The organism is Streptomyces ureilyticus (genome assembly GCF_011045025.1).
Taxonomy (GTDB): Bacteria; Actinomycetota; Actinomycetes; order Streptomycetales; family Streptomycetaceae; genus Streptomyces; species Streptomyces ureilyticus.
This window is the reverse complement of record NZ_JAAKZX010000030.1, coordinates 1-57,671: the sequence shown is the minus strand read 5'-3', so window position 1 is coordinate 57,671 and position 57,671 is coordinate 1. Positions and strand designations below refer to the sequence as shown.

Genomic DNA, 57,671 nt, shown 5'->3' with positions numbered 1-57,671 from the left:
GAGATCTTCAGCGTCCCCCGGGTGGTCTCCTTGCCGCTCAGGTACATGGCCGAGGTGTCCGGGTTGGCCGAGGTCACGTTCAGTGCCACCGCCTCCCCCGACGTCGCCTTCTGGTTGATGGTGACGGTGTGGGCCGTCGTCGAGGTGCTGAGGAAGTTGGCCGGCGCCGTGTAGTCCGTGTATTCGCCGACCGCCACCGCTTCCGTACCGCCGGCGACCACGGTCACCGCCCCCGCCGTGAAGCCCCCCAAGAACAATCTGCGTGCCAGTGGCATGCATCCTCCCCTGTTCGTATCGAATGTACGTCCGATGCGGGACGTACGCGGCTGATCATCGCGCACTGGACGCCCGCAGGCCATCCTCACCGCCACGGCCCGAGCGGACTGCCCACCGCCGGTGACAGCCGACGGCGCACCCTCAGCCCGCGGGCTGCGTTCGGATTCCTGACGGGTCGGATTCCTGACGGGTCGGATTCCTGACGGGTCGGATTCCTGACGGGCCCTTCAGACCTTGTGCCAGGCCGCCAGTGCCAGACCCGGCTCGTCCTTCCTGCGGCTCATCAGCAGCTCCCCAGTGCCCCGCTGGAGCGTGGCCGCCACCAGGTGGCCCTGGTGATCCTTGGTCAGCGAAATCTGTGTGTCCGCGGGCAATTGGGGCCCCGACTCCGTCCACCAGGCGCCCGCGGACTCCTGCTCGGTCGGGTAGGCGGCGAAGGCGACTCGGCCGCTTCTGGAGCGTTGGGCGAGGAGGGTGCAGTCGACCTCGTCGAGGGTGAAGCGTATGGCGGAGACGGGGCCGGGGCCCGCGCAGGGGAGGAGCGGGACGGGTTCGGTGCCGGGGCGCCAGGCGCACAGGGTGTCCGACTCGTCCGTGAAGAAGACAGTCACGTGGTCTTCAGAGGTGGCGAGGGCCCGCAACGTGCCGGGGCGGGCCGAAGCCTTCAGGGGCTCGTCGTCGAGCGCGGGTATGTGGCCGGAGCCCGCCTGTGTCCAGCGCAGGATCCCTGCCGGCGAGGTCGCGTACAGCTCGACGCGGCCCGACAGCCTTGTCACGGCGGCCAGTTCGCCCTCCACCTCACGGCCCTTCAGATCGCGCCACGGGCCCCAGCCGCCGCGCTCCTTCTGGCCACGCATGCTGACGCCGCCCCCGGCGTTCGGCACGAAGACATGGGCGCGGCCCTCCGCGTCGACCGCGACGGCCGGAACGCCGGTCTGTGCCCCGGCCTTGTTGGGGTGCCCGAGCCGGTTCCAGTCGAGCGCGGCGAGATGCGGGCGGAAGTGCGTGGTGTGGACGAGCCCCGCCTCCTGCGGGCCGGTGGGACGCCAGGCCACCAGGTGGGCGTAACCGTCGGCTCCCTGACCCACGGCGAGCACGGGATGCAGACGCTGGTCGCCGCCCACCGTGCGGGGCGCGATCCACGAACCGCCCGGGGTTCGCTGGGCCCAGCACCAGACCGCCTCGTCCCGCGGAGCGTAAGCGCTGAGCCGGCCGTCCCGGCCGCGTATGAGCCAGGAACCGTTCACTGTACGGACCATCGACACTCCCCCACTCTAGTCGGGCCCACCAGGACGGCTCCGTGCGACCCTGGCCTCATGAGCGCCCCTCTCCTCATGATCGTCGACGCCGCGAACGTGGTTGGCTCGGTTCCGGACGGCTGGTGGCGGGATCGTCGCGGGGCGGCCGAGCGGCTACGGGACTTGCTGGTGCCGTACGCCGACGAAGGACTGCCCGCCTTCCCGGGTCCCCTGGAGGTGGTGCTCGTGGTCGAGGGTGCCGCCCGCGGTGTGTCGTCCGTTGCGGGTGTACGGGTCGACTCGGCGCCCGGCAGCGGCGACGACCGCATCGTGGAGTTGGCCGCCGAGGCCGCGGGGCGCCGCTGCCTGGTGGTCACGGCCGACCGCGAACTACGGGACAGGGTGGGCGCGTTGGGGGCGGAGGTCACCGGACCGCGAACCGTCCGCCCCTGACCCGCCTGCCGTCCCTGACCCGCCTGCCGTCCCTGACCGGCCTGCTGTCCCTGACCGGCCTGCTGTCCCTGACCGGCCTGCTGTCCCTGACCGCCGTCCACGCCCCGACACGTCTACGCACGTGCGCGCCTACGGAGTCTCGCCGTTCGGCGGCGGCTTGAGGACGTCGTCGACCGCGGTTTCCCTTTCCTTGCCGAGGCGGCTGTGCGTACGGCCGTAGAGGAAGTACACGAGGAAACCGGCCGCCATCCAGATGCCGAACCGCACCCAGGTCTCGGCAGGCAGGCTCAGCATCAGCCACAGCGAGGCGCACACCGACAGGATCGGGATGACCGGCACCCAGGGGGTGCGGAAGGCCCGGTGCAGGTCGGGGCGTGTCCTGCGGAGGATGAGGACGCCGATCGCGACGACCACGAAGGCGAACAGGGTGCCGATGTTGACCAGTGCGGCGAGTTCGTTCAACGGGGTGAAGCCCGCGAGGACCGCGATGACCACGCCGAGCAGGATGGTCGGCCGGTGCGGGGTCTTGAAGCGGGGGTGAACGCGCGAGAAGAAGCGGGGCAGCAGTCCGTCGCGGCTCATCGCGAAGAAGACACGGGTCTGCCCCAGCAGAAGGATCATGCAGACCGTCGTCAGGCCGACCGCGGCGCCGAAGCTGATGAAGCCCGCGTACCAGGGATGTCCGGTGGCCTTGAAGGCGTCGGCGAGCGGGGCGTCGACGGACAGGTCGCTGTAGTGCTGCATGCCGGTCACGACGATCGACACGGCGACATACAGGGCCGTACAGATGAGGAGGGAGCCGAGGATGCCGCGCGGCATGTCGCGCTGCGGGTTCCTGGTCTCCTCGGCGGCGGTCGCCACGACGTCGAAGCCGATGAAGGCGAAAAAGACCACGGAGGCGGCGGTGAAGATGCCCATCACGCCGAAGTTGGAGGGCGCCCAGCCGAAGATGAGTTGGATCAGCGGGGCTTGGAGGCTCTCGCCCGGCGGCACGTCCTGTGCCTTCGGGATGAACGGGTCGTAGTTGGCGCCCTTGATGAAGAAGGCGCCCGCGATGATCACGACGAGGACGACCGTCACCTTGATGGCGACGACGAGCGAGGTGATCCGCGCGGAGAGCTTCATGCCGAGGACGAGGATGGCGGTGAGCACCAGGACGAGGGCGGCGGCGAGGATGTCGAAGCCGAAGTCGCCGGTGCCCTCTCTGCTGCCGAGCGCCGCGGGCATCTCCCAGCCCGCGTTGTCCATGAGCGACTGGACGTAGCCGGACCAGCCGACGGCGACCACCGCCGTGCCCAGTGCGAACTCCAGGACCAGGTCCCAGCCGATGATCCAGGCGGGCAGTTCACCGAGGGAGGCGTACGAGAAGGTGTAGGCGGAGCCCGCCACCGGGACGGTGGAGGCGAACTCGGCGTAACAGAGCGCGGCGAGCGCGCAGACGACGCCGGCCGCGGCGAAGGCCAGGGCGACGGAGGGGCCGGCGTTGTCCCTGGCCACCGTGCCGGTGAGGACGAAGATGCCGGTGCCGATGATGACGCCGACGCCGAAGACGGTCAGATCCAGGGCTGACAGGGACTTCTTGAGCGCGTGTTCCGGCTCCTCGGTATCGAGGATGGACTGCTCGACCTTCTTGGTCCTGAAGAGTGTGCTGCTCACGGACATACCTCCCACACTTGCCGATCTCGACATGACCGAGAGGGGGTGTGGTGCGGGTATCCCGGCGCGGGCGGTTTCACGCCAACGGGCCGGTTTCACCACCGTAAAGGATGGTGAAACCGGCCCGTTCAGAGCTGTCGTCCGGCCCTTTCAGAGCCGTCCCGTGGCCGTCAGTCGCGGGCCGGCTCCGCCGAGTCGATGCGGGTGGTCGGGCGCTCGCCGGGCCCGTCGAGCTTGGCGACCAGCCCTGTGACCTGGCGGGCGATGTCCGGGGCGGTCAGGCCGATCTCCGCCAGGACCTCCTTGCGGGAGGCGTGGTCGAGGAACCGAGGCGGGATGCCGAAGTCGCGCAGCGGGAGGTCGACGCCGGCGTCGCGCAGGGCCTGCGCGATCGTCGAACCGACGCCGCCGACGCGGGAGTTGTCCTCGACGGTGACGACCACGCGGTGCTGCTCGGCGAGCGGGGCCATGGCCTCGTCGACGGGCTTGACCCAGCGCGGGTCGACGACGGTCGTGGAGATGCCCTGCTTGTCGAGCAGGTCGGCGACCTCCAGGCACATGGGCGCGAGCGCGCCGACGGAGACGAGGAGGACGTCCGGGGCGTCGGTGCCGGGCGCGCGCAGTACGTCCATGCCACCGATACGGCCGACAGCGGGTACGGCGGGACCCACCGCCCCCTTGGAGAAGCGGACCACGGTCGGCGCGTCATCGACGTCTACGGCCTCGCGGAGCTGGGCGCGGACCTGGTCGGCATCGCGGGGCGCGGCGAGCCTGAGGCCGGGGACGACCTGAAGGATCGACATGTCCCACATGCCGTTGTGGGAGGCGCCGTCGGTGCCGGTGATGCCCGCGCGGTCGAGGACGAAGGTGACGCCGCACTTGTGCAGGGCCACGTCCATCAGGACCTGGTCGAAGGCGCGGTTGAGGAACGTCGCGTACACGGCGAAGACGGGGTGCAGGCCACCGGTCGCCAGGCCCGCGGCGGAGACGGCGCCGTGCTGTTCGGCGATGCCGACGTCGTAGATGCGGTCCGGGAAGGTGTCCGCGAAACTCTTCAGGCCGACCGGCTGCAGCATCGCCGCGGTGATCGCGACGATGTCCTCACGCTCCTTGCCGAGCTTGACCATCTCCTCGCCGAAGACCGAGGTCCAGTCGGCGCCCGAGGCCTTGATCGGCAGGCCCGTGTCGGGGTGGATGGGGCCGATGCCGTGGAAGCGGTCGGCCTCGTCCTGGAGGGCGGGCTGGTAGCCGCGGCCCTTCTCGGTGAGGCAGTGCACGATGACCGGGCCGCCGAAGCGCTTGGCGCGGGCCAGCGCGGATTCCAGGGCCTCGATGTCATGGCCGTCGATGGGGCCGACGTACTTCAGGCCGAGGTCCTCGAACATGCCCTGCGGGGCGATGAAGTCCTTGAGGCCCTTCTTGGCGCCGTGCAGGGTGTCGAAGAGGGGTTTACCGACGACCGGGGTGCGCTCCAGCAGATCCTTCCCCCGGGCCAGGAAGCGCTCGTAGCCGTCCGTCGTGCGCAGGGTGGCGAGGTGGTTGGCGAGGCCGCCGATGGTGGGGGCGTACGAACGCTCGTTGTCGTTGACGACGATGACCAGGGGGCGTTCCTTGGCGTCGGCGATGTTGTTGAGCGCCTCCCAGGCCATGCCGCCGGTGAGGGCGCCGTCGCCGATGACCGCGACGACGTGGTCGTCCGTGTTCAGGACCTGGTTCGCCTTCGCGAGGCCGTCGGCCCAGCCGAGGACCGTGGAGGCGTGCGAGTTCTCGATGATGTCGTGCTCGGACTCGGACTGCGAGGGGTAGCCGGACAGGCCGCCCTTCATCTTCAGCTTGGAGAAGTCCTGACGGCCCGTGAGGAGCTTGTGGACGTAGGACTGGTGTCCCGTGTCCCACAGCACCTTGTCCTTCGGGGAGTCGAAGACACGGTGCAGAGCGATGGTGAGCTCGACGACGCCGAGGTTGGGGCCGAGGTGGCCGCCGGTCTTGGAGACCGCGTCGACGAGGAAGGTCCGGATCTCCTCGGCCAGCTGGTCCAGCTGCTCCAGGCTGAGCCGGTCCAGATCGCGCGGTCCCGTGATGCGGGTCAGCAGCGGCACCCGTGTCTCCTTGCTGTAGAGCTGTTCTGGCTTTTGCCGGGCTCGTCGAGTGTAAATGTCGCCCATGCACAGGGAAGAGCCCGGCACCGCCGTTGGTGCCGGGCTCTTGCTTGGAGAGGACTACGCGCGACCGGCGGTCCGCTGTGTCTTGCGGGTGATCGAGTCGATCACGACCGTGGCCAGCAGGACGCTGCCCGTGATCATGTACTGGATCGGTGTGGCGATGCCCTCGAGGGCGAGCCCGTACTGGATCGAGGTGATCACCATGACGCCGAGCAGCGCGTTCCACGTACGGCCGCGACCGCCGAAGAGGCTGGTGCCGCCGATGACGGCCGCCGCGATGACGTTCATCAGCAGGTCACCGGCGCCGGCGCTCTGGTTGGCCGCCGCGATCTTCGACGCCCAGAACAGACCGCCCACCGCCGCGAAGAATCCGGCGAGGGCGAACACGGAGATCCGTACCGCCGTGACGTTGATACCCGCACGCCGCGACGCCTCGACGCTGCCGCCGAGCGCGAAGATCTTGCGCCCGTAGCCCGTGCGGCGCAGCACGAAGTCGGTCGTCACCAGGACCACGAGGAACAGCAGCAGCGCCAGCGGCAGTCCCTTGTACTGGTTGAACATGACCGCCGCGGCGAACGCGACGACCGCCAGCAGGCCCGTACGCAGCAGGATGTCGACGAGCGGCCGGGACGGGACGCCCGCGGCCTCGCGACGGCGGCTGTCGAGGAACGACGAGACGAAGAAGACGGCGACCGCGATCGCGGCGAGCCCGTAGGCGGCCGCGATGTCGGAGAAGTAGTACGTCGTCAGCTTGCCGATCACACCGTCGCCGTCGAGGTTGATCGTGCCGTTCTCGCCCAGCAATTGGAGCATGAAGCCGAGCCAGAACAGCAGGCCGGCCAGGGTGACCGCGAACGCCGGCGCTCCGATCCTCGCGAAGAAGAAGCCGTGGAGCGCGCCCGCGACCGCGCCGCCGCCGAGGGCCATGAGCACGGCCAGCCATTCGTTCATGCCGTGCGTGACGCTCAGTACGGCCGCGATGGCACCGGCGACACCGCTGACGGAGCCGACAGAGAGGTCGATCTCACCGAGCAGCAGCACGAAGATGATGCCGACGGACATCATGCCGGTGGCGACCATCGCCACGGCGATGTTGTTGAGGTTCTCGGCGGACAGGAAGTTCGAGTTCAGGCTCTGGAAGATGATCGCGATGACGATCAGGCCGATGACCACCGGGAGCGAGCCCAGGTCACCACCGCGGATCTTGCGCTTGAACTCGATGACGTAGCCGGCGAAGCCGCGCTCACGCACCAGCAGCCGCGGGTCGACGGCGACATCCGCGCCGGCGGCCGCCTCGGGGTTTTCGACCACTGCGCCGGTGGTCTTCGGGGCGGTGTCCTGTGTCTTGTCGATACTCACTTCTGCACCCCTCCGTTGCCGCGCGCCGCGCGACGGGTCACGGCGTTGTCCGTGGCGCCCGTGATGGCGGAGATGATCTCCTCCTGCGAGGTCGACTTGACCTCGAACACGCCGTTGTTGCGGCCGAGGCGCAGTACGGCGACCTTGTCGGCGACGGCCTTCACATCGGCCATGTTGTGGCTGATGAGCAGCACCGCGTGGCCGCGCTCACGCAGCCGCTCCACCAGGTCGAGGACCTGCGCGGTCTGCTCGACACCGAGGGCGGCGGTGGGCTCGTCGAGGATGACCAGCTTGGGCTCGCCGAGCATGGAGCGGGCGATGGCCACGGTCTGCCGCTGGCCACCGGAGAGCGAGGCGATCGGGATGCGGACACTGGGGATGCGGATCGACAGCGTCTGCAGCAGTTCGCGGGAGCGGCGCTCCATCTCGACCTCGTCGAGCACGCCGCGCCTCTTGAGCTCACGGCCCAGATAGAGGTTGCCCACGACGTCGATGTTGTCGCACAGCGAGAGGTCCTGGTAGACGGTCGCGATGCCCAGGTTCTGGGCGTCGTGCGGTTTGTTGATCTGGACGGACCTGCCGTCCCACTCGATGACGCCCTCATCGATGGGGTGCACGCCGGCGATCGTCTTGACCAGCGTGGATTTTCCGGCGCCGTTGTCGCCGACCAGGGCGACCACCTCACCGGCGTGGACCTCGAGCTCTACGTCGGTGAGCGCCTGGACGGCACCGAACCGCTTGGAGACCCCGCGCAACGCCAGCACAGGCGTAGCGGACACGTAAACCATCTCCTTAGCCGCCTGACCCGGCGGAGAGGCAGTACTGAAGTTTTGGGAGCTGTTCCGTCCGGCGCCCCGCGCGAGCTTGCGGGGCTGTTGGTGGCGGGGCGCCGGAGGAGCTGTGCGGACCTGCTACTTGACGCCGGCCTTGTCGCAGGCGGCCTTGAACTTGGCCGTGCAGATCTCGTCGACCGTGTAGATGCCGTCCTTGATGACCGTGTCGTTGATGTTGTCCTTGGTCAGCGAGATGACCGGGACGAGCACCGACGGAACGCCCTTCGTGGTCGGGCTGTCGACCTCGGTCTTGGCGATGGAGCCGAGCTTCTCGCCCTTGGCGAGGGCAACGGCCATCTCCGCGGCGACGTCCGCCTCCTGCGGGTAGGGCTTGTACACGCTCATGTACTGCTCGCCCGCGACGATGCGCTGCACACCCGCGAGTTCGGCGTCCTGGCCGGTGACCGGCGGGAGCGGGTTGACACCGGCGGCCTTCAGGGCGGTGATGATGCCGCCCGCCATGCCGTCGTTGGCGGAGTAGACACCGGCGATGTTGTTCTTGCCGATCGAGGAGAGCGCGCCCTCCATGTTGGCGTTGGCGTTCTCCGCCTTCCACTCCTTGGTGTCGTACGACTTGGCGATGTCGACCTTGCCCTCGAGCTGGGAGAGCGCGCCCTTCTTGAAGAAGGCGGCGTTCGGGTCGGTGATCGCGCCGTTCATCATGACGATCTTGGCGGAGGGCGTGGCCTTGTCGCCCAGGGCCTCCAGGAGCGCCTTGCCCTGGACGCGGCCGACCTCTTCGTTGTCGAACGAGACGTAGCCGTCGATCGGGCCCTCGGCGAGACGGTCGTACGCGACGACCGGGATACCGGCTTCCTTGGCCTTCTTCACCGAGCCGGCGATGGCCTTGGAGTCCACGGCGTCCACGATCAGCACGTCCACCTTGTTGGTGACCATCGTGTCGGCTTGCTGGTTCTGGGTGGTGGCGTCCTGCTTGGCGTTGGCGTAGACGACCTCGCCCTTGTTGTTCGTGAGCTCCTTGACCTTCTTCTCGATCAGGGGCTTGTCGAACTTCTCGTAACGCGCGGTCTGGTTCTCCGGAAGGAGCAGACCGACCTTGATCGCGTCGCCCTTGGCGGCGCCGGTCTCTTCCTTGTCACCGCCGGCTTCCTCGGCGCTGCCACAGGCAGCCAGCGAGATGGCCATCGCACCTGCGGCAACGGCAACAGCGGCGCGACGCATACGCGTATTCACTTTCAGATACCTCCCTGACGAGGCCGCGACGATGCGGCCGAGGTGGCTGGCAGTCAACTCGGCCATTAGTGCGACGTCAAGAAGTAAATCCTTAACGAGATGGCAACGGTGCCATCCGTTCTCTAAGTGAAGGCATGAGTGGCCGCGGGGAGAGTTCCGTCCAAAAGGGTTGAATCCCCCATCTCGCTGAGTGCGAGAGCGAGAGCCCCGAGGACCTCCGCCCGGCCGCCAAGTGCCCCTGGAAGAACGGATAGTTGACGCGCCGCGCTGGGGATCGCGTAACGGCCGACCGACTCCCTTATGGGCCCGAGCACCAGCTCACCGGCTTCGGCGAGATCACCGCCGAGGACGACCCGGCTCGGGTTGAGCAAGTTGCAGAGATTGGCGACTCCACTGCCGATGTGTCGGCCGACGTCGGCGATCACACGACGGCAGCCAGGGTCGCCGTCCCGCGCCAGCCGTACGACGCCTTCCATAGTCAGATCCGTGCCGTGGCTGGACTGGAGCAGCGGCAGCACATAGCGTGCGGCCGCGAAGGTCTCCAGGCAGCCCCGGTTTCCGCAGCGGCAGACGGGGCCGGACTCATCAAGAGTAATATGACCGATTTCTCCCGCCGTGCCACCCGGGCCGCGGTAGATGCGGCCGCTGATCACGAGGCCGGCGCCGACACCGCTGGCGACCTTGATGTACGCCAGGTCCCGCACCCCCCGGCCGCTGCCCCAGACGAGCTCGCCGAGGGCGCCGAGGTTGGCGTCGTTGTCCACGTGCACCGGCACGCCGAGCCGCCCCCGCAGCTCCTCGGCCGGCTTGGTGCCGGTCCAGCCCGGCAGGATGGCGGTCGAGCCGAGGGTGCCGGACTCCACGTCGATCGGCCCCGGCACACCGAGGCCCACGCCCGCGATCTTGCCGCGGTCGACGTCGGTGGCTTCGATCAGCCTGCTGACCAGCTGTTCGGCCCGGTCGAAGCCCTGTGCGGCGGAGGCGTCCACGTCGAGAGGTTCGGCTTCCTCGGCGAGCACCTGGTGGGCGAGGTTCCCGATTGCGACGCGCAAATGCGTATGCCCGAAGTCGACCCCTATCACGATGCCGGCGTCGCCGCTCAGGCTGACGCTGCGGGCCCGCCGTCCGCCCGCCGATGTGGGCGTGACCTCGACCGTTCCGCCGTCCTTGAGCTCGCGGACGATGTTGGAGACCGTCGCCGCGGACAGGCCCGTCGTCCTCGCGATCTCCGCCTGCGTGAGTGATCCGGCCAGACGCACCGCACGTACGACCCGCTCGAGATTTGCTCGGTGCAGCGACGACTGCGACCCCGGAGTCTCCACGACGACCTCCTGCATACGGGGCCGCCTCAGTGTGACCCCGCCTATGTGCAACTAGTGAACTCTAAGCTGAGCTGTTGGGGCTGCCTCCCGTCAAGAGGTTGAGCAGAGGGGCACATGCCTGCGCCCACACATAAGGGTGGCCCCGGCATCAATCCGGGACCACCCTCGCAAACCGACCCGACTACCGGGCCGCTACTTCAGAGCGCCCGCCGTCAGACCCGCGACCACCTGGCGCTGGAAGATGATGTACGCGGCGAGGACCGGCAGCATCGCCATGACCAGGCCCGCGAAGAGACCGGACCAGTCGCCCTTGTAGCCCTGGCTCACGGCGAGCTGGACGAGGCCCTGGGTGAGCACCTTCCTGTCGGGTTCGGTGTTGAGAACCGTCGGCAGCATGTACTGGTTCCACTGGCCCAGGAAGTTGAAGATGCTGATGCTGATCAGTCCGGGCTTGGCCATCGGCAGCATCACCTGGAAGAACGTCCTGGTGTGCGAGGCACCGTCCACGAAGGCCGCCTCGGCCACCGAGGTCGGCAGCGTACGGAAGAAGGCCGTCATGAAGAACACCGTGAACGGCAGCGAGTACGCGATGTAGACCAGGGTCAGCCCGGGCAGTGTGTTCAGCAGCGAAAGGTTCTGCATGACGTAGAACAGCGGAACCAGCGCCAGGATGATCGGGAAGCTCATCCCTCCGATGAAGAGGAAGTAGATGAAGCGGTTCCCGGGGAATTCGAAACGCGCGAGGACGTACGCCGCCATCGAACCCAGCAGCATCGTGCCGAAGAGCGAGAACCCCACCACGATCAACGTGTTGAGGAAGTAGTCGCTCATGTGCGCCTCGGTCCAGGCCCGCGACCAGTTCTCGAAGTGCAGCGAATCCGGCAGCGCCCACGGCGAACTGAAGATGTCCCGGTCCGTCTTGAACGAGGTCATCACCGCCCACAGCAGCGGCATCACGACCATGAACGCCCAGAGGATGAGCATGCCGTGCGAGAAGAAATTGAGCGTCCTGCCCTCGGACGGCTTCTCCAGCGGACCGGGCGCGGCCTTCGTCTTGGCGACGGGCGGCGGTTCGTCCGAAGTGGCGTCGGCGGGAGGAGTGTCGGTCGTCTTCATGGTCAGTACTCCAACCGCTCGCGCCGGCCCAGCCTCATCACGACCGCCACGAACAGCAGCGTCACAATGAGCAGGGCAACACCGATCGTCGTCGCATAGGCGGCCTGGCCGTCACGGAACGCCTTTTGATAGACGTACAGCGGCAGAACCGTCGTCGAATAGTCGGGGCCACCGCCGTTCGGCCCCACGGTCATGATCTGCACCACCGCGAAGGACTCGGCGCCCAGCGCCAGAATGCCCATATACGCCCAGCCGGACTGCACGGTGTCCCAGAGCAGCGGCAGGGTGATCCGGAAGAACGTGGTGATGCGGTTCGCGCCGTCCAGCAGGGCCGCCTCGTAATAGTCCCTGGGAATGGACGCCATTCCGGCGGAGAAGAGCACCACGAAGAATCCGACGGTGCACCAGACGAGAACCGCGAAGACGCACCACAGCGCGAGATCGGGATCGCCCAGCCAGTTGGGCTGGACATTGTCGAGACCGACCGCCTTGAGTGCGGAGTTGAGCGCACCGCTGTTGGGGTTGTACGCGAACTGGAACAACAGCGCCACGATCGCGATCGACAGCACCTGCGGGAAGAAGTAGACGACCTTGTAGAAGGCCGAGCCGCGTACGCCCGCGATCGCGGCGTTCTTCCTGCGCCGTCCGCCCACATTCAGCATGAAGGCGAAGAACAGCGCCAGTGTCAGCGTCACCAGCGGCAGCAGCACCACGAACATCACGCTGTGCTGGAACGACTTCCAGAAGACGTCGTCCTCCAGCATTCTCGTGTAGTTGTCGAAGCCCACCATCTTGAACTCGGGGCTCAGACCGCTCCAGTCCGTGAACGAATAGTAGATGGACTGGATGAAGGGCCAGATGACGAAAAGGACGTAAATCGCCAGAGGGGCCGCCAAGAACCCCACGATGAAACGGTATTTACCGTGCTGCATTCCTACCGACCCGATCTTCCCGCGGGCGCTGCCGCCGACGCCACGACCATCGAGAGCGGGGGACCCCGGTCACGCCCCGGAGTCCCCCGCCGCGCTCACTGGTGCTTGTAGTGCTGGATGGAGTCGTCCTTGGCCGCCTCGTCGGCGTACGCCTGAATCTTCTTGATCGCCTCGGCCGGGGTGAGCCGCCCGGCCATCATCTCGCCGAGGCCTCCGACGCCGATCTTCTCCTTCTGCAGCGCCACATACCAGTCCTGGAGGCGCGGGTTGACCACGTTCTCGCCGGCCTTGTCCAGCGCGGCGATCGCGGAGGTCAGCCCCGGGGTCAGCTCGAGGCCGTCGGTGCCGCCGTTGAACGCGGACAGCGACTTGACCGACGAGGTGAAGTTCTTCGACGACTCCTCGCTGAGCATGATGCGCAACTGCTCCATGCCGCCATCGGGGTTCTTGGCCTTCGCGGGCACGATGAAGGGCTCGCCGCCGGACGCCCAGAGGGTGCCGAACGGCATCTTGTCCGAGCTGTCGATGCCGGACGGCGCGGACACCGCCATGTTGAAGTCCTTCGGCGTGGTCTTCGCGGCCTCGTTCTCCACCCACGAGCCGTTCGGGATGAAGAGCGCCTTGCCCTCCGTCCAGGCCGTCTGCGACTGGATGTGGTCCAGCCCCGGCGTGCCCTCGAGGATGTAGCCCTTCTTGTAGAGCTCGTAGTACGCCTCGAAGCAGGTCTTGACCGCGGGGTGCTTCCAGGCGTTCGGCTCAAGGTTGTCGATGGCGTCGAGCGTCTCCGGGCCGCCGACCTTGGCGATCATCGGGTAGAGCGAGAAGGGGATGTAGTACGGGTGCTTGCCCGCGTACGTCCAGCCCGCGATGCCCTTCTTCTTCGCCTTCTCGCAGACCGCGAGCATCTCGTCCCAGGTCTCCGGGTACGCGGCGTCCAGCGAGTCCAGGGCCTTCTGCGAGTACCACACGCCGTAGACGGTGTACGCGTAGTACATGACCCAGACCGGGTCGCCGTCGAACTGCCCCATCTCGACGATGCCGGGGCGCAGCGTGTCCCGGACCTTCTTGTTCGGGTCGTCGACGGACGGCGCGTCCAGCAGCGGGGTGAGGTCGGCGAGCTGCTTCTTGCCGACGAGGACGCCCATGTCCATCTGCTCGGCACCGGAGTTGTCGATCAGATCCGGCGGGGAGCCCTGGTTGAAGCGGGGCTGGAGAACCGACTGGATCTTCTGGGTGGCGGAGAACTTGACCTTCGCTTTGGGAAACTTCTCCTCGTAGATCGCCTTGGCGTCCTCGGCGTACTTCGTGCCGAAACCGCCGTCGAAGATGACGATCTCCAGCGGCGCGCTCTCGTTGACGGCGAGCGGGTTCTCCTTGGTCTTCTGGCCCTTCTCGACCTTGTCCTCGCCACCGCTGTCCCCACTGGCGCACGCGGACAGGAAGCTCATGGTGGGCACGGCGATGAGGCCGAGCGCGGCGGACCGCTTGATCAGATCGCGGCGGCCGACACCTTCACGGCCGCTGTGGGCGGAAGTGGATCCCATGCTCAAGTCCTCGCCTTCTCCAGGACTCAGGCGGTGAACCGGATCCTCCCGGGCACCGCGATGATGTGCTCTGTTTTCCCGGCGACGCGTGGACCGAAGCGGCTGCGTCACGGGCCGGACCCCCGGCCCTGAGGCCGGGTAGGACGACGTACTCGGTGCGCCCCTGCGAGGGGTTTCGGATGAACTCGGGTCGTATGGACCCGGGGCGTGCCGGGCCACCCGCGGACGGACGAGCGACCATGCGGACGCTGACAGGTATAGTCCACTTCCCGATGCCGGGGCAAGATCGAATGCAGCTTCGGTCGGCACTCTTTCCCGAGTCGATATCTCGCGGATACATGACACGCCCTTGAATTCCCCGTGCGCCCTCCGAACCTCTCCTGACCTCGGCCAATTGAGTGATACCGGCAACTTGCGACTCTTCGCATCGCATACGCCCCTTCCAACACCCTTGACACCACTGGCCACTTGACGCCCTACTGGACCCCGCACAGCGGATTGACAACGTTGTCCACTTCGCAAGGGATTCTGGTAGATGCGGCACAGATCTCGGCACGGATGGGTTTCCACATCACTTCTCGGCGCGACGGCATTAGCACTGGTGGCAGCCTCGCAGGGCGCCGCCGTCGCCCGGCCGGGCCAAGCAGCGGCAGTGGACCGGGAGTTCGCCTCCTCCTTCGAGGCGGACGATCCGGCCCCCGACTGGCTCAATACGGTCGATACGACACCTGACGGCACGAAACGCTCCTCGGGCGTGGACGGCGGCTTCAGCACCGGTATCCCCGGCAATGTCACCGACCACATCACCGATGTCCGCGCGAGCGGCGAGAACACCGGCGGCGGCGAGGGGAAGGAGAACCTCGTCGACGTCGAGCCGAGCACCAAGTGGCTGACCTTCGCGCCCACCGGCTGGGCCGAGTTCGACCTGGACGCCCCGGTCGAGCTGGCCACCTACGCGCTGACCTCGGCCAACGACCACGACGAGCGCGACCCCGTGGACTGGACCCTGAAGGGCTCCACGGACGGCAAGGACTGGAAGACCCTCGACAGCCGCACCGGCGAATCCTTCGGCGAGCGCTTCCAGACGAAGTCGTACGATCTCACCGAGCCGGCCGAATACCAGCACTTCCGGCTCGACTTCACCAAGAACAACGGCGCCTCCGACGCCCTGCAGCTCGCCGACGTGCAGTTCTCGACCGGCGGCGACGATCAGGAGCCCACGCCCAGGGACATGCTCTCCCTCGTGGACCGCGGCCCGAGCGGCTCCCCGACCGCCAAGGCGGGCGCCGGCTTCACCGGCAAGCGGGCCCTGCGGTACGCGGGCACGCACAAGGCGGACGGCCGCGCCTACTCGTACAACAAGGTCTTCGACGTCAACGTCCGCGTCGGGCGGAACACCGAGCTGGCGTACCGGATCTTCCCGTCGATGGCGGACGGCGACCGCGACTACGACGCCACGAACGCCTCCGTGGACCTGGCCTTCACCGACGGCACCTATCTGAGTGACCTGCGCGCCACCGACCAGCATGGATTCGCGCTGACCCCGCAGGGGCAGGGCGCCGCCAAGGTCCTGTACGTCAACCAGTGGAACAACGTCGCCTCACGGATCGGCTCCGTCGCGGCCGGCAAGACGGTGGACCGGATCCTGGTCGCGTACGACTCCCCCAAGGGCCCCGCGAAGTTCCGCGGCTGGCTCGACGACGTGGCGCTGCGGTCCGTAGCTCCCGAGAAGCCCAAGGCGCATCTGTCCGACTACGCGCTGACCACCCGTGGCACCAACTCCAGCAGCGGTTTCTCGCGCGGCAACAACTTCCCCGCGACGGCCGTGCCGCACGGCTTCAACTTCTGGACGCCGGTCACCAACGCGGGTTCGCTGAGCTGGCTGTACGACTACGCGCGTGCGAACAACGCGGACAACCTGCCGACCATCCAGGCGTTCAGCGCCAGCCACGAGCCCAGCCCCTGGATGGGCGACCGGCAGACCTTCCAGGTGATGCCGTCCGCCGCCTCCGGCACACCGGCCACGGGACGTGAGGCCCGGGAGCTCGCCTTCAAGCACGAGAACGAAACAGCACGCCCGTACTACTACGGCGTGCGCTTCGAGAACGGCCTCAAAGCGGAGATGACGCCCACCGACCACGCGGCGGCCCTCCGCTTCACCTATCCCGGCGACGACGCGAGCGTGCTCTTCGACAACGTCACCGACCAGGCCGGTCTGACCCTCGACAAGGAGAACGGGACGTTCACCGGCTACTCGGACGTCAAGTCCGGACTCTCGACGGGGGCGACACGGCTCTTCGTGTACGGGACCTTCGACGCGCCCGTGACCGACGGGAGCTCGTCGGGGGTCAAGGGCCATCTGCGCTTCGACGCGGGCTCCGACCGCACCGTGACTCTCCGACTGGCGACCTCCCTTATCAGCGTCGACCAGGCCAAGGACAATCTCCGCCAGGAGATCCCCGACGGCACGTCCTTCGACACGGTCAAGTCCCGCGCCCAGAAGCAGTGGGACCGGATCCTCGGCAAGGTCGAGGTGGAAGGCGCGACGCCGGACCAGCTGACGACGCTGTACTCCAGCCTCTACCGGCTGTACCTGTACCCCAACTCCGGCTTCGAGAAGGTCGGTTCGAAGTACCAGTACGCCTCGCCCTTCTCGCCGATGCCCGGCCCGGACACCCCGACGCACACCGGGGCGAAGATCGTCGACGGCAAGGTGTACGTCAACAACGGCTTCTGGGACACGTATCGGACGACCTGGCCGGCGTACTCGCTGCTGACACCAGGTCAGGCGGGCGACATGGTCGACGGTTTCGTACAGCACTACAAGGACGGCGGCTGGACCTCGCGCTGGTCCTCGCCCGGGTACGCGGACCTGATGACCGGCACCTCCTCGGACGTGGCGTTCGCCGACGCGTACGTCAAGGGCGTCGACTTCGACGCCAAGTCGGCGTACGAGGCGGCCGTGAAGAACGCGACGGTCGTCCCGCCGTCCTCCGGGGTCGGCCGCAAGGGGATGGGTACCTCGCCGTTCCTGGGCTATACGAGCACGGACACGCACGAGGGCCTGTCGTGGGCGCTGGAGGGCTACCTCAACGACTACGGCATCGCGAAGATGGGCCAGGCCCTCTACAAGAAGACGGGCGAGACCCGCTACAAGGAGGAGTCGGAGTACTTCCTCGACCGGGCCCAGGACTACGTCAACCTCTTCGATGACAAAGCCGGTTTCTTCCAGGGCCGCGACGAGAAGGGCGACTGGCGGGTCGAGTCCGCCAAGTACGACCCGCGCGTGTGGGGTTACGACTACACCGAGACGAACGGCTGGGGTTACGCCTTCACCGCACCCCAGGATTCGCGCGGCCTCGCGAACCTCTACGGCGGCCGTTCCGGCCTGGCCGAGAAGCTCGACGAGTACTTCGCCACGCCCGAGACGGCGTCGCCCGAGTTCGTCGGCTCGTACGGCGGCGTGATCCATGAGATGACCGAGGCCCGAGACGTACGTATGGGCATGTACGGCCACTCCAACCAGGTGGCCCACCACGTGAACTACATGTACGACGCGGCCGGCCAGCCCTGGAAGACCCAGAAGAACGTCCGCGAGGTCCTGTCGCGCCTCTACACCGGCAGCGAGATCGGCCAGGGCTACCACGGCGACGAGGACAACGGCGAGCAGTCGGCCTGGTTCCTGTTCTCCGCGCTGGGCTTCTATCCGCTGGTGATGGGCAGTGGTGAGTACGCCATCGGGTCACCCCTGTTCACCAAGGCGACGGTGCATCTGGAGAACGGCAAGGACCTGGTGGTCAAGGCGCCGAAGAACAGCGCGAAGAACGTGTACGTACAGGGGTTGAAGGTCAACGGCCGTACGTGGACGTCGACTTCACTCCCCCACTCGCTGATCTCCCGCGGCGGGGTTCTCGACTTCGACATGGGGTCGAAGCCGTCGTCGTGGGGGACGGGGAAGAAGGCGGCGCCGCCGTCGATCACGGATGACGACAAGGTGCCGTCGCCGCGGGCCGATGTCATCGAGGGCGAAGGGGCGTTGTTCGACAACACGTCGGCGACGGGCGGTTCTGCGGCCTCCATCGATCTCCCAATCGCCAAGGGGGCGAAGGCAGTTCAGTACACGCTGACGTCTTCGGATCGGGCAAAGGCTCCGAAGGGCTGGGTTCTGCAGGGCTCGTCCGACGGCAGCACCTGGAAGGACCTCGACAAACGCTCCGGCGAGTCCTTCGCCTGGGACAAGCAGACGCGCGCGTTCTCGGTCGCCAAGACGGGGACGTACGAGCGCTACCGGCTGGTCCTCGACGAGGAGGCGACCCTGGCGGAGGTGGAGCTGCTGGCCTGAGGCTCGCCGGTCCAATCCCCCCACGGGAAGGGCGGGCGCGGAGAAGGTCTCCGCGCCCGCCGCGCGTCAACGGTGCGCCGTGGCCGTCTCACTTCGGGTGACGCTAACTTCGTACACAAGACCACGACGCACACCGGCGTCCACACTCTTGGCCATGGGAGCAGTGATGACCACACCCGGGCAGGGACGGGCCACAGAGGACACCTGGATGTTCCCGCCGGCAGACGGCTGGACCTTCGACCAGGTCAAGCACTTGGAGCTGCCTTTCGACTGGGAACTCGTGGATGGAGTGATCGTGGCGCGTGGACAGACCAGGTTCTGGCACAACCGTGTCCGGGACAGGATCTCCGACGCCCAGGAAGCAGCGAGTATCGAGCCGTACTCAGTCGTGACCAAGCAGTGCGTGATGTTCGACGACCGGAACACCCCCAAACCCGATGTGATCGTCTTCGATCCCCGGAAGCTGGACTTCTTCCAGCTGGAGTGTGTCCCGGCCGAGAAGGTCGCCCTCGTGGTCGAGGTTGTCTCCCCCGGATCCCGCCAGGACGACCGGGTGCGCAAGCCCGCGCTCTTCGCCGAGGCCAAGGTGCCCTGCTACTGGCGCGTGGAGCTGGACCGGGACCAGCGGCTCGCGGTTCACGAGTACTGGCTCAACGCGGACACGCGCTCGTACTTCCCCGCTCCCATGCACCCGGTGCACCACGGCAAGCTGATCACCGAGGTGCCGTTCCCGGTCGAGATCGATCTCGAAGCGCTCGTCGGATTCTGATCCCGCGTGCGGCTGACGGACCCGGCGAGGTACCTCCCCGGGTCCGTCACGAGCGAGGTCAACCCACCCGGCAGGGATACGTCGTCGCCGGATCACCCCCGGAGCCCTCGACCGTGTACCCGAACGTCGTGCTCTCCCCCGGATCCAGCGAGCCGTTCCAGCCGGCGTTGTGGACCATCACGTTCTGCCCGGTGTAGGTCGCGCTGCCGCTCCACAGGCTCTCGACCTTCTGACCGCTCGGCAGCGTCCAGTCGACCATCCAGCCGAGCATCGAGACGTCGCCGGAGTTGGTGACGGTCACCTCGGACTGGTAGCCGCCGTTCCAGCTGCCCGTCGTCTTGCGGGTGGCCGTGCAGGTGCCCTGCACCGGCTCGGTGGGGTTGCCCGGCTCGCGGATGCCCGTGACCTCGCCGTTTCCGCCGTCGAAGACGACGTCGGAGCAGGAGTAGAAGGTCTCCTGGCTGTCGGAGCGCTGCCAGACCATGTAGATGATGTGACGTCCGTCCTTGCCCTCCGGAAGCTTGCCGGACCAGGAGTAGTTGGCCTCGACCGTGCCCGGGGAGCCGTTGAGCGGCGGGTGGTCGACACTCAGGAACGGCCGTTCCTCCATGTCGTTCCAGGTGAGCGGCTTGGTCGGGTCGAAGCCGTCCTTGGTGATGTACACGTAGAACCAACCCGGGTGCGCGGCCCACGCGTTGTACGAGAAGTCGACGGTCGCGCCCGAGGCCAGATGCGTCAACGGCCAGTCGCTGCTCGGGGTGTTGAAGCCGGTGAAGTTGGTGTTGCCGCCGCTGCACAGCTCGCCGTCGGGCACGAAGCCGCGGGTGCGGCCGGCGCCGTCGGAGCGCAGTACGGAGAACCAGTTGTAGAACGGCGTCGTACCGCTGACCTGCTGCGCCGCCTTGCAGGCCGGGTTCACGGGTTTGATCTCGCCGGTGTCGGTCAGGCCGTCCTGCCAGCACAGGAAGGTACGGCTGCCGGGTTTCATCGGGGTGCCGTGGGCCTCCGCCTCGCCGCCGGACGCGACCACGAGGCCGAGTGCGGGGACGGTGACGACGAGGGCGAGCAGCACAAGCAGCCATGCTCTGAGGCGAGTTGATGCCGCCAATGGCAGTAATCGAGGACTTTGAGGATTCATGACGACGTACGTCCCTTCGCGCTGCGGATGTGGGGGCGCTGCGGTTCTGTGAGGACGTGCGGGCGAGGTGGGAGAGCCCCGGTGGTTCGGGCAGGTTCCGGTCTGCCTCTCCACGCATTTGATGGGAGCGCTCCCACCTCACTCAGGGGGAAGATAGCGCCGCGCGTGCGGCTTGTAAACGCCTGGCGCACAAGCTGCCGCGGCTGCCGTACGACAAAGGGCCGCACCCCCGTCACCAGGGATGCGGCCCTCAACTGCCGTACCGAACCGCTTACTTGCGGATGAGGTTGCGCAGCACGTACTGCATGATCCCGCCGTTGCGGTAGTAGTCCGCCTCGCCGGGGGTGTCGATGCGGACGACCGCGTCGAACTCGACGCCGGTGTCCGTGGTGACCTTGACCGTGCGGGGCGTGCGGCCCTCGTTCAGTTCGGTGACGCCGGTGAAGGAGAAGGTCTCCTCGCCGGTCAGGCCCAGGGACTCGGCCGTGGCGCCCTCCGGGAACTGGAGCGGGAGTACGCCCATGCCGATGAGGTTCGAGCGGTGGATGCGCTCGTACGACTCGGCGATGACGGCCTTGACGCCCAGCAGCGCCGTGCCCTTGGCCGCCCAGTCACGCGACGAACCCGAGCCGTACTCCTTGCCGGCCAGGACGACCAGCGGGGTGCCCTGCTCGATGTAGTGGCGCGAGGCGTCGTAGATGAAGGAGACGGGGGCGTCCGGCTGGGTGAAGTCGCGGGTGTAGCCGCCCTCGGTGCCCGGCGCGATCTGGTTGCGCAGACGGATGTTGGCGAACGTACCGCGGATCATGACCTCGTGGTTGCCGCGGCGGGAACCGTACGAGTTGAAGTCGCGGCGCTCGACGCCGTGCTCCGTGAGGTACTTGCCCGCCGGGGTGTCGGCCTTGATCGCGCCGGCCGGGGAGATGTGGTCGGTGGTGACCGAGTCGCCCAGCTTGGCGAGGACGCGGGCGCCGGTGATCTCCTGGACCGGCTCCGGGTCCATGCCCATGCCCTCGAAGTACGGAGGCTTGCGGACGTACGTCGACTGCGGGTCCCACTCGAAGGTGTTGCCGGTCGGGATCGGCAGCGCCTGCCACTGGGCGTCGCCCGCGAAGACGTCGGCGTAGGACTTGTTGAACATGTCCTCGCCGATGGCGTTCGCCACGACGTCGTTGACCTCGGCCTCGGTGGGCCAGATGTCTTCCAGGTATACGGGCTTGCCGTCCTGGTCGGTGCCCAGCGCGTCCTTGGTGATGTTCACCTTCATGGAGCCCGCGATGGCGTACGCGACGACCAGCGGCGGGGACGCCAGGTAGTTCATCTTGACGTCGGGGTTGATCCGGCCCTCGAAGTTGCGGTTGCCGGAGAGCACCGAAGTGACCGCCAGGTCGTGCTCGTTGACCGCCTTGGAGACCTCCTCCGGCAGCGGGCCGGAGTTGCCGATGCAGGTGGTGCAGCCGTAGCCGACGAGGTTGAAGCCGACCTTGTCGAGGTAGGGGGTGAGCCCCGCCTTGTCGAAGTAGTCGGTGACGACCTTGGAGCCGGGGGCGAGCGTGGTCTTGACCCAGGGCTTGCGCGTCAGGCCCTTCTCGACCGCCTTCTTGGCCACCAGCGCGGCGGCGACCATGACGTACGGGTTCGAGGTGTTGGTGCAGGAGGTGATGGCCGCGACCGTCACGGCACCGTGGTCGATCTCGTAGGTCGAGCCATCGGGGGCGGTGACGGTGGTCGGGTTGGACGGGGCGCCGTTCGGGGCGACGGCCGGGGCGTCGGAGGCCGGGAAGGATTCCTGGCCCGCCTCGTCCACGCTGTCCACGTAGTTACGGACGTCGGTCTTGAACTGCTCGGCCGCGTTCGCGAGGACGATACGGTCCTGCGGGCGCTTCGGGCCGGCGATCGACGGGACGACCGTGGAGAGGTCGAGCTCCAGCTTCTCGGAGAAGTCGGGCTCGGCGGCCGGGTCGAGCCAGAGGCCCTGCTCCTTGGCGTACGCCTCGACGAGCGCGAGCTGCTGCTGCGAACGGCCGGTCAGCTTCAGGTACTTGATGGTCTCGTCGTCGATCGGGAAGATCGCGGCGGTGGAGCCGAACTCCGGCGACATGTTGCCGATGGTGGCGCGGTTCGCGAGGGAGGTGGCGGCGACGCCCTCTCCGTAGAACTCGACGAACTTGCCGACGACGCCGTGCTTGCGGAGCATCTCGGTGATGGTCAGCACGAGGTCGGTGGCGGTGGTGCCGGGCTTGAGCTCGCCGGTCAGCTTGAAGCCGACGACGCGCGGGATGAGCATCGAGACGGGCTGGCCGAGCATCGCGGCCTCGGCCTCGATACCGCCGACGCCCCAGCCAAGGACGCCGAGGCCATTCACCATCGTGGTGTGCGAGTCGGTGCCGACGAGGGTGTCGGGGTAGGCCTGGCCGTTCCGGACCATGACCGTACGGGACAGATGCTCGATGTTGACCTGGTGGACGATGCCGGTGCCGGGCGGGACGACCTTGAACTCGTCGAAGGCGGTCTGGCCCCAGCGCAGGAACTGGTAGCGCTCGCGGTTGCGGCCGTACTCCAGCTCGACGTTCTGCGCGAAGGCCTCGTTGGTGCCGAACTTGTCGGCGATGACGGAGTGGTCGATGACCAGCTCGGCCGGGGCGAGGGGGTTGATCTTCGCGGCGTCGCCGCCGAGCTCCTTGACGGCCTCACGCATGGTCGCGAGGTCCACGACACAGGGCACACCGGTGAAGTCCTGCATGATCACACGGGCGGGGGTGAACTGGATCTCCTGGCTGGGCTGGGCCTGCGAATCCCAGCCGCCCAGGGCCCGGATGTGGTCGGCGGTGATGTTCGCGCCGTCCTCGGTCCGGAGCAGGTTCTCCAGCAGCACCTTCAGGCTGTACGGAAGGCGAGCCGAGCCTTCCACCTTGTCCAGCCGGAAGATCTCGTACGACTCGTCGCCCACGTTCAGTGTGGCGCGGGCGTCGAAGCTGTTCGCCGACACGACAGTCTCCTTCATTGATGTGCGCGTACCACCGCATCCTGCCGCCACGCCGGTTGGCCGATCAGCTAAGGTAAGGCTAAGTTAGGTGACCCTTACCGGTCCTTGCGGCCGAGGTACGCCTCGGCAGATATCTCGATGTCGAGATAACTCTAGTACATGACCGCTGTTCGGTCATGCCCGGTGCCCGTGTCCCGTCTCAGGTATGCCCGGGCAGTCTCAGTCGATCGTGGGCAGAGCTACCGAGGCAGCCTCAGCCTGGCTGGAGCATTGCCCCCCGACTACCTCGGAAGTGCTGAGACTGTGCCAGCCGCTGAGCTGGCGTCCGGGAGGGAGGACGGGGGAGGTGGCTGGAGGTCAGTTGAGGACGGTAATCACCCAGCAGGCGCGGACAGTTGGTCGCGAATACGTCTTACTGTTCAGAAATGACCTGGATACCACTGCTTGCGGCACTTGTCGGCGCCGTGATCGCCATGGGATCGGCACTGCTGGTGGAGCGCCGGAAGACACAACGAGAGACAACGGCCGAGTGGCACAGAACACGACGGGAGCTCTATACGAGGTTCCTCGCAGCCCACGCTCAGGCCGGCAGCGACCTGCGCAACATTGCAGCCACACCCGACCTTGAGGCGAGTGAGAGGTACCGGCAAACACGCGCGGCCTACACGCACTGCTACGCGTCCCGTCACGAGTTAGAACTCGTCGCCCCGCGCACTGTCGTCGGGCCAGCCGAGGAATGCAGCCGGGCAGTCCGAATGATGCGCGACGCCGTCAGCGCGGGAGCGCGTATCGACAGCGATCAGTTCGAGGAACTGACGCGCAGGTACCTGGATCTGCGCCTGGAGACCCGGGACGCCATGCGTTCAGACATCTGGCATGGCAGGTGATGGCTCCGGCAGGGGCAGCGGATTCATGGCAGTGCCCAGGATCGTTTGGGACAACGCCCGGTACCTGTCTCAAGCGATCGCGGGCACCCCAGGTCAGGGCCTCGGTCTACCCACGATCGTTTGAGACAGGACACCCGTGATCGGTGGCGGTGCTGTCGGAGGCCAGGGCGACTCTGCCCGTTGCGACGACGAGGGCGCCGAGTCCAGCGCTTGCCGCCGCGGCGAGGAGGGCCAGCCAGGCACCGACGTTCTGCGCCAGTAGTCCTGCGACGACGCTCCCTGCGGCGACGCCGAGTTCCTCTCCCGCGACCATCCACATCATGGATGCGACTGCTGTGTGTTGTGACGCATGGACGTCCAGCAGTTCGAACAGGCAGATCGTCATGGGCGCGAGCGCGGCGCCTGTGCTCAGGAGAAGGATCACCAAGGGCAGCGGTGTCGAGACGGCGGCCAAGAGGGCCAGGGAGAGTGCGAGCCAGGCGAAGGTGGTGAGGTAGCCGGTGGCCGGCGAAGCCGCCCGGCGACGGGTGCCGAATCGCGCGCCGACGAGTGCGCTGCCCAGGGCAAGGCAAGCGAACAGCCAGCCCGAGTCGGCTACTGACCCGCTTTCAGCGGCTCGGGCGGGAAGGCCGACGGTCAGCGCCCCCAGAAACAGGCCCGCGCATGCGTTGGCGGCGAGCAGAAGGCGAAGGGCCGGGGAGGCCGGGACGCCGCCGGTGCGTGATGCCGCCGGAGGGCGACGGGTTGGCGGGTGGGAGATCACCAGGCAGGTGCTGGCCGTCAGGAGTGCCGCTGCGGTGATCACGCCCAGGCGTGGTGAGTGGACGGCGGATGCGGCCGCGACGAGTGGTCCGCAGATCTTGGTCACTTCTGTGAGGACCGCGTCGAGGGCGTAGGCGCTGTGCACCAGGTCCTTGGGTGCCGCTTGTGCCCACAGGGGGCGGATGCTGGCCACGATGGGCGGGGCGGCGGCGCCGGTGAGTGCGCCGAAGCAGATCAGTTGCGTGGTTCCCGCCGCGGTGGCCAGGCCTGCGGCGGCCAGGGCGGTGATCAGGGTCAGGGCGACGAGAGGCAGGCGTTGGCCGTAGCGGTCGACGAGGCGTCCGCGCAGCGGTCCTGTCACGGTGCCACCCATGCCCCAGGCGCCGGCAACGGCCCCGGCGTCCAGGAAGGACCCGGAGGAGCCGTGTCCGAGCAGCACGGTGGCCAGCGGGAAAACGGCGAAGCCGAGTTTGCCGGTGGCGGTGGCAGCAGTCAGCCGGCGAGCCGCCCCGTATCGCAGCAGGTCCACGTAGACACGCATCACAGCACGCTCGCATGGGCCTGTCTGCCTGCTGAAGTTCCGGTTCCGCCATTGCCGTGGTCAAGGCTTTCCCCAACCCGGCGCTGCCGGGCTTCCGCGGCCCTTGCCGACGAGTCGGCAGCGGTACACGCTGTCCGCTCCCGAGTGTTCACCGAACAGGCAGACGGTTCCGTAGCCCTCTTGCTCTAGCAAGTAATAAGCAACAAGCTATTCGGGTCCTTACTGTCTGCCACGGATGCGGAGTCAGCCGTGCCCCAACTGCTGCCGGATACCGGACCGCAACGCGTCTTAGCCGCATCGAACTTCGGCCACACCGTGCACCGCATGCGCCCATGGTCGGGGGCCGGGCCGCGATGAACCAGGGCCCTGGGACCGTCAAGTCGATCGCGACGAGACGTATCGTCTTGCCAAGCGCTCCGTCATGCCGTACGGTCCTCCGCATGGGTTCCCTGTGAGAAAGCCGGCGCCGACGGCGTAGAGCACCGCTCCGCCGTCGCCGCGCCCCGTCGTGCCCTCTCATCCACCCGATCCGGCCCGGGACAAAGCCCGCGGCCAGGAGGGAACCGCTCATGCGCGGCTCACAACTCACCCTTCACCACGTCTCCAAGCGCTATCCCGGCCGCACCGTGCTCGACCAGGTCTCCTTCACTCTGAAGCCGGGCGAGAAGGCCGGGCTCATCGGTGACAACGGCTCCGGCAAGTCCACCCTCCTGCGGCTCATCGCGGGCCAGGAACGCCCGGACAGCGGCGAGTTGACCGTGACCGCCGCCGACGGCATCGGCTATCTGCCGCAGACCATCCCGCTGCCCCCGACCGCCACCGTCCAGGACGCCGTCGACCTGGCCCTCGCGGACCTGCGCGGACTGGAGGCGGAGCTACGCCGGGCCGAGCAGACGCTCGGCGACGGCGCGGACCCGGCGGCACTCGCCGTGTACGCCGCCCTCCTCGAGCGCTACGAGGCGCGCGACGGCTACGACGCCGACCACCGCGTCGACCTCGCCCTGCACCATCTCGGCCTGCCAGCCCTCCCCCGCGACCGACGACTCGGCACGCTCTCCGGCGGCGAGCGTTCCCGGCTGGCCCTGGCCGCTGTCCTCGCCGGCCGCCCGGAGCTGCTGCTCCTGGACGAGCCGACGAACGACCTGGACGACCGCGCCGTGGAGTGGCTGGAGGCGCAGCTGCGGGCCCACCGCGGCACCGTGCTCGCGGTCACCCACGACCGCGTCTTCCTGGAGCGCCTGACCTCCACGGTCCTGGAGGCCGAGGCGGGAAAGGTCACCCGGTACGGAGACGGCTACGCCGGCTACCGCACCGCCAAGGCCGCGGAACGCCGCGGCCGGCTCCAGGAGTACGAGGACTGGCGGGCCGAGCTGGCCCGCAACGAGCGGCTGGCCGTCGGCCATGCGGTCCGCCTCGACCGCATCCCGCGCAAGGCCGCGCTGGCCAACTTCGGCCATGGCGGCTTCCGGGCCCGCGGCCGGGCGCACGGTGTGATGGCCCGGATCCGCAACGCCCGCGAGCGGGTCGACCGGCTGACGGCGAACCCGGTGGCGCCGCCACCGGAGCCGCTGGCCTTCACCGCGCGCGTCGGGACCGCGAGGGACGGCGCAGCCGCCTCGGCGGCGGAGCTCCCCTCGGTACAGCTGTCGGACGTACGCGTAGGAGACCGCCTCCGCCTGGGCTCCCTCACCCTCGGCCGCTCCGGCCGGCTGCTGGTCACCGGCCCCAACGGCGCGGGCAAGACCACGCTGCTGAAGCTGCTCGCGGGTGAATTGCGGCCCGACGAGGGGTCGGTGGAGGTACCGGGCCGGGTGGGCCATCTGCGCCAGGACGAGACGCCGTGGCCGCCGGGCCTGACGGTGGCGGAGGCGTTCGCGCTGGGCCGCGTGGGCTCGGCCGACGAGCACGCGGACGCCCTGCTGACCCTCGGCCTCTTCCGCCCGGTGGAGCTCCGGCTGCGTATCGGCGAGCTGTCGTACGGCCAGCGCCGCCGCGTGGACTTGGCACGGCTGGTCTCGGAGCCCGCGGACCTCCTGCTGCTCGACGAGCCGACGAACCACCTGTCCCCGGCGCTGGTCGAGGAACTGGAGGCGGCGCTGACCGACTACCCGGGCGCGATCGTCCTGGTCACGCATGATCGCGCGCTGCGGAAGCGGTTCCGGGGCGCGCATCTGGATCTGCCGGAGGGGGCTGGGGTCCGCTTGGGATAACGGCCAGGCAGTGAGACTCCCGCGGCCACAGCCCCGCGCCCCTTCGTTGACGCGCCCCTTCGTCGAAGGGGCGCGGGGCCGCACCGGACCTCCGCGAGCAGCCGATGGCCGTGCGGTGCGGCGTGCCGTCCCTGATCCCGGGTACCCATCCGGGGACGAAAGGAGGCAGTCATGCCCCTCACGTTCCGCAAGAGTTTCCGGATCCTGCCGGGGGTGCGGTTGAACATCAACCGCCGCTCCTGGTCCATCACCACGGGCGGGCGGCACGGGCCTCGGCACACGCGCAGCAGCACCGGGCGGCGGACCACGTCGTTCGATCTGCCCGGGCCCTTCGGGTGGCGCAGGACACACACCGCGACCCGGCGTCGTCGCGGTGCCGACCTCACCAGGCGTCTTCGCGGCCGGGCCTGAGGGTCCGTCACTCGAATGGACCCCCCGGGAAGGTGACATCTCATATCCGAGATAGCCTTCCGGCATGGCAGACGACTACCTCGTACGCATCGGCAAGCTCATCCGTGACGCCCGTCAGCACCGTGGCTGGACACAGACACAGCTGGCCGTCGCGCTCAGTACCAGTCAGAGCGCCGTGAACCGCATCGAACGCGGGAACCAGAACATCAGCCTTGAGATGATCGCCCGCATCGGTGAAGCCCTGGACAGCGAGATCGTCTCGCTCGGGTACGCGGGTCCGATGCATCTACGAGTGGTCGGCGGCCGTCGGCTCTCCGGCTCCATCGACGTGAAGACCAGCAAGAACGCGTGCGTGGCGCTGCTGTGCGCGACCCTCCTGAACAAGGGGCGCACGGTGCTGCGCCGGGTGGCCCGCATCGAGGAGGTGTACCGCCTTCTCGAGGTGCTCGGCTCCATCGGCGTACGCACCCGGTGGATCAACGACGGGGTGGACCTGGAGATCGTGCCCCCGGCGGACCTGGACCTGGGCACCATCGACGCGGAGGCGGCCCGCCGTACGCGCTCGATCATCATGTTCCTCGGCCCGCTGCTGCACCGTATGGACCAGTTCAAGCTGCCGTACGCGGGCGGTTGCGACCTAGGTACCCGGACGATCGAGCCGCACATGATCGCGCTGCGCCGGTTCGGCCTGGACATCACCGCCACCGAAGGGCTGTACCACGCGCAGGTGGACCGGTCCGTCACACCCGGCCGGCCGATCGTGCTGACCGAGCGCGGGGACACGGTCACCGAGAACGCGCTGCTCGCCGCCGCGCGCCACGACGGCGTGACCGTCATCCGCAACGCCTCGTCCAATTACATGGTCCAGGACCTGTGCTTCTTCCTGGAGGCCTTGGGCGTACGGGTGGAAGGCATCGGTACGACGACGCTGACCGTGCACGGTGTGCCGACCATCGACGTGGACGTGGACTACTCGCCCTCGGAGGACCCGGTCGAGGCGATGAGCCTGCTGGCCGCCGCCGTCGTGACCGAGTCGGAGCTGACGGTGCGTCGAGTGCCGATCGAGTTCCTGGAGATCGAGCTTGCGGTCCTGGAGGAGATGGGCCTCGATCACGACCGTACGCCGGAGTACTTCGCGGACAACGGCCGTACGCGGCTGGTCGATCTGCGGGTCCGCCCCTCCAAATTGGAGGCGCCGATCGACAAGATCCACCCGATGCCGTTCCCCGGCCTGAACATCGACAACGTCCCCTTCTTCGCGGCCATCGCGGCCTCCGCGCAGGGCAAGACGCTGATCCACGACTGGGTCTACGACAACCGCGCGATCTACCTGACGGATCTGAACCGTCTGGGCGGGCGTCTCCAACTCCTCGACCCGCACCGGGTGTTGGTCGAGGGCCCGACCCGCTGGCGCGCGGCCGAGATGATGTGCCCGCCCGCGCTGCGCCCCGCCGTGGTCGTCCTGCTGGCGATGATGGCGGCCGAGGGCACGTCGGTGCTGCGGAATGTGTACGTCATCAACCGGGGGTACGAGGATCTGGCGGAGCGGCTCAACACGGTGGGGGCGCAGATCGAGATCTTCCGGGATATCTGAGGGGACTTCTCAGTACGGCTCAGTCGTCAGTCGTCCTGGTCCGCCATCCGCTGGGCCCGTGTCCCGCCCGGGGTGCAGGTGATGTCGTACGCGAGGTCGTCGGCGTCGTCGGCGCTGGGCTCCGCCTCCAGGCGGGTCACCGGGGCGGGGCCGCGCTCCACGTCCTCGTCGAAGGCGTAGCCGTCGGCCGGGCTCCAGGAGACGAGGTACACCGTCCCGTCGGGTCGGCACTCGACCGTTGCGGTGCCGCCGGTGAAGCGGACGGTTTCCGTCTGGCTGGTGGGGGACGCGCTTGGCGAGGACGGGAGCGGCGAGGTGTGGGTGGCGGGGGCCTGGGAGTCGTGTGGTGCGCTGTCGGAGTTGGAGGAGCTCGGCGCGGGGGCGGCGGAGGCCTGCGGCGTCTGTTCCGCCAGGGCGCGCCGTACCGCCGCGTCGTCCAGGGCACGTCCGTGTGCGGGCGGGCCCTCGTCGGCGCTCGCCAGTTGCCAGGCGCCCAGTCCGCCCGCGCCCGTGCCGATGGCGACCCAGGCCGCGGTCACCAGGGCGCTGCGCCACTTCACCGGACCACCTCATCGTGTCGTCAGGACTCGCCCTCACCAGGAGGACGCACCGGGCTCGTACGGAGCCGCCCCCGCACCGTCTCGCAGAAAGACCCTCGCGCACCCTTCCCTAACGCCCGGTTAAGACACGTACAAAGGAACACCCCCGCGAGGCCGGGCTGTTCACCCGAAATACATCTTGCATCAACTCCCTGGCTACCGTGTCCGCATGGCTCATCTACTGGTCGTGGAGGACGACCCCGCCCTGCGCGGTGCGCTGGTGCGTGCTCTGCGGGACCGGGGGCACGCGGTGGCGACGGCACCCAGTGGGATGGCGGGGCTCGACGCGGCGGTGACCAGCCCGCCGGACCTGGTCGTGCTGGACCTGGCGTTGCCGGATGTGGACGGCGGGCAGGTGCTGCGGATGCTGCGGGCCGTCAGTGACGTACCGGTGATCGTGGCGACCGCGCGGGACGAGGAGCCGGAGATGGTCGCGTTGCTGGAAGGCGGCGCCGACGACTACATCGTGAAGCCGTTCGGGGCGGCCCAGCTCGACGCGCGGATCAAGGCGGTACTGCGGCGACTGGGCCCGGTCGAGCAGGAGGAGCCGCTGCGGGTCGGCGGACTCGTCGTGGACCCTGCCGCCCGTGAGGTCACCCTCGACGGGCGGGCGCTGGACCTTACTCCCCGGGAGTTCGACCTGCTGGCCCACCTGACCCGCCGTGCCGGCCAGGTCGTCCCCCGCCGCGAACTGCTCGCCGAGGTCTGGCAGCAGCCGCTCGGCGGCACCGACAAGACGGTCGACGTCCATCTGTCCTGGCTGCGGCGGAAGTTGGGGGAGACGGCTCAGGCGCCGCGCTATCTGCATACGGTCCGCACGGTGGGAGTGAAGCTGATGGCCCCCGGGCCGGGCAGTGGGCCTGACGGCGCCGGCCAGCCCGGCCTGCCCCATGGGTCCGACGAGGAGGGCGGGTCGTAGTGCGGCGCCGCCTCCTGCTGCTGACCGGGGCCACCACCGCCCTCGTACTGGCAGCCCTGCTGGTGCCCCTCACCCTGCTCACGCGGACGCACGCCGCCGACCGCGCCACCGCGGAGGCGACCGCGCGGGCGCAGTGGATGGCGTCGGCGGTGGGGCCCGTACTGGCAGACGGCGCACAGGGATCCGCGGCCGCCGAGCAGACGGAGCATATGGAACAGATGGAACAGATCGCGCGGAGCGTCAACGGGCCCGGTCTGCCCAAGGCGTCGCTGATCCTCGCCGACGGCACGGTCGTCGGTGCTCCCGCCGAGGTCACGGACGCGGTCAGACTCGCGCGCACGGGGCGGGCGTTCACCTACGAGCCGCCGGACGGCGGGCGGGTCGTGCTGGTCCCGGTGCACGGGGCCGCGGACGGCACCGCGGTGGTGCACGTGGCCCTGAGCCAGGGGCAGTTGCACGACGGCGTCTTCACATCATGGCTGGTCCTGGCGGGGATCGGTGCCGGCCTCGTCCTGCTCGGGCTCGTGCTCGCCGACCGGTTGGGCGCACGGCTTGTGGGCGCGACGCGGTCGCTGGCCGGGACGGCGGACCGGCTGGCCGCGGGTGACCTGACGGCCCGTGCGGAACCGGCGGGCCCGCCCGAACTCCGCCTGATCGCCAGCCAGTTGAACAAGCTGGCCGCCCGCATCGACGAACTCCTCGCCGCCGAGCGCGAGAACGCCGCCGATCTCGCCCACCGCCTGCGCACCCCCGTCGCCGCCCTCCGGCTGGACGCCGAGACCCTGCGCGACCCCGCCGAGGCCGAGCGCATCGCGGCGGGCGTGGCCGCGCTGGAGCACAGCGTGGACGAGGTCATCCGCCGGGCGCGACGCCCCTTGCGCGAGTCCGAGCCCATCGCCGACCTGTCGGCCGTCACGCGTGAACGGACCGCGTTCTGGCTGCCGTTGGCCGAGGACCAGGACCGCGCCGTCGAGGTCGACGCCCCATCCGGCTCGCTCCGGGTCCCCGTACCGCCCGACGAACTCACCGCCGCGCTCGACGCGTTGATCGGCAACGTGCTGGACCACACCCCCCAGGGCACCGGCTTCCGCGTCACGGTCCGCACGACCGGCGAGGCCGCCGAGCTCCTCGTGGAGGACGAGGGGCCCGGCTTCCCGGACCACGGCGCCGGTCCCCATCCCACCGCCCGCGGAACCAGCGGCGTCGGCTCCACCGGCCTCGGCCTGGACATCGCGCGCCGCACGGCGGAGGAGGCGGGCGGCACGTTCACGGCGGACAACTCACCCGGGGCGAGGGTGACGCTCTCGTTCCAGACGGCCATCGACTGACCCACCAGCTCCGAGGCCGCCGCTGCCCCCTACGGAAACACCCTCCGCACCGCCCGCACCCACGCGTTCGCCCCCAACTCCGGCCGTACGGCGGCCAGTCCCGCGCTGTACTTGGTGAACCCGGCAGGACGCACCCCGTACCCGTGCAGCATCCGGTCCGCCTCCGTCAGATGCCCCCGTGTCTTCGTCTCGACCAGCACCAGCGCACCGTCCGCGACGGCTCCCCCGCCCGTGGCCTCGTCCCGCACGACCAGCCCCGCGTCACAGGTCACCCGCTGCCCGTCGGCAACGAACGTGACGCGCCGGTAGTCCGTGCGCAAGGCGGGCACGAGGCCGTGCGGGGCGTCGAGCGTGCCGTACGACTCCTGGAGCACTTCGGCCAGGAACCGGCGCCGGGCCCCGTCCAGCGGGCGGTCGCCCCCGGACATCCGCTGCCGGTGCTTCACCGTCTCGCCCCGCCCACTCTTGAGCTTGACCTCGAACTGCCGCTCCCCGCTGTCCTCGTACACCCGCTCCCTGATCCGGAAGCGGCGCCGGCGTCCCTGCCGGTGGTCGTGGAACGTGCGCAGCTCAGGGGTGTCGTAGTACGTGGACCGGTACCGGAAGCAGCGCAGGCCGTCGATGTCGAGTACGCGGAAAACGGGGCAGCCGTCGCTCGGGCGGGGATCGGTGAGCCGGGCCGCGAAGTCCTCGAAGACCCGGACCGGCACGACGTAACTGTTGTCGTGGCGGGCCAGCAGCTCGGCGCGGGCGTTGAGTTCGGCCAGCGATACCGGGTGCGCGGCGGCCGCTGCTCGCTCGACGGCGAGCAGGGCCTTTGAGGGGGTACTCACCACGGGGCGGGCTCCCTCGTCGCGGGGCGCGGCCCGGGCACTGCGGACGGGTTCGACGCGCCCGGCGCGAGGGCCGTACGGGAGGCACGGACCGTACGCGGCGCTCCGGCGCTCCCCGGCTCCCGGTACCGCACCTCCACCACGGTCAGGTCCCGCACGTAGTCCACCTCGCGCACCGTCCAGCCGTACGGTTCCCCGAGCCGGCGCCGCAGTTCGGCGCGGAGGGCGTCCTCGTCCTCGTACACCGCGTCCAGCGTGACGACCGTGCGCCGCTCACGCGCGTACAGGCGTGGGTGGTCTGCCGCGTACAGAACGAGCAGCAGCACGCACGCGAGCCCGGCGGCCACGTCCAGTCCCAGCCCAGGGAGCCCGCACAGCAGGCCGAGGACCAGGGTCGTGAAGTAGTACGCCACCTCCTGGTGCCGTACCGAGTCGGACCGCAGCCGGACGATCGACAGGACGCCGAAGAGCCCGAACCCCAGCGCCAGCCCTCCGTTGTTCCCTACGCGGCCCAGTGCGGCGACGACCGCGAACAGGGCGACGTTGAGCGCGAGATAGGCGGGCACCAGTTCGCGCCGGCGGTGCCGTGGGTGGAAGACGCCGCACGTCAGCAATGTCACGGCGATGAGATCGAGCCCGAGATGGGCGGCCAACTCTCCGAAGTTTCCTGTGCTGTTCATGACGCGAACGCTAGGGAGGAGAGGGTTAAGCGGACCGCCGTCGACGGTTAAGGCCTCGCATTCGGCTCCGGTGTGGCCGCGGCGCTCGTCCGGCCGGTGAGCGGCAGCCTCAGTTCGAACAAGGCACCTCCGCCGGGGGCGTCGGTGACGGTCAGGGTGCCTCCGTGGCGTGTGGCGATGTCCTTGGCGATGGCGAGGCCCAGGCCGGCGCCGCCGTCGTCTCGGGCTCGGGAGTCGTCGAGGCGGACGAAGCGTTCGAAGATGCGGTCGCGGTCGGCGAGCGGTACGCCCGAGCCGTCGTCGGCGACCTGGAGGACCGCCTGGCCGGCGTCCGTGCGCAGGGTGACGGCGACGCGGTCGCGGGCGTGGCGGCGGGCGTTGTCCAGGAGGTTGCCGAGGACACGGCAGATCTGGTTGCGGGAGCCGCGTACCTCCACGGACTTGACGCTCTCGAGTGTCACTCCGTGCCGGGAGGACACCCCCTCCACCACGGCCTTCGCCAGGTCGAAGCGCGCGTCCGGCGGGGGCCGCTCCCCCGCGTCCAGTCGGGCGAGCAGCAGCAGGTCGGCGGCGAGGCTCTGCAGTCGTACGGTGTCCTCGACGGCCCCGTCCAGGTCCAGCAACTCCGGGTGTGCGGCGCCCACTTCGAGCTGGGTGCGCAGGGACGCGATGGGGCTCCGCAACTCGTGCGAGGCGTCGGCGACGAAGGCGCGCTGTCGCTCGACCGAGGTCTCCAGGGCGGCGAGGGTCTCGTTCGTCGTACGGGCCAGGCGGGCGATCTCGTCGTGGGTGTCCGGCTCGGGGACGCGCCGTGACAGGTCCTCGGAGGCCGTGATGGCGGCCATCTCGGCGCGGATGCCCTCGACCGGGCGCAGCGCCCGCCTGGTGACGACGTACGTCACCCCGCTGACCGTCAGCAGCAGCAGAGGCAGCCCTATGAGCATCGTCGTCAACGCGGTGTCGACGGCCTCCTCCTCGGTGGAGAGCGGGGCGCCCGCGTAGACGGTGAGCAGGACACCACCCGGTGTGATCACGTCGACCGCGGCGAACCGGTAGTCCGCCGTCTTCCCCTCGACGGTCGCGGTGCCCTCGCCGTACCAGGTCTCGTCGGTGATCTCCCCGGCGGAGAGCGTGTCGTTGTCCTCCGCCTCCCGGTCGCCCTCCGCCGCGTCGTCTGCGTCGTCGTTGGTCTCGGAGTTCAGCCGCTCCGAGGCGACGGCGGTCACGTTCATGGCCTCGACGTCCTCGCCGAACGCGACGGGCTTCTCGTTCCGGTCCAGGACCTCGACGGGGTTCTCGTCGCCGTCCGGCAGGTTCAGCTCGTCGTACGCGAAGCCGTTCGCCAGCGCCGAGGCGGCGTTGCGGGCCACGGAGTCGGCCTCGGCATCCGTCTTGTCGGTGAGGCTGAACCGCAGCGAGAGCAGTACCGCGGTGCCCGCGACGACCAGGGCTATGGCGACGACGACCGTCGCGGCGAGGGTGGCGCGGGCCCTCACGGAGGCGAGTCGGCGCTTCACGGGCGGGCCTCCAGTCTGGATCGCGATGGGCGCGGGTCGGGTGGGTGCATACATGCAGCTTGGCAAACCGAACCTGAAGCGGCCTTCAGGCCGCTTCAGGTTCGCTTCAGCCTCGATCGGCCAGATTGGTTCCCGCCGCAAGCAGACGAGACAGACGAGGCAAACAAGCCATCTGCAACCGGCAACACCACCCATTACTGGTTGCAACCAGTCACATCCCGGAGGAATCCCATGCAGCGCAACGTCGTAATCGCCACCATCGCGGCCGTCGCCCTGATCGGCGGCGGCACCGCGACCGCCCTCGCGGTCACGGGTGACGACGAGGCGCCGGCGAAGAAGACCGTGTCGGTGTCGAACGACGACAACGACCGCGGCGCCGCCGACGACACCGGCGACAAGGCCCAGGACGGGGCCGAGGACCAGGCCGCCCGCGACAAGGACGAGGACGCCGGGGACAAGGCCGAGAACGCCGCCGACGCGAAGGCCGGGCAGATCACCGCCGCCGACGCGATCAAGGCGGCGCTGAAGCACACGAACGGTACGGCGGTCTCGGCCGACCTGGACGACGAGGGCACGGCCCACGTGTGGGACGTCGACGTACTGACCAAGGGCGGCGCCTGGCACAGCATCCAGATCGACCCCGCCAAGGGCAAGGTCCTCGGCTCGCACACCGAGAAGGACGAGGACGGTGACGACGCCGCCGAAACGGCGCAGATCCGTGCCGCCCTGAAGGGCAGCTCCGTGACCGCCGCCGAGGCCGCCGAAGCCGCCGCCGCCAAGGGCACGGTGACCTCCGTCGGCCTCGACGAGGAGAGCAAGGACCAGGCCTGGGAGGTCGACACCACGGCCGCCGACGGCACCGGCAGCGACTGGCGCGTGAACCCCAACTCCGGCAAGGTCACCGCGGACCGCACGAACGACTGACCGAGGCCCACGAACCACCCCACAGGTAGGGGCACCCGAAACCCGGTGCCCCTACCGCCGCGTGCGGGTGTCAACGACCCTTGAGAAACTGTGAATTGTCTGTAAGGCCCGTTCAGGGAGGGGACAAAAGGGCATAGCGTGGCGGCGAGTTCGTACGGGGGAACGGGACGCCATGCCTGGACGTGTGGAGAGCCCGCTGGATCCGGCGGAAGGGCCGGTGCAGCGGTTCGCTTATGAGTTGCGCAAGCTGCGGCGGGAGGCCGGGGCGCCGACGTATCGGGACATGGCGCGCAAGGCGCCGTACGCCACGGCGACTCTGGCGCAGGCCGCCGCGGGGCGGAAGCTGCCCTCGCTGGCCGTCACCCTGGCCTACGTGGCCGCGTGCGGCGGCGATCGGCGGGAGTGGGAGCGGCGTTGGCGGGAAGCGGCGGCCCAGCGGGTGGAGTCGTACGCCGAGGACGACGGCGTTTCGCCGTATCCGGGGCTGCGGCGGTTCCAGCCGGAGGATCAGGAGCGGTTCTTCGGGCGGGAGCGGCTGACCGCGCAGCTCACGGAACTCACCTGGGCGCGTCGCCTCGTCGCCGTCGTCGGAGCCTCCGGGAGTGGGAAGTCCTCGTTGCTGCGGGCCGGGTTGATCCCGGCGTTGCGTGGCAGTACCTCGGCGGAGGAACGGCCGGCCGCGATCCGGATCTTCGCGCCCGGGCCCCGGCCCGCCCGTACGCATGGCCATCTGCTCACCGCGGACGGCTCGGGAACCGACACCGCCGACACCCCTGAAACCGCCGACACCGTCGTGGTCGTCGACCAGTTCGAAGAGGTCTTCACGCTGTGCCGCGACGCGGCCGAGCGGGCGGAGTTCGTCGAACTGCTGCTGGCCGCGCTGCGGCCCGAGCGGCGGTTGCGGGTCGTCATCGCCGTACGGGCGGACTTCTTCGGGCACTGTGCCGGGTACCCGGGGCTCGCCGAAGCGCTGCGAGCGGCCACCCTGCTGGTCGGGCCGATGACACCGCGGGAGTTGCGGGAGTCCGTGGTCAGACCGGCCGCGTCCGCGCATCTGACCGTGGAACGGGCCCTGACCGCGCGGATCGTCGAGGAGGTCAGCGGCGAGCCCGGCGCGCTGCCGCTCATGTCGCACGCACTGCTGGAGACGTGGCGCCGGCGCAGGAGCGGTCGGCTGGATCTGGAGGGGTACGAGGCCGCGGGCGGAGTGCGCGGCGCCGTCGCCCGTACGGCCGAAGAGGCCTATCAGCGGCTCCCGCCCCGGCAGGCCGAGCGCGCCCGCCGCATCCTGCTGCACCTGGTCACTCCCGACGAGGGGACGGAGGACACCCGGCGCACCGTCGACCGCGCGGAACTGGATACCGGAAACGACGACGGGGACACGGAAGCCGTACTCGAACTCCTCGTGCGAGCCCGGCTGTTGACCCTCGACGACGGCACCGTGGATGTCGCGCACGAGGCGCTGATCACCTCCTGGCCCCGGCTGCGCGGCTGGATCGAGGAGGACCGCGAGCGCCTCCTGATCCACCGGCGGCTGGCTGCCGCCGCCGCGGAGTGGGAGGCGCTCGGGCGCGACCCCGGCGCCCTGTACCGGGGCAGTCGCCTGGCCCTCGCCGAGGAGCACTTCGGGCAGGGCCGCGAGGGCGACCTCACCGAGCGGGAGGCCGCGTTCCTGACGGCGGGCCTCGCGGCGCGGGACGAGGAGCGGCGCGCGGTCCTGCGCCGGAGCCGCCGACTGCGCTCCCTGGCGATCGCCCTCGCGGTGCTGCTGGTCGCGGTGACGAGCATCGGCGTGCTGGCCCTCCAGCAGCGGCGGCAGGCCGTTACGTCCCGGCAGGACGCCGTCTCCCGTCAACTTGCCTCACAGGCACTGGAGTTGGCCGACTCCCAGCCGGGTACCGCCATGCTGCTGGCCACCGAGGCGTACCGTACGGCCCCGACCTCCGAGGCACGCGGCGCACTGCTCACCATGTCCACGCACCAGTCGTACCGGACCGACATCCCCGCGCACCCGGGTGCGGTGTCCGGTGTCGCCGTCGCCCCGGACGGCACCCTGGCCGCCGCGAGCGGTGACGAAGTGCGCCTCTGGGATCCCGACCGCGGCACCCGGCGGCCCCTCGCCAGGCTCACCGGTCACGACACCCCGCTGCGGGCCGTGGCGTTCAGTCCGGACGGGCGACTGCTGGCCACCGGCGGGAACGACGCGGACGTGGACCTCTGGGATGTGCGCCGGCGCACGAAGACGACGCTGCGCGGGCACAAGGGGCCCGTACGGAGCGTCGCGTTCAGCCCGGACGGCCGTACGGCGGCGAGCGCGGCCGACGACGGCACCGTACGGCTGTGGGACCTCGGGCGGCGGACGGCGCGGGAGACACTCACCGTTCCTGACGGCGGGGTGAACGCGGTGGCCGTCAGCCCGGACGGTCGTACGGTCGCGGCGGTGGGCGACGACGGGGTGGTGCGGTTGTGGTCGGCCGACGACGGTGAGCCGCTCGCCGCGATGAAGGGCCATACGGGGTCCGTCGACACGGTGGCGTTCAGCCCCGACGGGCGGCTGGTCGCCACGGCCGGGCAGGACCACACCGTCCGGCTGTGGGATGTGGCGGACCGTGAGCGTGAGGCCGAGTTGACCGGGCGTACCAAGCGGGTCAGGGCTCTCGCGTTCAGTCCCGACGGGCAGACGCTGGTCACCGCGGGCGACGACAGGACGGTCGTCCTCTGGGACATGGAGCGCCGGATCCGCAAGGCCGCCCTCACCGGGCACACCAGCAATGTGTACGGGCTCGCCTTCCACCCGCGCGGCACCGTACTGGCCTCGGGCGACGAGAGCGGGCGGGTCGTCCTGTGGGACCCCGCGCGCATCCCGCTGTCCGGGCACGACAACCAGCTGAACGATGTGGCGTTCAGCCCCGACGGCGCCTCGGTCGCCACGGCGGGCGACGACGGAACCCTGGTGCTGTGGGACGCCCGGCGCCGCACCCGCCAAGCCACGCTGGAACGGGGGAAGGGGCCGGTGCACGCCGTGGCGTTCAGCCCCGACGGCCGCACCGTAGCCGCGGCGACCGGCGATCCCGGGCGGGGGACCGAGGGCTCCACGCTCACGCTGTGGAAACCGGGCAGCCCTCCCGTACGGCTCACCGACGGCCATACCGGCCGGGTCATGGGCGTCGACTTCAGCCCGGACGGCCGCATGGTCGCGACCGTCGGATTCGACGGCCGGGTGCTGCTGTGGGATGCCCAACGCCGCTCCCAGGTGGCCAAGTTCGAAAGCAAAGCGCGCTGGAGCAACTCCGTGACCTTCAGCCCCGACGGCCGTCTCCTGGTCAGCACGCACTCCAGCGGGGCGATCGTGTGGGACGTGGCCCGGCGCACCCGCCTGGAGACGCTCCGCGGGCACCGGGGCTGGGTGACGGATGCCGCGTTCAGCCCCGACGGCCGCACCCTCGCCACCGCCGGGCGGGACCAGCGCGCGATCCTCTGGAACATGGCCGACCGCACGCGCAGGGCCACCCTCGACGGAAACACCGGCCCCGCCCTGGCCGTGGCCTTCGCCCCGGACGGCCGTACGCTCGCCACGGCCGGCGCCTACAACGCGGTCACCCTGTGGGACACCACCGACCGCGAGATCCTGGCCACGCTCTCCGGCCACACCGACCTGGTCACCGCACTCGCGTTCAGCCCCGACGGCCGCACCCTCGCCACCGCGGCCGACGACCACACGGCCCGCCTCTGGACCACCGACCCACACCGCGTGACAACGCAACTGTGCGCCACCCTCGACCAGAACCTCACCCGAGAGGAATGGCAGCGCTTCCTTCCCGGGCTGCCTTACCGCCGCATCTGCTGAGATCCGGGTGCCGCCGCGCCCTTCGGCGGACAAACGTGGTCAGGCCCAGCAACAGCACCACCGCTCCCGCAGTCGCCACCGACGCCGTGCACAGGCCGGGCGGGTGGAAGGAGCAGCGGAGTTGGTGCTCGGCGGCGTCCTCCGGCAGTGGGACCGCGATCAGGCCCAGGCGGCTCCGCGGGGTGCGCATCGGGCCGTCGTCGACCGCGCAGCGCCAGCCCGGCACACGCGCGGTGGCGATGACGGCCGTGCCCCTGGAACCGGGCGGGAGTGTGGCCCGTACGCTGTGGCCGCCCGCCGTGACGTGGGTGGCGCCCCGGGCTCGTAGGTCCGTGATCGCCCGCCTGAGTTCGGCGGGGTCCAGGCAGGCCAGGGGTGAGCGCGGCAGTTCGGTGTCCTGGAACACCGTGGCGATGGTGACCGTGACGCGGCCGTCCGCCGGGACGGTGCCGAGCGGCTTGGTGGCCACCGCCTTCTCGGGGCGCTCGCCCCACAGGCGTACGGACCTTCCGCCGGAGCCCGCGAGCAGGGCGTCGGTCCAGGAGCCGTCGACGTACAGGCGGCTGCCGGGGCGGCATCGGGCGGTGATCCGGTACGGGGCGCCCGCGACGGTCAGCCGGTACGGGCCTGTCGCGCGCCGCGGCTCCGGGCCGTGCGCACCGGCGAAGGAGATCCGCGGCAGCTCGTACACCTGGTGTCCCAGTGCCACCTGCTGGTAGGCGAACGGCGAGGAGTCGGGCGGGAGTTGGGGCGCTTCACGTGGGTGAACGGTCACCAGTGGTGGCGCGGGGAAGCGTTCGACGCGTACCGGTCCCGGGGTGTCGGTGTGCCGGATGCGGGCGCCGACGGAGAAGACCGCGTCGGCGACCGGGTTGTCCTGGGGGATCAAGTCCATCTTGCCGAGCAGGGCGGGCGGGTGCTGGAGGTCGGCGTCCATGAGGGCGATGTGGTCCCCGGTGGCCTCGCGCAGGCCGGCGAGCAGTCCGGCCTCCTTGCCGAAGTTCCGCGACAGGGACAGGTAGCGGACGCGAGGGTCACGGAAGGCGAAGGCACGTAGCAGGGACAGCGTGCCGTCGGTGGACCCGTCGTCGACGAACACCACCTCATACGGCTCACCGAGTTCGTCGAGCCGCGCGTGGAGTTCGTCGTTGAACGCCTCCAGCACCTGCTCCTCGTTGAAGCAGGGCACCACGACTGACAACATCCCGTGCTCCTTGCTTCCGGCCCGGAGGCAGGGGTGTCTCCGGGCCGGATGTTCAGTGGACGAGGTCCGTGCGGGGCGTCAGGTCTGGACGAGCCTGATCTCCTGCTCGTCGGTCGCGTGGAGGTACGGCCGGGGCAGGTTGAGCGGGCTGCCGTCGCCACGGAGTTCCATCCCCGTGGCCTCGACATGGGCCCGTCCGGGCGCCACGCGGCCCAGGGGCGCCCTGCCGGTGTTCATCCAGGCGTGCAGGCCTCCGTCGCAGATCGCGCGGGTGCCGCCGATGCTGTACCGCGCATAGCTGTTCTGCTGCGCGGCCAGCGACGAGCTCACGTACGCCCGGCCCGAGCTGTTGGTGCAGCGATAGGTGCCGGAGAGGGTGATGGTGCCGTCCGGTGCGATCCGGCCGATCTCGTCGACGGTCACCACCTCGGCGGCGGTGGGGGTCGTGGAGTAGTTCGGGTGCTGAGGTAATTGGGATTGTTGTCGGAGTTGTTGGTTGTTGGGGTAGTTGGGGTAATTGGGGTGAGTGTTGGGGTAGTTCGGGTTGGTGGGGTAGATGTAGGTGGGATCAGGGTCGGCCGGCTCTTCGAGAGCGATTGCGGACGGGGCGGCGAGCATCAGCAGCGCCGCACCGGCGGTCACGCCGACGATCTTGCGCAGGAACATGGGAGTACCTCCTTGGCTGGGATTCCCAGAGGTACCCGGCGCTCGTCGCGATGGCCGTGATCGTCACTTCTTCGGTGGCGAGTCCGTGTCGTCCGTTCCGGGGACGTCCGAAGCATGTCCGCGTGTTGTCACGCTTCACGGACAGCGGTTCCGCCGGGTTCCCGGCCGGGGCATGGTCTGTGTGTACGAGGCGGCGACCACGTCGCCTCGACCGCTCCCGTCGCACGTGGAGGTGCGCCATGTGTACTCACCGGCCTTCCTGCCCGTCGTCCGACCGCTCCGGCCGCGACACCGCACACATCGTCGCCGCCCACCCCGAGCAGGGCTGGTACCTGCTGTGCGACGGCGCCATCGCCTTCGACGACACGGGGGCGGTACTGCCTGACGGCAGCGTTGTGGGGCCTCACCGTGCGCCGGTGGAGCACCTGAGCATCGCGGCGTGAGCGCCGTGGCCTATGACAGGACCGCGACCCCGTCCAGTTCCACCAAAGCCTGTGTGTCCCAGAGGCGTACGACTCCGAGAACGGCCATCGCCGGATAGTCGGAGCCTGCCAACTTGCGCCAGATGCGGCCGAGTTCGGGGGCGTGGGTGCGGTACTCGGCCACGTCCGTGGTGTAGACGGTGACGCGGGCCAGGTCGGCGGGGGCGCCTCCTGCGGTGCGCAGTGCGGTCAGGAGGTTGGTCAGGGCGCGTTCGAACTGGTCGGGGAGTGTGGTGCCGACGACCTTGCCCTCGGTGTCCAGGGCGGTCTGGCCGGCGAGGTAGACGACGCGGGAGCCGGTGGCGGTGACGGCGTGGGAGAAGCCGGTGGGCGGGGAAAGTTCGGGTGGGTTGATGCGCTCGGTGGTCATGCGCGGTCCTCCTCCGCGTACGGGTCCCTGCTGGCCAGCTCCCTGTACAACTCCTTTGCGATGACCGTCCGTTGGACCTCGCTCGCCCCCTCGTAGATCCGTGGGGCGCGTACCTCGCGGTAGAGGTGTTCGAGGAGGTGGCCGCGGCGCAGGGCGCGTGCGCCGTGCAGTTGGACGGCCGCGTCGACCACGTACTGCGCCGTCTCGGTGGCGAGCAGCTTCGCCATCGCGGCGCGTTTCGGGACGTCGGGGGCGCCTTCGTCGTACGCCGCTGCCGCCGCGTAGACCATCAGGCGCGCCGCCTCCGTCCGCTGGGCCATCTCGGCCACTTGATGAGCGATCGTCTGGAGGTCGCTCAGCTTGCCGCCGAACGCGTCGCGTCCCGCGGTGTGCGCGAGGGTGGCGTCCAGCGCGGCCTGGGCCATCCCGACGGCGAAGGCGCCGACGCTCGGGCGGAACAGGTTGAGGGTGTTCATCGCGACGCGGAAGCCGCGGTCGGGTTCGCCGAGGATGTCGCCCGCGTTCACCGGTACGGCGTCGAAGGCGAGGCTGCCGATGGGGTGCGGGGAGAGCATGTCGAGGGGGGTGCCGGTGAGTCCGGGGCGGTCGGCGGGCACGAGGAAGGCGGTCACCCCGCGGGCGCCGGCGTCGGGCGTGGTGCGGGCGAAGACGGTGTAGAAGTCGGCTTCGGGCGCGTTGGAGATCCAGCACTTCTCGCCGGTGAGGCGCCACTGGTGAGCGCCGTCGGGTTCGGCCTGCGGCGAGGTGTCCGGTTCCGCCCGCAGAGCCAGCGCCGCCGCGTCCGAGCCCGCGCCCGGCTCGCTCAGGGCGAAGGCCGCCACCGCCGTGCCCTCGGCGACGCGTGGCAGCCAGCGGTCGCGCTGAGCCGGGGTTCCGTACGCGTGGACGGGGTGGGCGCCCAGGCCCTGGAGAGCCAGGGCTGTCTCCGCTTCCGTGCAGGTGTACGCGAGGGACTCGCGCATCAGGCACAGATCGAGGGCGCCGGAGGTGAACAGGCGTTTAAGAAGGCCTAGTTGGGCCAGTTCTGCGAGGAGCGGGCGGTTGACGTGGCCCGGTTCGCCCTTCTCGGCGAGGGGGCGCAGGACGTCGGCGGCGACGGCCCGTAGCTTCGCGCACCAGGCGGATTGTTCCGGATCGAGCGAGAATGCGGTCATTGCGCCGGTCCCTTCTCCCCCAGGGCCCGCCCGGCGGGTCATGCCGAACGCCCCCCAGTCGGGCCACTCCTCAAGGCTATCGCGGATCGTTGACTGTCGTCACCAACACGATACGCTCGATGCGCGAGCCCACCACGACACAGGGGGCGAACCGCCATGGAACACACGGACTCCAGGGACGCCATCGACACCGGACGGCCGACGACCTCGGCCCACGTCGACACGTTCGCCCGCGACCATCTCCCACCCCCCGGCCAGTGGCCCGAGCTCCGCTTCGACCTCCCAGGGCTTCATTACCCCGAACGGCTGAACTGCGCCGCCGAGCTCCTCGACCACGTCACCCCGGGCCGCCCCGTCTTCCGTACGCCGTCCGGCGACTCATGGACGTACGGCGATCTGCGCACCCGAGTGGACCGGATCGCGCACGTACTGACCTCCGAGCTCGGCGTGGTGCCCGGCAACCGTGTCCTGCTGCGCGGGCCCACCACGCCCTGGCTGGCCGCGTGCTGGCTGGCCGTCCTGAAGGCGGGCGCGGTCGCCGTCACCGTGCTCGCCCAGCAGCGCCCGCACGAGCTGGCCACCATGTGCGAGATCGCGCGGGTCGGGCACGCGCTGTGCGACATCCGCTCCGTGGACGACCTCGCGAAGGCGGAGATCCCCGGGCTGCGGATCACGACGTACGGCGGGGACGCCCCCGACGACCTGCTGCACCGAATACAGCGCCGGGTGAGCCCCGGAACCCCCGACGAGCCGTACCTCGCCGTGGACACCGCCGCCGACGACGTCGCCCTCATCGCGTTCACGTCCGGCACCACCGGCCGCCCCAAGGGCTGTATGCACTTCCACCGTGACGTCCTGGCGATAGCGGACACCTTCTCCGAGCACGTGCTGCGGCCGCACGCCGACGACGTCTTCGCCGGCAGTCCCCCGCTCGGCTTCACCTTCGGGCTCGGCGGCCTGGTCGTCTTCCCGATGCGCGCGGGCGCCAGCGCGCTGCTGCTCGAACAGGCGGGCCCCAAGCAGCTGCTGCCCGCGATCGCCGAGCACCGCGTGTCCGTACTGTTCACCGCGCCGACCGCGTACCGCGCGATGCTGGAGGAGCTGGACTCGTACGACATCTCCTCGCTCAGGCGCTGTGTGTCAGCGGGCGAGAACCTGCCCGCCGCCACCTGGCAGACCTGGCACCAGCGCACCGGACTGCGCCTCATCAACGGCATAGGCGCCACCGAGCTGCTGCACATCTTCATCTCCGCGGCCGACGACGACATTCGTCCGGGGGCCACGGGCGTTCCGGTACCGGGGTGGCACGCGCGCGTGCAGGACGAGAACGGCGAGCCCGTGCCCGACGGCGAGCCCGGACTGCTGGCCGTGCGCGGCCCGGTCGGCTGCCGTTATCTCGCCGACCCACGGCAGTCGGAGTACGTACGCGACGGCTGGAACATCACCAGCGACACATATGTCCGGGACGCCGACGGGTACTTCCGCTATGTCGCGCGCGCGGACGACATGATCATTTCCGCCGGGTACAACATCGCCGGCCCGGAGGTCGAGGACGCGCTGCTGCGTCACCCGGACGTGGTGGAGACGGCGGTCGTCGGGCTGCCCGACGAGATCCGGGGCCAGACCGTGGTGGCGTACGCGGTACTGCGGGCCGGTGCGCGCCGGGACCCCGAGGCGCTGCGCGCCTTCGTCAAGGCCGAGCTGGCGCCGTACAAATGCCCGCGCCGGATCGTCTTCATGGACGCGCTGCCGCGGACGGCGACGGGGAAGCTTCAGCGCTACCGATTGCGTACGGGCGTCAACCCGGGCCATACGGAAGACAGTTCCGGGGGCACGGAAAGCGATCTCCGGTCCACGCATGGTGACCTGGCATGATGCCGACGATCTAGAATGATCAACGTGTCCGAGCAGCACGCCCCCCGGTCCCTCATCGTCACCTTCTACGGCGCGTACGGCCGCCACGTCCCCGGTCCCGTACCGGTCGCCGAGCTGATCCGGCTGCTGGCCGCGGCCGGCGTGGACGCGCCGTCCGTACGGTCGTCCGTGTCCCGGCTCAAACGCCGCGGGCTGCTTCTGTCGGCGCGTACGGCGACGGGTGCGGCCGGGTACGAACTGTCACCGGACGCACGGCAGTTGCTCGAGGACGGCGATCGGCGGGTCTACGCGGCGGCGCCCCCCGAGGACGACGACTGGGTGCTCGCGGTGTTCTCCGTGCCGGAGTCCGAGCGACGGAAGCGGCATGTACTGCGCTCCCGGCTCGCGGGCCTCGGCTTCGGAACGGCCGCTCCCGGGGTGTGGTTGGCGCCGGCCCGCCTCTCCGAAGAGACCCGTCATACGTTGGAACGGCTGCGTCTCGACGCGTATGTGGAGCTGTTCCGCGGCGAGCACCTGGGCTTCGCGGCGACGGCCGAGGCGGTGGCGCGCTGGTGGGATTTGGCGTCGATCGCCAAGCAGCACGAGGAGTTTCTGGACCGCCACGCGCGCGTGCTGCACGCCTGGGAGGCGCGGCAGGACACCCCTCCCGAGGAGGCGTACCGGGACTATCTGCTCGCCCTCGACTCCTGGCGCCATCTCCCGTACGCCGATCCCGGACTGCCGCCCGCGCTGCTGCCGCCGGACTGGCCGGGGGCCCGCTCGGCGGCCGTCTTCCGCGCACTGCACGAGCGGCTGCGGGACGCGGGTGCCGCCTTTGCGGGAGTACCGGCCGGGCTGTCCGAAATCTGAACGAAACATGTGGCAGCGTGAGTTGCGTCACATTAACCTCAGCTCGGGCAACGCTCAGTCCGCTCCTAGCCTCTTCTCATATTTCTTACCTAGGCTTGCGACGCATGAGTCTGATGCGCAATCTCAACCGGGCGCTCACCGCCACCACCGGCCTCCAGGTGCACAGGGCGCCTACCGCCCCCGCCGTGCCGAAGCAGCCGAAGGCCGCTCCGGCGAAAACCGCCAAGCGGCCCACGCCGGTGTACCGACGCCCCACGGCCGAGGACCTGGAGACCGACCGACTGCTGCGGCAGCCGGTCTTCATCATGTCGCCCGTGCGCTCCGGCTCGACTCTCCTGCGGATGCTCCTGAACGCGCATTCGCGGCTGCACTCCCCGCACGAGACGCACATCCGCCGACTCGAGGTCGGCTACGGCAGCAAGCTGTCGCAGCGCGCCATGAGCGCCCTCGACCTGGAGCGCGGCGATCTGGAGCATCTGCTGTGGGACCGGGTGCTGCACCGCGAACTGGCCAAATCGGGCAAGGATTTCCTCGTCGAGAAGACGCCGAGCAACGCGTTCGTCTACCAGCGCATCCAGGACTGCTGGCCCGACGCCCGCTTCGTCTTCCTGTTCCGCCACCCGGTGTCCATCGCCAAGTCCTGGCACGAGGGCGACCCCGAGAAGCGCACCTACGACGAGGCGGCGGCCGACGCGCTGCGCTATATGAAGGCCGTGGAGAAGGCCCGTCAGGGCATCACCGGCGGCCACACCGTGCGCTACGAGGACATCACCGCCGATCCGGAGAAGGAGATGCGGAGCCTGTGCGGGTTCCTCGATGTGGACTTCGAGCCGTCGATGCTCGAGTACGGCAAGAAGGACGACTCGCAGGTGGTCAAGGGGCTCGGGGACTGGCGCGACAAGATCAAGTCCGGTCAGGTGCAGGCGGGACGTGCGCTGCCGAAGGACGACGAGGTTCCCGAGCTGCTGCGCCCCATGTGTACGTCCTGGGGTTATGTGTCATGAAGCCGCACGCCGAGGTTGACGAGGTCTGGCCGCGTGACGGTCGTATCCGCCTCGTGGGCCGCATCCACGGCCGGGCCGCGGACAGCGCCGACGGCTGGCGGCTGCTGCTCGTGCTGCGTGGGACCGACCATCGGCTGCGGTACGACGCGCGTGTGAAGGGTGACCGCTTCGAGAGCGAGCTGCCCATAGCCGACCTGGCCGGCCGTTCCGACCTTGCCGATCGTGACGCGGAAGCCGGCGGGGAGATCGAGGAGTGGGACATCCATCTCACCGACGGCGAGGCGGAGTTGCGCGTCGGGCGGCAGCTCGACGACATCCGCGGCAAGAAGAAGATCATGGTGTTCCCCGAGCAGCGGGTGAGCGGCCTGAGTGTCCGTCCGTACTACACGGTCAAGGACAACCTGTCGCTGGAATGCCGTCCGGAATCCCTTGCGGGAGAGGCGATATGAACGTCCGGAATCAGGCCCCCCGACTTACGGCGCACGAGGCCCCAAAGCGTCCGAAGGTCCGCTATCTGCTCTTGCACGCGTACGGCCGCGGCGGCACCATCCGCACGGTGATGAACCAGGCCAACTCCCTTGTGCGGGCGGGCTGGGACGTCGAGCTGGTGAGTGCGCTGCGCCGCCGCAAGGACATCCAGTTCCCGCTCGACCCCCGGGTGACGGTCTCCACCGTCGTCGACCTGCGGGAGGGCGCGTACACCCCGCCGCCCGGCGTCGCCGGTCGCTGGCACGACCGGCGCCGGGCCAGGCTGCTCGAACGGCCCGGGAAGCACATCCCCGCGGGCGAGTTCGGCTACCGGTACTTCAACCGGTACGTCGAGGAGCAGCTCATCGCGTACCTGTCCACGCTGCGGGACGGCGTCCTGGTGACCACGCGGCCCGCGCTCAACTTCCTGGCCGCGCAGCACGCGACGGGCGGCGTGGTCCGTGTCGCCCAGGAGCACATGAACCACGGCACGCACAAGCGTGATGTGCAACAGCGCATCCGGGAGACCTACCCGAGCTTCGACGCGGTCGCCGTCCTGACGGAGCCGGACCGCCAGGAGTACGAGCAACTGCTGCCCGGCACCAGGGTCGTACGCATACCCAATGCCGTGCACTCGCTCGACCAGGTCGCCTCCGACCATCACGCGAAGATCGCCGTGGCGGCCGGGCGGCTGTTCCCGCAGAAGGGCTTCGACATGCTCATCGAGGCATGGTCGAAGCTCGTCGAGACGTACCCCGACTGGCAGTTGAGGATCTACGGCAGCGGCGAGAAGAAGGCCGAGCTGCGGGCCCTCATCGAGGAGCACCACCTCTACAACCATGTGTTCCTGATGGGCCACACCGACCGGCTGGACGACGAACTCGCCAAGGCCTCGTTCTACGTGCTCAGTTCACGCTTCGAGGGCCTGCCGATGGTGATGATCGAGGCGATGAGCCACGCGCTGCCCGTGGTGAGCTTCGACTGCCCGACCGGGCCCTCCGATGTGCTCACGCACGGAGTGGACGGGCTGCTGGTTCCGCCGGAGGACCCGGACGCGCTCGCCCAGGCCATGGCCAAGCTGATGGCCGACGAGTCGCTGCGTTCGGAAATGGGTGTCGCGGCCGTGCTGACGGCCGCCTCGTACGGCCCGGACGCCGTACACCCGCGCTGGGAAGCCCTGTTCACCGAACTACACGAACAACGGCTCGGCACCGCCGGCGCCGCGAAAGGACTGCGCGTATGACCCACACGGCAAAGGCTCAGGGAGCCACGATCTGGCTCACCGGGCTGCCGAGCGCGGGCAAGACCACGATCGCCCGCATTCTCGCCGGCCGGCTGCGGTCCGAGAACCACCGCGTGGAGGTGCTCGACGGCGACGAGATCCGCCGCTTCCTCTCCGCCGGCCTCGGCTTCTCCCGAGAGGACCGCAACACGAACGTGCAGCGCATCGGCCTGGTCGCCGAAGTCCTCGCCCGCAACGGCGTGCTGGCGGTGGTGCCGGTCATCGCGCCGTACGCCGACAGCCGCGAGGCCGTGCGCAAGCGGCACGAGGTGAGCGGCACGCCATACATCGAGGTGCATGTCGCCACTCCGGTCGAGGTGTGCGCCGAGCGGGACGTCAAGGGGCTGTACGCCCGTCAGGCCGCGGGTCAGCTGACCGGGCTCACCGGCGTCGACGACCCGTACGAGCCGCCGCTGGACCCGGCCATCGCGCTGAAGACCCAGGGGGAGACGCCCGAGGAGTCGGCGGACGCGGTGTACGCGGTGCTGGCGGAGAGGGGGCTCGTATGACCTCCGTGAGCGCCGAGCGTGCGTACACGCTCTCCCATCTGGACGCTCTGGAGTCGGAGGGTGTGCACATCTTCCGTGAGGTGGCGGGTGAGTTCGAGCGGCCGGTGATTCTTTTCTCCGGCGGCAAGGACTCGATCGTCATGCTGCATCTGGCGCTGAAGGCGTTCGCTCCGGCGGCGGTTCCCTTCTCGCTGCTGCATGTGGACACTGGGCACAACTTCCCCGAGGTCATCGAGTACCGGGACCGGGTGGTGGCCGAGCACGGGCTGCGGCTGCATGTGGCCTCCGTGCAGGACTACATCGACGCGGGCAAGCTGCGGGAGCGGCCGGACGGCACGCGCAATCCGCTGCAGACCGTGCCGCTGACGGAGAAGATCCAGACCGAGCGGTTCGACGCGGTGTTCGGCGGCGGGCGCCGGGACGAGGAGAAGGCACGGGCCAAGGAGCGGGTGTTCTCGTTGCGCGACGAGTTCTCCCAGTGGGACCCGCGCCGGCAGCGGCCCGAACTGTGGAACCTGTACAACGGCCGCCACGCACCCGGCGAGCACGTCCGCGTCTTCCCGCTCAGCAACTGGACCGAGCTGGACGTCTGGCAGTACATCGCCCGAGAGAAGATCGAACTCCCGCAGATCTACTTCGCGCACCAGCGCGAGGTCTTCCAGCGGAACGGCATGTGGCTGACCGCCGGTGACTGGGGCGGTCCTCGCGAGGACGAGAAGGTCGAGAAGCGGCAGGTCCGTTACCGCACGGTGGGCGACATGTCCTGTACGGGTGCGGTGGATTCGGACGCGGTGACCCTGACGGACGTCATCGCGGAGATCGCCGCCTCCCGGCTCACGGAGCGGGGCGCGACGCGAGCGGACGACAAGTTGTCCGAGGCCGCGATGGAAGACCGTAAACGCGAGGGGTACTTCTAGCCGTGACCAGCACCATCGATCCTTTGGCCGGCCTCACCGATCCGGTGGCCGGGACCGCCATCGACACGCTGCGGTTCGCGACCGCCGGGTCGGTCGACGACGGCAAGTCCACGCTCGTCGGCCGGCTGCTGCACGATTCCAAGTCCGTTCTCGCGGACCAGCTGGAGGCGGTGGAGCGCTACTCCCAGAGCCGGGGGCAGCAGGCGCCCGACCTGGCCCTCCTCACGGACGGGCTGCGGGCCGAGCGCGAGCAGGGCATCACCATCGACGTGGCGTACCGCTACTTCGCCACGCCCCGCCGCCGGTTCATCCTCGCCGACACCCCCGGCCATGTGCAGTACACCCGCAACATGGTCACCGGCGCCTCCACCGCCGAGCTGGCGATCATCCTGGTCGACGCGCGCAACGGCGTCGTCGAGCAGACCCGTCGGCACGCAGCGGTCGCGGCGCTGCTCCGGGTGCCGCACATCGTCCTCGCCGTCAACAAGATGGATCTCGTCGGCTACGAGGAGAAGGAGTTCGACCGGATCGTCGCGGACTTCGCGGGCCACGCCGACGAGTTGGGCCTTCCCGGCTTCACACCGATCCCGGTGTCGGCCCTGGTCGGCGACAACGTGGTGGACCGTTCGGCGCGCATGGGCTGGTACGCGGGCCCGGCGCTCCTGGAACACCTCGAGACGGTGCCGGTCGGCGGCGACGTGACGCGCGAACCGGCCCGCTTCCCCGTCCAGTACGTGATCCGTCACGACGAAGTCCGTTACTACGCGGGCCAGTTGGCGTCCGGCTCACTGCGCGTCGGCGACCGCGTGACGGTCCATCCCTCCGGCGAGACGTCCACGATCACGGGCCTCGACGTGCTCGGCGAGGACGCGGCCGTCGCGTACGCCCCGCAGTCGCTGACCGTGCGCCTGGCCGACCAACTCGACGTGTCGCGCGGCGACATGCTCACCGCGGGGCCGGATGCGCCCGCGCTGAGGCAGGATGTCTCGGCGAACGTCTGCCATCTCGCCGACCGGCCGTTGCGGGTGGGTGACCGGGTACTGGTCCGGCACACGACGCGAACGGTGAAGGCGATCGTGAAGGACCTGGGCGGGGCGGCAGAGCTGGCCGCGAACGATTTGGGTCACATCAGACTGCGTACGGCGGAGCCGCTGGCGCTGGACGACTATGCGGTTTCGCGCCGGACGGGGGCTTTTCTGCTGGTGGACCCGGAGGATGGGGCGACGCTGACGGCGGGGATGGTCGAGCTCGGGTAGGGCGCCCTGCTGACGCAGGTGCAGGGTAGGCGCCCTTTAGGGGCGCGGGGCTGTATCAATGTGCGGACCAGCCACAACGAATCCGCACTCGCCAACGAATTCGAACCCCGCTCGGAGGGCGCCCGCTGGGGAGTCGTCCTCAACTCCCCAGCGTGAGCCGCTGCTTCGGCGAATCCGTGCGCCCCGTCTGCGGGCGCCGACTGCCCGCCCTGTACGGGGCAGGCCAGCTGACGCCGGGCCCCGTGTACCCCTGCTCCGCCGCCGCGTGCAGCGTCCAGTGCGGGTCGTACAAGTGGGGGCGGGCCAGCGCACACAGATCCGTACGCCCCGCCAGAATCAGTGAATTGACGTCATCCCAGGACGAGATGGCGCCCACCGCGATCACCGGAATCCCCGTCTCGTTACGGATCCGGTCGGCGTACGGCGTCTGGTAGGAGCGCCCGTACTCCGGCTGCTCCTCCGCCACGACCTGGCCCGTAGAGACGTCGATCGCGTCAGCGCCGTGCGCGGCAAAGGCGCGGGCAACGGCGACGGCATCATCCGCCGTGGTGCCGCCGTCGGCCCAGTCGGTGGCCGAGATGCGTACGGTCATCGGGCGCTCCTCGGGCCACACGGCGCGCACGGCGTCGAAGACCTCCAGCGGGAAGCGCAAACGGTTCTCCAGAGATCCGCCGTAGGCGTCCGTACGCCGGTTGGTCAGCGGAGAGAGGAAGCCGGAGAGCAAGTAGCCGTGCGCGCAATGGAGTTCGAGCAGGTCGAATCCGCAGCGGGCGGCACGCTGAGCGGCGGACGTGAACTGCTCGCGCAGGTCGTCCAGTTGAGCCGAGGTCAGCTCGCCCGGCGTCTGGTTCTCCGGCTTGTACGGAAGCGGGGACGCGGCCACGAGCGGCCAGTTGCCCTCCTCCAGTGGCTCGTCGATGCCCTCCCACATCAGCTTGGTGGAACCCTTACGGCCTGAGTGCCCGAGCTGTACGCCGATCGCCGCACCCGGCGCCTGCGCGTGCACGAACTCGGTGATCCGCCGCCAGAAATCGGCCTGTTGGCCGGTGTAGAGGCCGGCGCAGCCCGGCGTGATCCGCGCCTCCGGGCTCACGCACACCATCTCCGTCATCACCAGCCCGGCGCCGCCGAGCGCCCGCGCGCCCAGGTGGACGAGGTGGAAGTCGCCGGGAACGCCGTCCACGGCCGAGTACATGTCCATCGGCGAGACGACGACCCGGTTGCGCAGGGTCAGTCCGCGCAGCCGGAACGGCGTGAACATCGGCGGCGTCCCCGGCGGGCAGCCGAACTCGCGCTCCACGCTCTCGGTGAAGCGGGCGTCGCGCAGCCGGAGGTTGTCGTGCGTGACCCGGCGGCTGCGGGTGAGCAGGTTGAACGCGAACTGCCGGGCGGGCTGGTCGAGATAGAGCCCCAGGTTCTCGAACCACTCCAGGCTGGCGCGCGCCGCCCGCTGCGTGGAGGCGACGACGGGGCGCCGTTCCGCCTCGTACGCGCTCAACGCGGCGCCCAGCGAAGGCTGTTCCTCCAGGCAGGCGGCGAGGGCGAGCGCGTCCTCGACGGCGAGCTTCGTACCGGAGCCGATGGAGAAGTGCGCGGTGTGTGCGGCGTCGCCGAGCAGGACCACGTTCCGGTGGGACCAGCACTCGTTGACGACGGTGCGGAACGCCGTCCACGCCGACTTGTTGGACCTGAGCGCCCGTCCGCCGAGCGCGTCCGCGAAGATCTTGACGCACCGTTCGACTGACTCCCGCACATCCGACTCCGCGAACCCGGCCGCCTCCCACACCTCCTCGCGCATCTCGACGATGACGGTCGAGGCGTCAGCCGCATACGGGTATCCGTGCAGCTGCATCACCCCGTGCTCGGTCTCCGCGATCTCGAAGCGGAACGCCTCGAACGGGAAGTCGGCGGCGAGCCAGATGTAGCGGCAGCGGTGCGTGGTCACTCGCGGCCGGAACACCTCCGCGTACGCCTCACGCGTGGCGCTGTGCACTCCGTCCGCCGCGACCACGAGGTCGTACGACTCCGAAAGCCGCGCCGCGTCCGGCGCCTGCGCATGGAAGCGCAGCTCGACACCGAGCGAACGGCACCGCTCGTGCAGGATCTCGAGCAGCCTGCGCCGCCCGAGCGCCGCGAAGCCATGACCTCCGGAGGTGTGGCGGATGTTGCGGTGGACGACGTCGATGTCGTCCCAGCGCACGAACTCCTCCCGCAGCGCCTCATACACGACGGGGTCGGCGTGCTGGATGCCGCCGAGGGTCTCGTCGGAGAGGACGACGCCGAAGCCGAACGTGTCGTCGGGGGCGTTGCGTTCCCAGACGGTGATTTCGCGGGCGGGGTCGAGGCGCTTGAGGAGGGCGGCGGCGTAGAGGCCGCCCGGGCCTCCGCCCACGACTGCGACCCGGAGGTGCTCTCTCGGTGGCGGGGCCACCGTCACCGCCCCCGCCACTTCGGGGGCCGCTTCTCGGTGAACGCCGCGTGGAACTCGGCGTAGTCCTCGCCGTTCATCAGCAGGGCCTGGGTCGAGGCGTCCAGTTCCACCGAGGCGGCCAGTGGCATGTCCAGTTCGGCCGTGAGGAGGGCCTTCGTCTGGGCATACGCGAGGGCCGGGCCCTCAGCGAGGTGGTGGGCCAGGGCCTGGGCGGCCTCGTCGGCGTGGCCTTCCTCCGTGAGCTTGCTGATGAGGCCGATGCGCTCGGCTTCGGGTGCGCGTACCGGTTCGCCCAGCATCAGCAGGCGGGTCGCGTGGCCGAGGCCGACGACGCGGGGCAGCAGATAGGCGGCGCCCATGTCGCCGCCCGACAGGCCGACGCGGGTGAAGAGGAAGGCGAAGCGGGCGCTCGGGTCGGCCACCCGGAAGTCCGCGGCCAGGGCGAGGACCGCGCCCGCGCCGGCCGCGACTCCGTGCACGGCCGCGATCACGGGGAAGGGGCATTCCCGTACGGCCCGGACGACCTGCCCGGTCATCCGGTTGAAGTCGAGCAACTGGGACGTGTCCATGGACAGCGTGGCCCCGATGATCTCGTCGACGTCACCGCCGGAGCAGAAGCCGCGGCCCTCTCCGGCCAGCACCAGGGCCCGTACCGACTTCTCGCGGGACAGCTCGGCGAGCAGGTCGCGCAGATCGGCGTAGGCGCCGAAGGTGAGGGCGTTCAGCTTCTCGGGGCGGGCCAGGGTGACGGTGGCGACCCCGTCGACGTACTCGCAGCGCAGATGCTGCCAGTCGGGCGTGCGGGTCGCAGAGCCGGTGAAGGGACTCATGAGGTGCGGCCTCCTAGGGCAGGGGCGGCAATCCACGCACTAGCGCTACCCATGAATCTATCACTCATCTTTGACTGTCGTCATGAGTGCGCAATAAGACCGGACGGTCGGAGTGACCCGGGTGACAGTATGCGCACTTCGACACGTGAACCGACATGAAGTTCGATACGTGAGTTTTGATACGCCACAAGACGAGCCCTCGACACAACAGTCACGGAGTCACGGGTGCGCGACAGCGCCGTAACAGCGGGACTTCCGGCGCCAGCCGGCCCGTTGACCTGGGTGCAGCCCGAAAGCAGACCGAACGTCCAGAAAGGCACCCGCCGGGCGTTACCGCCCGACACCGCAGTACTATTCATTCTGTTGAAAGCAGGACTTCCTGCTCCATGAACGGACCCGCCTTGCACGAGCCCTCAGCCCCAGCCTCCTGGCGCGTTGCGCTGCCGCACTCCGCCGCGGCCGTGCCCGTTGCCCGCGCACTGGTCCGTACCGCACTGGCCGAGATCGAGCACACCGCCGACTGCGACACGGCCGAGCTGCTCACCGCCGAGCTGGTGGCCAACGCCGTGGAGCACACCCAGGGGGACACCCCCATAGAGCTGGTCGTGCAGTTGTTGCCGACCGGCTGCCAGGTCGAGGTGCACGATCCCGACCCGGCCCCGCCCGGCAGTCTCACCCGCCCCGGCCCGGACCATCCGGACCCCTGGCAGGAGCACGGCCGCGGCCTGCTGCTGATCCGCGCCCTCAGCTCGTCCTGCGGACACCGGCCCACGGAGTCCGGCAAGGCGGTCTGGTTCCGGCTGCCGGTGGTGCCGCAGCAGCGCGGACCCGCGGAGTAGACGCCGGCGAACCCTTCCGCGTGAGGCTCAGGCGAGTGTCGCCACCAGAACCGCCTTGATCGTGTGCAGCCGGTTCTCCGCCTCGTCGAAGACGACCGAATGCGCCGACTCGAAGACCTCATCGGTGACCTCGAGCGAGTCCAGGCCATGCCGCTCGTGGATCTCGCGCCCGACCTTCGTCCCCAGGTCGTGGAAGGCGGGCAGGCAGTGCAGGAACTTGACGTCCGCGTTGCCGGTGGCGCGCAGCACGTCCATCGTCACGGCGTACGGACCGAGGGCGGCGATCCGCTCGTCCCAGACCTCCTTGGGCTCCCCCATGGACACCCAGACGTCGGTGGCGACGAAGTCGACGTCCGCGACGCCCTCGGCGACGGTCTCGGTGAAGGTGATGCGGGCGCCGCTTGTCTCACTGATCTTCTGGGCTTCGGCGATGACGTCCTTGGCGGGCCAGTAGGCCTGGGGGGCCACGATGCGGACGTCCATCCCGAGGAGCGCGCCGGTGATCAGGTACGAGTTGCCCATGTTGAAGCGGGCGTCGCCCAGGTACGCGAAGGCGATCTGATCCAGCGGCCGGTCCGTGTGCTCGGTCATCGTGAGCACGTCGGCGAGCATCTGCGTGGGGTGCCAGGCATCGGTGAGGCCGTTGTAGACGGGCACACCGGCGTACGCGGCCAGCTCCTCGACGTTCGCCTGGCTGTCCCCGCGGTACTGGATCCCGTCGTACATCCGGCCGAGCACCCGCGCGGTGTCCTTCACGGACTCCTTGTGGCCTATCTGTGAGCCGGACGGATCGAGATATGTGGTCGACGCCCCCTGGTCCGCGGCCGCCACCTCGAACGCGCAGCGGGTACGCGTCGAGGTCTTCTCGAAGATCAGCGCGATGTTCTTCCCCCGCAGGTACTGGGTCTCGGTCCCGGCCTTCTTGGCAGCCTTCAGCTCAGCGGCAAGCTCGATCAGACCGCGGAGCTCCTCCGCCGTGAAGTCCAGCTCCTTCAGAAAATGGCGGCCGGCGAGGGCGGTCGGGACTGTCGCCATGGGGCGCTCCAGACATGCGGGGATACGGACACTTGGAAGTCTATACGAGGCTTCGCATTTCTATACGGAATCCCGCTGCACCGGACAGCTCATACAGCGCGGCCCGC

Annotated in this window: 46 protein-coding genes (1 of these 46 running past the window's edge); 21 read left to right on the top strand and 25 right to left on the bottom strand. The window is 69.4% G+C overall.

The features are described from left to right. Together G6048_RS12700 and G6048_RS12695 are read right to left on the bottom strand one after the other, a co-directional pair. On the bottom strand, positions 1-275 hold the start of the coding sequence (locus G6048_RS12700) for a hyaluronoglucosaminidase (protein WP_165339609.1). The gene continues 415 nt to the left of window position 1, outside the view; the window shows 275 of its 690 coding nt (coding positions 1-275); it begins with the start codon at positions 273-275; its stop codon lies off the left edge, out of view. Between the two features lie 228 nt (positions 276-503). Beyond that, positions 504-1,535: a hypothetical protein gene (locus G6048_RS12695; RefSeq protein WP_206341525.1), complete on the bottom strand. Its 1,032-nt coding sequence runs from the start codon at positions 1,533-1,535 to the stop codon at positions 504-506. A gap of 57 nt (positions 1,536-1,592) precedes the next feature. On the opposite strand from G6048_RS12695, the gene G6048_RS12690 reads away from it, so the two are divergent. Then, positions 1,593-1,967, top strand: coding sequence for an NYN domain-containing protein (locus G6048_RS12690; RefSeq protein ID WP_165339608.1), 375 nt, complete (start codon positions 1,593-1,595; stop codon positions 1,965-1,967). 129 nt (positions 1,968-2,096) lie between these two features. Here G6048_RS12690 and G6048_RS12685 read toward each other — a convergent pair whose 3' ends face one another. From G6048_RS12685 to ngcE, 9 genes are all read right to left on the bottom strand, one after another. Beyond that, a complete protein-coding gene (locus G6048_RS12685; protein WP_165339607.1) occupies positions 2,097-3,623 on the bottom strand; it encodes an amino acid permease in 1,527 nt (508 codons plus the stop codon). Positions 3,624-3,793: 170 nt separating this feature from the next. Beyond that, positions 3,794-5,722: a 1-deoxy-D-xylulose-5-phosphate synthase gene (dxs, locus tag G6048_RS12680; protein WP_165339606.1), complete on the bottom strand. Its 1,929-nt coding sequence runs from the start codon at positions 5,720-5,722 to the stop codon at positions 3,794-3,796. A 120-nt stretch (positions 5,723-5,842) separates the two neighbouring features. After that, a complete protein-coding gene (locus G6048_RS12675) occupies positions 5,843-7,144 on the bottom strand; it encodes a sugar ABC transporter permease (protein ID WP_165339605.1) in 1,302 nt (433 codons plus the stop codon). Further along, on the bottom strand, positions 7,141-7,932 hold the full coding sequence (locus tag G6048_RS12670; protein ID WP_165339604.1) for an ATP-binding cassette domain-containing protein: 792 nt from the start codon (positions 7,930-7,932) through the stop codon (positions 7,141-7,143). Before G6048_RS12670 ends, G6048_RS12675 begins: the two co-directional genes overlap by 4 nt. 123 nt (positions 7,933-8,055) lie before the next feature. Further along, entirely contained in the window at positions 8,056-9,159 is a 1,104-nt protein-coding gene (locus G6048_RS12665; RefSeq protein ID WP_206341530.1) for a sugar ABC transporter substrate-binding protein, read from the bottom strand. A gap of 134 nt (positions 9,160-9,293) precedes the next feature. Continuing rightward, entirely contained in the window at positions 9,294-10,493 is a 1,200-nt protein-coding gene (locus tag G6048_RS12660; protein WP_165339615.1) for an ROK family transcriptional regulator, read from the bottom strand. Positions 10,494-10,685: 192 nt separating this feature from the next. Beyond that, positions 10,686-11,609 (bottom strand): carbohydrate ABC transporter permease, encoded by a 924-nt coding sequence (locus G6048_RS12655; RefSeq protein ID WP_165339602.1) that lies wholly within the window; start codon positions 11,607-11,609, stop codon positions 10,686-10,688. A 2-nt stretch (positions 11,610-11,611) separates the two neighbouring features. Continuing rightward, positions 11,612-12,541: a carbohydrate ABC transporter permease gene (locus G6048_RS12650; RefSeq protein WP_165339601.1), complete on the bottom strand. Its 930-nt coding sequence runs from the start codon at positions 12,539-12,541 to the stop codon at positions 11,612-11,614. Positions 12,542-12,636: 95 nt separating this feature from the next. After that, positions 12,637-14,085, bottom strand: coding sequence for an N-acetylglucosamine/diacetylchitobiose ABC transporter substrate-binding protein (gene ngcE / locus G6048_RS12645; protein ID WP_165339600.1), 1,449 nt, complete (start codon positions 14,083-14,085; stop codon positions 12,637-12,639). A gap of 535 nt (positions 14,086-14,620) precedes the next feature. Between ngcE and G6048_RS12640 the strand changes: the two genes are divergently transcribed. Next, on the top strand, positions 14,621-18,427 hold the full coding sequence (locus G6048_RS12640; protein WP_206341522.1) for a GH92 family glycosyl hydrolase: 3,807 nt from the start codon (positions 14,621-14,623) through the stop codon (positions 18,425-18,427). Positions 18,428-18,581: 154 nt separating this feature from the next. Then, positions 18,582-19,196 (top strand): Uma2 family endonuclease, encoded by a 615-nt coding sequence (locus tag G6048_RS12635; RefSeq protein ID WP_165339599.1) that lies wholly within the window; start codon positions 18,582-18,584, stop codon positions 19,194-19,196. Between the two features lie 58 nt (positions 19,197-19,254). Here the strand turns inward: G6048_RS12635 and G6048_RS12630 are convergent, their stop codons facing one another. Together G6048_RS12630 and acnA are read right to left on the bottom strand one after the other, a co-directional pair. Continuing rightward, positions 19,255-20,334, bottom strand: a complete 1,080-nt coding sequence (locus G6048_RS12630; RefSeq protein WP_165339598.1) for a lytic polysaccharide monooxygenase auxiliary activity family 9 protein — start codon at positions 20,332-20,334, stop codon at positions 19,255-19,257. Between the two features lie 271 nt (positions 20,335-20,605). Then, positions 20,606-23,323 (bottom strand): aconitate hydratase AcnA, encoded by a 2,718-nt coding sequence (gene acnA / locus G6048_RS12625; RefSeq protein WP_165339597.1) that lies wholly within the window; start codon positions 23,321-23,323, stop codon positions 20,606-20,608. A gap of 422 nt (positions 23,324-23,745) precedes the next feature. Between acnA and G6048_RS12620 the strand changes: the two genes are divergently transcribed. Further along, entirely contained in the window at positions 23,746-24,207 is a 462-nt protein-coding gene (locus G6048_RS12620; protein WP_165339596.1) for a hypothetical protein, read from the top strand. A gap of 106 nt (positions 24,208-24,313) precedes the next feature. Here the strand turns inward: G6048_RS12620 and G6048_RS12615 are convergent, their stop codons facing one another. Next, on the bottom strand, positions 24,314-25,510 hold the full coding sequence (locus tag G6048_RS12615; RefSeq protein WP_165339595.1) for an MFS transporter: 1,197 nt from the start codon (positions 25,508-25,510) through the stop codon (positions 24,314-24,316). A gap of 569 nt (positions 25,511-26,079) precedes the next feature. Here G6048_RS12615 and G6048_RS12610 point away from each other — a divergent pair. The 3 genes from G6048_RS12610 (at position 26,080) to G6048_RS12600 (ending at position 29,725) form a co-directional block, all read left to right on the top strand. After that, complete coding sequence (locus G6048_RS12610; protein ID WP_165339594.1) at positions 26,080-27,720, top strand: TlrC/CarA/OleB/SrmB family ABC-F type ribosomal protection protein; 1,641 nt, start codon at positions 26,080-26,082, stop codon at positions 27,718-27,720. Positions 27,721-27,891: 171 nt separating this feature from the next. Then, the gene (locus G6048_RS12605; protein ID WP_165339593.1) at positions 27,892-28,131 is read left to right on the top strand and encodes a DUF4236 domain-containing protein; all 240 of its coding nucleotides are present in this window, start codon (positions 27,892-27,894) and stop codon (positions 28,129-28,131) included. A gap of 64 nt (positions 28,132-28,195) precedes the next feature. Then, a complete protein-coding gene (locus G6048_RS12600) occupies positions 28,196-29,725 on the top strand; it encodes a UDP-N-acetylglucosamine 1-carboxyvinyltransferase (RefSeq protein ID WP_165339592.1) in 1,530 nt (509 codons plus the stop codon). Positions 29,726-29,751: 26 nt separating this feature from the next. Here G6048_RS12600 and G6048_RS12595 read toward each other — a convergent pair whose 3' ends face one another. Further along, complete coding sequence (locus tag G6048_RS12595) at positions 29,752-30,285, bottom strand: hypothetical protein (RefSeq protein WP_165339591.1); 534 nt, start codon at positions 30,283-30,285, stop codon at positions 29,752-29,754. Positions 30,286-30,493: 208 nt separating this feature from the next. On the opposite strand from G6048_RS12595, the gene G6048_RS12590 reads away from it, so the two are divergent. Beyond that, positions 30,494-31,243, top strand: coding sequence for a response regulator transcription factor (locus G6048_RS12590; protein WP_165339590.1), 750 nt, complete (start codon positions 30,494-30,496; stop codon positions 31,241-31,243). Then, on the top strand, positions 31,243-32,571 hold the full coding sequence (locus tag G6048_RS50890) for a sensor histidine kinase (protein WP_165339589.1): 1,329 nt from the start codon (positions 31,243-31,245) through the stop codon (positions 32,569-32,571). The genes G6048_RS12590 and G6048_RS50890 overlap by 1 nt, the downstream gene beginning before the upstream one ends. 29 nt (positions 32,572-32,600) lie before the next feature. On the opposite strand, the gene G6048_RS12580 is transcribed toward G6048_RS50890, so the two are convergent. The 3 genes from G6048_RS12580 to G6048_RS12570 are packed head-to-tail and all read right to left on the bottom strand — an operon-like array spanning position 32,601 to position 35,601. Further along, positions 32,601-33,404, bottom strand: a complete 804-nt coding sequence (locus G6048_RS12580) for a VTC domain-containing protein (RefSeq protein WP_165339588.1) — start codon at positions 33,402-33,404, stop codon at positions 32,601-32,603. After that, on the bottom strand, positions 33,401-34,084 hold the full coding sequence (locus G6048_RS12575) for a DUF4956 domain-containing protein (protein ID WP_165339587.1): 684 nt from the start codon (positions 34,082-34,084) through the stop codon (positions 33,401-33,403). The genes G6048_RS12580 and G6048_RS12575 overlap by 4 nt, the downstream gene beginning before the upstream one ends. Before the next feature lie 47 nt (positions 34,085-34,131). After that, the gene (locus G6048_RS12570) at positions 34,132-35,601 is read right to left on the bottom strand and encodes a sensor histidine kinase (RefSeq protein ID WP_165339586.1); all 1,470 of its coding nucleotides are present in this window, start codon (positions 35,599-35,601) and stop codon (positions 34,132-34,134) included. Positions 35,602-35,832: 231 nt separating this feature from the next. Here G6048_RS12570 and G6048_RS12565 point away from each other — a divergent pair, with 231 nt between their 5' ends. Beyond that, positions 35,833-36,525 (top strand): PepSY domain-containing protein, encoded by a 693-nt coding sequence (locus tag G6048_RS12565; RefSeq protein ID WP_165339585.1) that lies wholly within the window; start codon positions 35,833-35,835, stop codon positions 36,523-36,525. Between the two features lie 172 nt (positions 36,526-36,697). Next, complete coding sequence (locus G6048_RS12560) at positions 36,698-40,372, top strand: WD40 repeat domain-containing protein (RefSeq protein ID WP_165339584.1); 3,675 nt, start codon at positions 36,698-36,700, stop codon at positions 40,370-40,372. Here the strand turns inward: G6048_RS12560 and G6048_RS12555 are convergent. Continuing rightward, positions 40,314-41,576, bottom strand: coding sequence for a glycosyltransferase family 2 protein (locus G6048_RS12555; RefSeq protein WP_165339583.1), 1,263 nt, complete (start codon positions 41,574-41,576; stop codon positions 40,314-40,316). The genes G6048_RS12560 and G6048_RS12555 overlap by 59 nt on opposite strands. Positions 41,577-41,654: 78 nt before the next feature. Continuing rightward, complete coding sequence (locus G6048_RS12550) at positions 41,655-42,242, bottom strand: DUF6299 family protein (RefSeq protein WP_165339582.1); 588 nt, start codon at positions 42,240-42,242, stop codon at positions 41,655-41,657. Between the two features lie 239 nt (positions 42,243-42,481). Between G6048_RS12550 and G6048_RS12545 the strand changes: the two genes are divergently transcribed. Beyond that, positions 42,482-42,685, top strand: a complete 204-nt coding sequence (locus tag G6048_RS12545) for a DUF5999 family protein (protein ID WP_165339581.1) — start codon at positions 42,482-42,484, stop codon at positions 42,683-42,685. A 10-nt stretch (positions 42,686-42,695) separates the two neighbouring features. Here G6048_RS12545 and G6048_RS12540 read toward each other — a convergent pair whose 3' ends face one another. After that, a complete protein-coding gene (locus G6048_RS12540; RefSeq protein ID WP_165339580.1) occupies positions 42,696-43,094 on the bottom strand; it encodes a RidA family protein in 399 nt (132 codons plus the stop codon). After that, a complete protein-coding gene (locus G6048_RS12535; RefSeq protein ID WP_165339579.1) occupies positions 43,091-44,269 on the bottom strand; it encodes an acyl-CoA dehydrogenase family protein in 1,179 nt (392 codons plus the stop codon). The genes G6048_RS12540 and G6048_RS12535 overlap by 4 nt, the downstream gene beginning before the upstream one ends. Before the next feature lie 156 nt (positions 44,270-44,425). On the opposite strand from G6048_RS12535, the gene G6048_RS12530 reads away from it, so the two are divergent. The 8 genes from G6048_RS12530 to G6048_RS12495 all read left to right on the top strand — a co-directional run bounded on the left by G6048_RS12530 (position 44,426) and on the right by G6048_RS12495 (position 52,429). Further along, the gene (locus G6048_RS12530) at positions 44,426-46,144 is read left to right on the top strand and encodes an AMP-binding protein (RefSeq protein ID WP_165339578.1); all 1,719 of its coding nucleotides are present in this window, start codon (positions 44,426-44,428) and stop codon (positions 46,142-46,144) included. 15 nt (positions 46,145-46,159) lie between these two features. Beyond that, entirely contained in the window at positions 46,160-46,993 is an 834-nt protein-coding gene (locus G6048_RS12525; protein ID WP_165339577.1) for a PaaX family transcriptional regulator, read from the top strand. A 104-nt stretch (positions 46,994-47,097) separates the two neighbouring features. After that, a complete protein-coding gene (locus G6048_RS12520) occupies positions 47,098-47,997 on the top strand; it encodes a sulfotransferase family protein (RefSeq protein ID WP_165339576.1) in 900 nt (299 codons plus the stop codon). Continuing rightward, positions 47,994-48,446 (top strand): hypothetical protein, encoded by a 453-nt coding sequence (locus G6048_RS12515; RefSeq protein WP_165339575.1) that lies wholly within the window; start codon positions 47,994-47,996, stop codon positions 48,444-48,446. The genes G6048_RS12520 and G6048_RS12515 overlap by 4 nt, the downstream gene beginning before the upstream one ends. Beyond that, on the top strand, positions 48,443-49,708 hold the full coding sequence (locus G6048_RS12510) for a glycosyltransferase family 4 protein (protein WP_165339574.1): 1,266 nt from the start codon (positions 48,443-48,445) through the stop codon (positions 49,706-49,708). Before G6048_RS12515 ends, G6048_RS12510 begins: the two co-directional genes overlap by 4 nt. Next, positions 49,705-50,256, top strand: a complete 552-nt coding sequence (gene cysC / locus G6048_RS12505) for an adenylyl-sulfate kinase (RefSeq protein WP_165339573.1) — start codon at positions 49,705-49,707, stop codon at positions 50,254-50,256. Before G6048_RS12510 ends, cysC begins: the two co-directional genes overlap by 4 nt. Then, a complete protein-coding gene (cysD, locus tag G6048_RS12500) occupies positions 50,253-51,173 on the top strand; it encodes a sulfate adenylyltransferase subunit CysD (RefSeq protein ID WP_165339572.1) in 921 nt (306 codons plus the stop codon). Before cysC ends, cysD begins: the two co-directional genes overlap by 4 nt. Before the next feature lie 2 nt (positions 51,174-51,175). Next, entirely contained in the window at positions 51,176-52,429 is a 1,254-nt protein-coding gene (locus G6048_RS12495) for a sulfate adenylyltransferase subunit 1 (RefSeq protein WP_408056132.1), read from the top strand. 139 nt (positions 52,430-52,568) lie between these two features. On the opposite strand, the gene G6048_RS12490 is transcribed toward G6048_RS12495, so the two are convergent. After that, a complete protein-coding gene (locus G6048_RS12490; RefSeq protein WP_165339571.1) occupies positions 52,569-54,878 on the bottom strand; it encodes a bifunctional salicylyl-CoA 5-hydroxylase/oxidoreductase in 2,310 nt (769 codons plus the stop codon). Continuing rightward, entirely contained in the window at positions 54,863-55,690 is an 828-nt protein-coding gene (locus G6048_RS12485; protein WP_165339570.1) for an enoyl-CoA hydratase family protein, read from the bottom strand. The genes G6048_RS12490 and G6048_RS12485 overlap by 16 nt, the downstream gene beginning before the upstream one ends. Positions 55,691-56,076: 386 nt before the next feature. Here G6048_RS12485 and G6048_RS12480 point away from each other — a divergent pair, with 386 nt between their 5' ends. Then, on the top strand, positions 56,077-56,529 hold the full coding sequence (locus G6048_RS12480) for an ATP-binding protein (RefSeq protein ID WP_165339569.1): 453 nt from the start codon (positions 56,077-56,079) through the stop codon (positions 56,527-56,529). A gap of 27 nt (positions 56,530-56,556) precedes the next feature. Here G6048_RS12480 and argF read toward each other — a convergent pair whose 3' ends face one another. Then, positions 56,557-57,564 carry an ornithine carbamoyltransferase gene (gene argF / locus G6048_RS12475; protein WP_165339568.1) on the bottom strand — a complete coding sequence of 336 codons (1,008 nt, stop codon included), beginning with the start codon at positions 57,562-57,564 and terminating at the stop codon, positions 56,557-56,559. Positions 57,565-57,671 lie beyond the last annotated feature (107 nt).

Coding starts and splice junctions, on each gene's coding strand:
- G6048_RS12485 (WP_165339570.1), bottom strand. CDS start 55,690: ATGAGTCCCTTCACCGGCTCTGCGACCCGCACGCCCGACTGGCAGCAT.
- G6048_RS12555 (WP_165339583.1), bottom strand. CDS start 41,576: ATGTTGTCAGTCGTGGTGCCCTGCTTCAACGAGGAGCAGGTGCTGGAG.
- G6048_RS12525 (WP_165339577.1), top strand. CDS start 46,160: ATGATCAACGTGTCCGAGCAGCACGCCCCCCGGTCCCTCATCGTCACC.
- G6048_RS12670 (WP_165339604.1), bottom strand. CDS start 7,932: ATGGTTTACGTGTCCGCTACGCCTGTGCTGGCGTTGCGCGGGGTCTCC.
- G6048_RS12510 (WP_165339574.1), top strand. CDS start 48,443: ATGAACGTCCGGAATCAGGCCCCCCGACTTACGGCGCACGAGGCCCCA.
- G6048_RS12615 (WP_165339595.1), bottom strand. CDS start 25,510: ATGCGTGTCTACGTGGACCTGCTGCGATACGGGGCGGCTCGCCGGCTG.
- argF (WP_165339568.1), bottom strand. CDS start 57,564: ATGGCGACAGTCCCGACCGCCCTCGCCGGCCGCCATTTTCTGAAGGAG.
- G6048_RS12690 (WP_165339608.1), top strand. CDS start 1,593: ATGAGCGCCCCTCTCCTCATGATCGTCGACGCCGCGAACGTGGTTGGC.
- cysD (WP_165339572.1), top strand. CDS start 50,253: ATGACCTCCGTGAGCGCCGAGCGTGCGTACACGCTCTCCCATCTGGAC.
- G6048_RS12635 (WP_165339599.1), top strand. CDS start 18,582: ATGGGAGCAGTGATGACCACACCCGGGCAGGGACGGGCCACAGAGGAC.
- G6048_RS12695 (WP_206341525.1), bottom strand. CDS start 1,535: ATGGTCCGTACAGTGAACGGTTCCTGGCTCATACGCGGCCGGGACGGC.
- G6048_RS12605 (WP_165339593.1), top strand. CDS start 27,892: ATGCCCCTCACGTTCCGCAAGAGTTTCCGGATCCTGCCGGGGGTGCGG.
- G6048_RS12540 (WP_165339580.1), bottom strand. CDS start 43,094: ATGACCACCGAGCGCATCAACCCACCCGAACTTTCCCCGCCCACCGGC.
- G6048_RS12480 (WP_165339569.1), top strand. CDS start 56,077: ATGAACGGACCCGCCTTGCACGAGCCCTCAGCCCCAGCCTCCTGGCGC.
- G6048_RS12655 (WP_165339602.1), bottom strand. CDS start 11,609: ATGAAGACGACCGACACTCCTCCCGCCGACGCCACTTCGGACGAACCG.
- G6048_RS12575 (WP_165339587.1), bottom strand. CDS start 34,084: ATGAACAGCACAGGAAACTTCGGAGAGTTGGCCGCCCATCTCGGGCTC.
- G6048_RS12665 (WP_206341530.1), bottom strand. CDS start 9,159: ATGCGTCGCGCCGCTGTTGCCGTTGCCGCAGGTGCGATGGCCATCTCG.
- G6048_RS12610 (WP_165339594.1), top strand. CDS start 26,080: ATGCGCGGCTCACAACTCACCCTTCACCACGTCTCCAAGCGCTATCCC.
- G6048_RS12545 (WP_165339581.1), top strand. CDS start 42,482: ATGTGTACTCACCGGCCTTCCTGCCCGTCGTCCGACCGCTCCGGCCGC.
- G6048_RS12530 (WP_165339578.1), top strand. CDS start 44,426: ATGGAACACACGGACTCCAGGGACGCCATCGACACCGGACGGCCGACG.
- G6048_RS12630 (WP_165339598.1), bottom strand. CDS start 20,334: ATGAATCCTCAAAGTCCTCGATTACTGCCATTGGCGGCATCAACTCGC.
- G6048_RS12620 (WP_165339596.1), top strand. CDS start 23,746: ATGACCTGGATACCACTGCTTGCGGCACTTGTCGGCGCCGTGATCGCC.
- G6048_RS12590 (WP_165339590.1), top strand. CDS start 30,494: ATGGCTCATCTACTGGTCGTGGAGGACGACCCCGCCCTGCGCGGTGCG.
- G6048_RS12650 (WP_165339601.1), bottom strand. CDS start 12,541: ATGCAGCACGGTAAATACCGTTTCATCGTGGGGTTCTTGGCGGCCCCT.
- G6048_RS12560 (WP_165339584.1), top strand. CDS start 36,698: ATGCCTGGACGTGTGGAGAGCCCGCTGGATCCGGCGGAAGGGCCGGTG.
- G6048_RS12520 (WP_165339576.1), top strand. CDS start 47,098: ATGAGTCTGATGCGCAATCTCAACCGGGCGCTCACCGCCACCACCGGC.
- cysC (WP_165339573.1), top strand. CDS start 49,705: ATGACCCACACGGCAAAGGCTCAGGGAGCCACGATCTGGCTCACCGGG.
- G6048_RS12515 (WP_165339575.1), top strand. CDS start 47,994: ATGAAGCCGCACGCCGAGGTTGACGAGGTCTGGCCGCGTGACGGTCGT.
- G6048_RS12600 (WP_165339592.1), top strand. CDS start 28,196: ATGGCAGACGACTACCTCGTACGCATCGGCAAGCTCATCCGTGACGCC.
- ngcE (WP_165339600.1), bottom strand. CDS start 14,085: ATGGGATCCACTTCCGCCCACAGCGGCCGTGAAGGTGTCGGCCGCCGC.
- G6048_RS12535 (WP_165339579.1), bottom strand. CDS start 44,269: ATGACCGCATTCTCGCTCGATCCGGAACAATCCGCCTGGTGCGCGAAG.
- G6048_RS12640 (WP_206341522.1), top strand. CDS start 14,621: ATGCGGCACAGATCTCGGCACGGATGGGTTTCCACATCACTTCTCGGC.
- G6048_RS12565 (WP_165339585.1), top strand. CDS start 35,833: ATGCAGCGCAACGTCGTAATCGCCACCATCGCGGCCGTCGCCCTGATC.
- G6048_RS12550 (WP_165339582.1), bottom strand. CDS start 42,242: ATGTTCCTGCGCAAGATCGTCGGCGTGACCGCCGGTGCGGCGCTGCTG.